At 73.9% G+C, this 55250-nt stretch carries 53 protein-coding genes and 1 pseudogene (2 of these 54 running past the window's edge); 23 read left to right on the forward strand and 31 right to left on the reverse strand.

Annotation, left to right across the window (positions count from 1 at the left end):
• From ACFYNO_RS31240 to ACFYNO_RS31260, 5 genes are all read right to left on the reverse strand, one after another.
• Positions 1-386, reverse strand: partial view of an ATP-grasp domain-containing protein gene (locus ACFYNO_RS31240; RefSeq protein ID WP_388020210.1) — the start only. Its footprint begins 871 nt before the window's first position; the window shows 386 of its 1257 coding nt (coding positions 1-386); its start codon is at positions 384-386; the stop codon falls past the left edge of the window.
• A 1-nt stretch (position 387) separates the two neighbouring features.
• A complete protein-coding gene (locus tag ACFYNO_RS31245; protein ID WP_388020213.1) occupies positions 388-1092 on the reverse strand; it encodes a hypothetical protein in 705 nt (234 codons plus the stop codon).
• Positions 1093-1286: 194 nt separating this feature from the next.
• Positions 1287-2702 (reverse strand): PLP-dependent aminotransferase family protein, encoded by a 1416-nt coding sequence (locus tag ACFYNO_RS31250; RefSeq protein WP_388020216.1) that lies wholly within the window; start codon positions 2700-2702, stop codon positions 1287-1289.
• Positions 2703-2980: 278 nt separating this feature from the next.
• Positions 2981-3367, reverse strand: a complete 387-nt coding sequence (locus ACFYNO_RS31255; protein WP_388020219.1) for a hypothetical protein — start codon at positions 3365-3367, stop codon at positions 2981-2983.
• Positions 3368-3439: 72 nt separating this feature from the next.
• Complete coding sequence (locus ACFYNO_RS31260) at positions 3440-4279, reverse strand: helix-turn-helix transcriptional regulator (RefSeq protein ID WP_388020222.1); 840 nt, start codon at positions 4277-4279, stop codon at positions 3440-3442.
• An 89-nt stretch (positions 4280-4368) separates the two neighbouring features.
• Here ACFYNO_RS31260 and ACFYNO_RS31265 point away from each other — a divergent pair, with 89 nt between their 5' ends.
• Positions 4369-5550 carry an MFS transporter gene (locus ACFYNO_RS31265; RefSeq protein ID WP_388020225.1) on the forward strand — a complete coding sequence of 394 codons (1182 nt, stop codon included), beginning with the start codon at positions 4369-4371 and terminating at the stop codon, positions 5548-5550.
• Positions 5551-5635: 85 nt separating this feature from the next.
• Here ACFYNO_RS31265 and pntB read toward each other — a convergent pair whose 3' ends face one another.
• Together pntB and ACFYNO_RS31275 are read right to left on the reverse strand one after the other, a co-directional pair.
• Positions 5636-7075 (reverse strand): Re/Si-specific NAD(P)(+) transhydrogenase subunit beta, encoded by a 1440-nt coding sequence (gene pntB / locus ACFYNO_RS31270; protein WP_388020228.1) that lies wholly within the window; start codon positions 7073-7075, stop codon positions 5636-5638.
• 5 nt (positions 7076-7080) lie between these two features.
• Positions 7081-8655, reverse strand: a complete 1575-nt coding sequence (locus ACFYNO_RS31275; protein WP_388020231.1) for a Re/Si-specific NAD(P)(+) transhydrogenase subunit alpha — start codon at positions 8653-8655, stop codon at positions 7081-7083.
• A 258-nt stretch (positions 8656-8913) separates the two neighbouring features.
• Between ACFYNO_RS31275 and opgC the strand changes: the two genes are divergently transcribed.
• From opgC to ACFYNO_RS31305, 6 genes are all read left to right on the forward strand, one after another.
• Positions 8914-10056: an OpgC domain-containing protein gene (gene opgC, locus ACFYNO_RS31280; RefSeq protein WP_388020234.1), complete on the forward strand. Its 1143-nt coding sequence runs from the start codon at positions 8914-8916 to the stop codon at positions 10054-10056.
• A gap of 187 nt (positions 10057-10243) precedes the next feature.
• The gene (locus ACFYNO_RS31285; protein WP_388020237.1) at positions 10244-10390 is read left to right on the forward strand and encodes a hypothetical protein; all 147 of its coding nucleotides are present in this window, start codon (positions 10244-10246) and stop codon (positions 10388-10390) included.
• Between the two features lie 64 nt (positions 10391-10454).
• Positions 10455-12392 (forward strand): RiPP maturation radical SAM C-methyltransferase, encoded by a 1938-nt coding sequence (locus ACFYNO_RS31290; RefSeq protein WP_388020240.1) that lies wholly within the window; start codon positions 10455-10457, stop codon positions 12390-12392.
• Positions 12382-13011 (forward strand): DUF5825 family protein, encoded by a 630-nt coding sequence (locus tag ACFYNO_RS31295; RefSeq protein ID WP_388020243.1) that lies wholly within the window; start codon positions 12382-12384, stop codon positions 13009-13011. The genes ACFYNO_RS31290 and ACFYNO_RS31295 overlap by 11 nt, the downstream gene beginning before the upstream one ends.
• Before the next feature lie 12 nt (positions 13012-13023).
• Entirely contained in the window at positions 13024-13245 is a 222-nt protein-coding gene (locus tag ACFYNO_RS31300) for a hypothetical protein (RefSeq protein WP_388020246.1), read from the forward strand.
• Positions 13242-13733 (forward strand): hypothetical protein, encoded by a 492-nt coding sequence (locus ACFYNO_RS31305; RefSeq protein ID WP_388020256.1) that lies wholly within the window; start codon positions 13242-13244, stop codon positions 13731-13733. Before ACFYNO_RS31300 ends, ACFYNO_RS31305 begins: the two co-directional genes overlap by 4 nt.
• Positions 13734-13920: 187 nt before the next feature.
• Here ACFYNO_RS31305 and ACFYNO_RS31310 read toward each other — a convergent pair whose 3' ends face one another.
• On the reverse strand, positions 13921-15504 hold the full coding sequence (locus tag ACFYNO_RS31310) for an FAD-dependent monooxygenase (RefSeq protein ID WP_388020260.1): 1584 nt from the start codon (positions 15502-15504) through the stop codon (positions 13921-13923).
• Between the two features lie 117 nt (positions 15505-15621).
• Between ACFYNO_RS31310 and ACFYNO_RS31315 the strand changes: the two genes are divergently transcribed.
• Positions 15622-16341, forward strand: coding sequence for a TetR/AcrR family transcriptional regulator (locus ACFYNO_RS31315; RefSeq protein ID WP_388020263.1), 720 nt, complete (start codon positions 15622-15624; stop codon positions 16339-16341).
• A gap of 52 nt (positions 16342-16393) precedes the next feature.
• Positions 16394-16813 carry a hypothetical protein gene (locus ACFYNO_RS31320; RefSeq protein ID WP_388020266.1) on the forward strand — a complete coding sequence of 140 codons (420 nt, stop codon included), beginning with the start codon at positions 16394-16396 and terminating at the stop codon, positions 16811-16813.
• A 52-nt stretch (positions 16814-16865) separates the two neighbouring features.
• Here the strand turns inward: ACFYNO_RS31320 and ACFYNO_RS31325 are convergent, their stop codons facing one another.
• Together ACFYNO_RS31325 and eccCa are read right to left on the reverse strand one after the other, a co-directional pair.
• Entirely contained in the window at positions 16866-19775 is a 2910-nt protein-coding gene (locus ACFYNO_RS31325) for an AAA family ATPase (RefSeq protein WP_388020269.1), read from the reverse strand.
• A gap of 94 nt (positions 19776-19869) precedes the next feature.
• The gene (eccCa, locus tag ACFYNO_RS31330; protein ID WP_388020272.1) at positions 19870-22854 is read right to left on the reverse strand and encodes a type VII secretion protein EccCa; all 2985 of its coding nucleotides are present in this window, start codon (positions 22852-22854) and stop codon (positions 19870-19872) included.
• 284 nt (positions 22855-23138) lie between these two features.
• Between eccCa and ACFYNO_RS31335 the strand changes: the two genes are divergently transcribed.
• Together ACFYNO_RS31335 and ACFYNO_RS31340 are read left to right on the forward strand one after the other, a co-directional pair.
• On the forward strand, positions 23139-23753 hold the full coding sequence (locus tag ACFYNO_RS31335) for a hypothetical protein (RefSeq protein WP_388020275.1): 615 nt from the start codon (positions 23139-23141) through the stop codon (positions 23751-23753).
• A complete protein-coding gene (locus tag ACFYNO_RS31340) occupies positions 23750-24274 on the forward strand; it encodes a DUF2269 domain-containing protein (protein WP_388020278.1) in 525 nt (174 codons plus the stop codon). The genes ACFYNO_RS31335 and ACFYNO_RS31340 overlap by 4 nt, the downstream gene beginning before the upstream one ends.
• 67 nt (positions 24275-24341) lie before the next feature.
• On the opposite strand, the gene ACFYNO_RS31345 is transcribed toward ACFYNO_RS31340, so the two are convergent.
• The 5 genes from ACFYNO_RS31345 to ACFYNO_RS31365 form a co-directional block, all read right to left on the reverse strand.
• Entirely contained in the window at positions 24342-25322 is a 981-nt protein-coding gene (locus tag ACFYNO_RS31345; protein ID WP_388020281.1) for an alpha/beta fold hydrolase, read from the reverse strand.
• A gap of 139 nt (positions 25323-25461) precedes the next feature.
• Complete coding sequence (locus ACFYNO_RS31350; protein ID WP_388020284.1) at positions 25462-25986, reverse strand: NUDIX hydrolase; 525 nt, start codon at positions 25984-25986, stop codon at positions 25462-25464.
• Positions 25986-26666, reverse strand: coding sequence for a hypothetical protein (locus ACFYNO_RS31355; protein WP_388020287.1), 681 nt, complete (start codon positions 26664-26666; stop codon positions 25986-25988). Before ACFYNO_RS31355 ends, ACFYNO_RS31350 begins: the two co-directional genes overlap by 1 nt.
• Entirely contained in the window at positions 26663-27895 is a 1233-nt protein-coding gene (locus ACFYNO_RS31360) for a 2-isopropylmalate synthase (RefSeq protein ID WP_388020290.1), read from the reverse strand. The genes ACFYNO_RS31355 and ACFYNO_RS31360 overlap by 4 nt, the downstream gene beginning before the upstream one ends.
• A gap of 127 nt (positions 27896-28022) precedes the next feature.
• On the reverse strand, positions 28023-28463 hold the full coding sequence (locus ACFYNO_RS31365) for a MarR family winged helix-turn-helix transcriptional regulator (RefSeq protein WP_388020293.1): 441 nt from the start codon (positions 28461-28463) through the stop codon (positions 28023-28025).
• 84 nt (positions 28464-28547) lie between these two features.
• On the opposite strand from ACFYNO_RS31365, the gene ACFYNO_RS31370 reads away from it, so the two are divergent.
• From ACFYNO_RS31370 to ACFYNO_RS31380, 3 genes are all read left to right on the forward strand, one after another.
• Positions 28548-29006, forward strand: coding sequence for a hypothetical protein (locus ACFYNO_RS31370; RefSeq protein ID WP_388020296.1), 459 nt, complete (start codon positions 28548-28550; stop codon positions 29004-29006).
• Complete coding sequence (locus ACFYNO_RS31375) at positions 29003-30589, forward strand: multicopper oxidase family protein (protein WP_388020299.1); 1587 nt, start codon at positions 29003-29005, stop codon at positions 30587-30589. Before ACFYNO_RS31370 ends, ACFYNO_RS31375 begins: the two co-directional genes overlap by 4 nt.
• Before the next feature lie 249 nt (positions 30590-30838).
• Entirely contained in the window at positions 30839-31477 is a 639-nt protein-coding gene (locus tag ACFYNO_RS31380; RefSeq protein ID WP_388020302.1) for a LuxR C-terminal-related transcriptional regulator, read from the forward strand.
• On the opposite strand, the gene ACFYNO_RS31385 is transcribed toward ACFYNO_RS31380, so the two are convergent.
• Positions 31474-31818, reverse strand: coding sequence for a hypothetical protein (locus ACFYNO_RS31385; RefSeq protein WP_388020305.1), 345 nt, complete (start codon positions 31816-31818; stop codon positions 31474-31476). The genes ACFYNO_RS31380 and ACFYNO_RS31385 overlap by 4 nt on opposite strands.
• 159 nt (positions 31819-31977) lie before the next feature.
• Here ACFYNO_RS31385 and ACFYNO_RS31390 point away from each other — a divergent pair, with 159 nt between their 5' ends.
• The 3 genes and pseudogenes from ACFYNO_RS31390 to ACFYNO_RS31400 all read left to right on the forward strand — a co-directional run.
• Positions 31978-33651 (forward strand): hypothetical protein, encoded by a 1674-nt coding sequence (locus ACFYNO_RS31390; RefSeq protein ID WP_388020308.1) that lies wholly within the window; start codon positions 31978-31980, stop codon positions 33649-33651.
• Between the two features lie 173 nt (positions 33652-33824).
• The gene (locus tag ACFYNO_RS31395; RefSeq protein WP_388020419.1) at positions 33825-33938 is read left to right on the forward strand and encodes a hypothetical protein; all 114 of its coding nucleotides are present in this window, start codon (positions 33825-33827) and stop codon (positions 33936-33938) included.
• A 77-nt stretch (positions 33939-34015) separates the two neighbouring features.
• Positions 34016-34322 (forward strand): annotated as a pseudogene (locus tag ACFYNO_RS31400) (transposase); the annotation flags it as partial.
• Between the two features lie 577 nt (positions 34323-34899).
• Here the strand turns inward: ACFYNO_RS31400 and ACFYNO_RS31405 are convergent.
• Positions 34900-36033, reverse strand: a complete 1134-nt coding sequence (locus ACFYNO_RS31405) for an FAD-dependent oxidoreductase (RefSeq protein ID WP_388020311.1) — start codon at positions 36031-36033, stop codon at positions 34900-34902.
• 121 nt (positions 36034-36154) lie between these two features.
• Between ACFYNO_RS31405 and ACFYNO_RS31410 the strand changes: the two genes are divergently transcribed.
• Entirely contained in the window at positions 36155-36838 is a 684-nt protein-coding gene (locus tag ACFYNO_RS31410) for a TetR/AcrR family transcriptional regulator (RefSeq protein WP_388020314.1), read from the forward strand.
• 15 nt (positions 36839-36853) lie between these two features.
• Here the strand turns inward: ACFYNO_RS31410 and ACFYNO_RS31415 are convergent, their stop codons facing one another.
• Positions 36854-37549, reverse strand: coding sequence for an alpha/beta fold hydrolase (locus ACFYNO_RS31415; protein ID WP_388020317.1), 696 nt, complete (start codon positions 37547-37549; stop codon positions 36854-36856).
• A 95-nt stretch (positions 37550-37644) separates the two neighbouring features.
• Between ACFYNO_RS31415 and ACFYNO_RS31420 the strand changes: the two genes are divergently transcribed.
• Positions 37645-37767 carry a hypothetical protein gene (locus ACFYNO_RS31420; RefSeq protein WP_388020320.1) on the forward strand — a complete coding sequence of 41 codons (123 nt, stop codon included), beginning with the start codon at positions 37645-37647 and terminating at the stop codon, positions 37765-37767.
• Positions 37768-37847: 80 nt separating this feature from the next.
• On the opposite strand, the gene ACFYNO_RS31425 is transcribed toward ACFYNO_RS31420, so the two are convergent.
• Positions 37848-38963, reverse strand: a complete 1116-nt coding sequence (locus tag ACFYNO_RS31425) for a methyltransferase domain-containing protein (RefSeq protein WP_388020323.1) — start codon at positions 38961-38963, stop codon at positions 37848-37850.
• A gap of 67 nt (positions 38964-39030) precedes the next feature.
• Positions 39031-39546 carry a methylated-DNA--[protein]-cysteine S-methyltransferase gene (locus ACFYNO_RS31430; RefSeq protein ID WP_388020326.1) on the reverse strand — a complete coding sequence of 172 codons (516 nt, stop codon included), beginning with the start codon at positions 39544-39546 and terminating at the stop codon, positions 39031-39033.
• 126 nt (positions 39547-39672) lie between these two features.
• Here ACFYNO_RS31430 and ACFYNO_RS31435 point away from each other — a divergent pair, with 126 nt between their 5' ends.
• Entirely contained in the window at positions 39673-40302 is a 630-nt protein-coding gene (locus ACFYNO_RS31435; RefSeq protein ID WP_388020329.1) for an MBL fold metallo-hydrolase, read from the forward strand.
• A gap of 15 nt (positions 40303-40317) precedes the next feature.
• Here the strand turns inward: ACFYNO_RS31435 and ACFYNO_RS31440 are convergent, their stop codons facing one another.
• The 3 genes from ACFYNO_RS31440 to ACFYNO_RS31450 are packed head-to-tail and all read right to left on the reverse strand — an operon-like array spanning position 40318 to position 42898.
• On the reverse strand, positions 40318-41055 hold the full coding sequence (locus tag ACFYNO_RS31440) for an SDR family oxidoreductase (RefSeq protein WP_388020332.1): 738 nt from the start codon (positions 41053-41055) through the stop codon (positions 40318-40320).
• Positions 41056-41058: 3 nt separating this feature from the next.
• Positions 41059-41451 (reverse strand): 5-carboxymethyl-2-hydroxymuconate Delta-isomerase, encoded by a 393-nt coding sequence (locus ACFYNO_RS31445; RefSeq protein WP_388020335.1) that lies wholly within the window; start codon positions 41449-41451, stop codon positions 41059-41061.
• Positions 41432-42898, reverse strand: coding sequence for an MFS transporter (locus ACFYNO_RS31450; RefSeq protein ID WP_388020338.1), 1467 nt, complete (start codon positions 42896-42898; stop codon positions 41432-41434). The genes ACFYNO_RS31445 and ACFYNO_RS31450 overlap by 20 nt, the downstream gene beginning before the upstream one ends.
• A 153-nt stretch (positions 42899-43051) precedes the next feature.
• Between ACFYNO_RS31450 and ACFYNO_RS31455 the strand changes: the two genes are divergently transcribed.
• Entirely contained in the window at positions 43052-43393 is a 342-nt protein-coding gene (locus ACFYNO_RS31455) for an ArsR/SmtB family transcription factor (protein WP_388020341.1), read from the forward strand.
• Positions 43394-43397: 4 nt separating this feature from the next.
• Here ACFYNO_RS31455 and ACFYNO_RS31460 read toward each other — a convergent pair whose 3' ends face one another.
• The 8 genes from ACFYNO_RS31460 to ACFYNO_RS31495 all read right to left on the reverse strand — a co-directional run bounded on the left by ACFYNO_RS31460 (position 43398) and on the right by ACFYNO_RS31495 (position 53345).
• Entirely contained in the window at positions 43398-44627 is a 1230-nt protein-coding gene (locus tag ACFYNO_RS31460; protein ID WP_388020344.1) for a hypothetical protein, read from the reverse strand.
• The gene (locus tag ACFYNO_RS31465; RefSeq protein ID WP_388020347.1) at positions 44624-45484 is read right to left on the reverse strand and encodes an FAH family protein; all 861 of its coding nucleotides are present in this window, start codon (positions 45482-45484) and stop codon (positions 44624-44626) included. Before ACFYNO_RS31465 ends, ACFYNO_RS31460 begins: the two co-directional genes overlap by 4 nt.
• 96 nt (positions 45485-45580) lie before the next feature.
• Positions 45581-47338, reverse strand: coding sequence for a thiamine pyrophosphate-binding protein (locus ACFYNO_RS31470; RefSeq protein WP_388020350.1), 1758 nt, complete (start codon positions 47336-47338; stop codon positions 45581-45583).
• Positions 47335-48528, reverse strand: a complete 1194-nt coding sequence (locus tag ACFYNO_RS31475; RefSeq protein WP_388020353.1) for an enolase C-terminal domain-like protein — start codon at positions 48526-48528, stop codon at positions 47335-47337. The genes ACFYNO_RS31470 and ACFYNO_RS31475 overlap by 4 nt, the downstream gene beginning before the upstream one ends.
• The gene (locus ACFYNO_RS31480; protein WP_388020356.1) at positions 48521-49402 is read right to left on the reverse strand and encodes an alpha/beta hydrolase; all 882 of its coding nucleotides are present in this window, start codon (positions 49400-49402) and stop codon (positions 48521-48523) included. The genes ACFYNO_RS31475 and ACFYNO_RS31480 overlap by 8 nt, the downstream gene beginning before the upstream one ends.
• Complete coding sequence (locus ACFYNO_RS31485) at positions 49399-51081, reverse strand: GH3 auxin-responsive promoter family protein (RefSeq protein ID WP_388020359.1); 1683 nt, start codon at positions 51079-51081, stop codon at positions 49399-49401. The genes ACFYNO_RS31480 and ACFYNO_RS31485 overlap by 4 nt, the downstream gene beginning before the upstream one ends.
• 37 nt (positions 51082-51118) lie before the next feature.
• Positions 51119-52111: an aldo/keto reductase gene (locus ACFYNO_RS31490; protein ID WP_388020362.1), complete on the reverse strand. Its 993-nt coding sequence runs from the start codon at positions 52109-52111 to the stop codon at positions 51119-51121.
• Between the two features lie 379 nt (positions 52112-52490).
• The gene (locus ACFYNO_RS31495) at positions 52491-53345 is read right to left on the reverse strand and encodes an NAD(P)H-binding protein (protein WP_388020365.1); all 855 of its coding nucleotides are present in this window, start codon (positions 53343-53345) and stop codon (positions 52491-52493) included.
• A gap of 149 nt (positions 53346-53494) precedes the next feature.
• On the opposite strand from ACFYNO_RS31495, the gene ACFYNO_RS31500 reads away from it, so the two are divergent.
• Together ACFYNO_RS31500 and ACFYNO_RS31505 are read left to right on the forward strand one after the other, a co-directional pair.
• Positions 53495-54778 carry an MFS transporter gene (locus ACFYNO_RS31500; RefSeq protein ID WP_388020368.1) on the forward strand — a complete coding sequence of 428 codons (1284 nt, stop codon included), beginning with the start codon at positions 53495-53497 and terminating at the stop codon, positions 54776-54778.
• Between the two features lie 110 nt (positions 54779-54888).
• Positions 54889-55250 carry the 5' end (the start) of an Ig-like domain-containing protein gene (locus ACFYNO_RS31505; RefSeq protein WP_388020371.1) on the forward strand. 874 nt of this gene lie beyond the right edge of the window, so only the first 362 of its 1236 coding nucleotides appear in the window; its start codon is at positions 54889-54891; the stop codon falls past the right edge of the window.

Consider the following 55250-nt stretch of genomic DNA (forward strand, 5'->3'; position numbering starts at 1 on the left):
GCGGCCTCGATCCGACGGCGCATCAGCGCCTTGTCACGGACCTCCGCGACCGAGTCCGCCGCCAGGCCCGGCAGGCCGAGCTCGGCGGCGATCCGGGCGGCCACCGGCACGTAGAACTCGAAGCCCGGCAGCACGCCGGCGAACTCCCGCTCCCGGTGCAGCCGGACGGCGGCCGCGGTGAGCGCGGCCTCGTCGTTGGTGTCGAGCACCACCAGGGTGTCGGTGTCCTGCCGCACCCGGTCGGCGAGCCGGCGGTCGTCGCCGTCGTACGACAGCACCACCGTCTCCAGGCCCAGGTCGTGTGCGGCGCCGAGCAGTGCTGCCCCGGAGGACATCGGCTCGATGCAGAGCACCCGGCCGGCCGGTGCGTCGCGGAGGCCCGTCATGTCAGCTGGCCGCGGCGACCGGCTCGGGCCGGGCGCCGACGGTCGACTCGTAGAGCTCGGCGAAGTAGTCGCCGATCAGGTCGATGAAGACGGTCAGGTAGACCTCGGCCTGCTCGGGGCTGCTGAACTTCTCCACCGCGCGGGAGACGGTGCGGAACATCAGCTCGTCGTGGTCGTGCGACTCGTCGAAGGCGATGTGCGCCTGGGTGCCGTGCACGTACTCCTTCCCGAACTCGGAGGCGGCCTTGTCGGTGATGACCGGGTTGTACTGGTCGGAGTACCACTCCACGAACCAGTCCCAGATGGTGGTGGGGGCCGGGCCGCTGCGGTCGGCCTCCAGGCGGAGGTAGCCCATCAGTTTGGCGGTGGACGGGAAGACCGGGGTGGCGTTCAGCTCGTCGATGGTGAGGCCGAACTTCTCCAGGTCGCGGACGAACATGTTCTCGTGGCCGAATTCCTCGGCCAGGTACTTGGCGAGCTTTGCGGCCAGCGCGTCGTCCTGCGAGCCGACCTTGTAGAGCGCGTAGCTGTCGACCTCGTTGTTCAGGCGGATCCGCAGCACCGTCTCGGTGATGTGGCGCACGTAGTAGTCGCGGTCGATCCATTCGCCCTTGTGCAGCTCGCGCAGCTTGGGGACGCGCTGGAACTGCTTCTCCAGGAGTTCGGCGGCGAGGGTTTCGAGGCGGTCGCGGTCGAGCTTTTCCATGGGTGGGGAACTGCCCTTCTCGGGAAGGTTTTCGGGGATGTCGCACATCGCTTCCGGCGAGGACCGCATCGGGTGGGATGCTTCGGCCGGAAACGCGGGCCTTTCCGTGTTCCGGAACCATCATGGTCGATTATCCGGAGCCAGGAAAAGAGCCAATCCCGAACTCTTGGTCTGCTCCCTGCTCTTGGCCTGGGCTAGAACAGCTCTTTGAGGTCGCGGCCGGCGGTGGCCTCCTCGTGGGCGCGGGCCAGCAGCCGCACGCCCTCGCGCAGGGTCCGCTCGGCGGCGGTGTACGGCAGCCGCAGGTGGCTGTCGTAGCTGCCGCCCCCGCCGAACCGCGGGCCGGGCAGCAGCCGCAGGCCGTGCCGCTCGCCGGCGGCGGCCAGCCGGGTGCTGATCGGCGCGCCGAGGTCCACCCAGAGGGCGGTGCCGCCGGCTGGCAGGGCGAACCGCCAGTGCGGCAGGGTGCTCCGCAGCTCGGCGGCCAGCAGGTCCCGGCGGCGGGCCAGCAGGCCGCGCTGCTCGGCCAGCAACTCCGGGACCCGGTCCAGCAGTCGGGCGGCGATCACCTGGTCGGAGACGGCGCTGCGGGAGCCCTGCGCGGTGCTGCTCAGGGCCAGCCGGTTGACGATCGCGGGCATCGCCCGGATCCAGCCGACCGGCAGCCCGCAGCCCAGCGCCGAACTGCTGGAGCCGATCAGCGCGACGGTGTCCAGCGGGTCGTGCGCGGCCATCGAGGGTTCCAGGCGCTGCTCGTCCAGCCAGAGTTCGGCGGCGCTCTCGTCGGCGACCAGCAGCGTGCCGGACCTCTGCGCCGCCTCGACCAGCCGGCAGCGGTCCTGCTCGGGCATCAACCGGCCGGTCGGGTCCTGGAAGTCGGGGGTGAGGAAGGCCAGCGCCGGGCGGACCTGTTTCAGCGCGGCGGCGATCAGGTCGACCTGCCAGCCCTCCGGGGTGAGCGGGACAGGGCAGAGCCGGGCGCCGAAGAGCCGGACCGCGTCGATCAGCTGCGGGCTGGTCGGGGCCTCCAGCAGCACCGGCGCGGCGGCCCTGGCCCGCACCTTCAGCAGCAACTGCCAGGCGTGCCGGGTGCCCTGGGTGAGGAAGAGCTGGCTGGGCGAGGTCGGCAGACCGCGCGCGGTGTAGCGGTCGGCGAGCGCCTTGCGCAGTTCGGGCAGGCCGCGCGGGTCGGTCTCGACGGCCGCGAGCGAGCGGGCGATCTCGGCGGCGCAGGCCAGCACGGCCCGTTCCACCACCGGTTCGGGCGTCGGCAGGGTGGGCACGGTGAAGTCGGCCCGCCAGCGGCTCAGCCGGGCAGCAGCGCCGGCCGGCCGGCCCGGCTGCCCCGGTGGGCCCGAAGTGCCCTGCTCCGGCGGCGCGATGACGGTGCCGAAGCCCCGCACGCTGTGCAGGTGCCCGTCGGAGCGCAGCAGGTCGTAGGCCTTGGTGACGGTGGTGCGGCTGACCCCGAGCTGTTCGGCCAGGGTGCGCTCGGGGGGTATCCGGGTCTCGGGCACCAACTGGCCCTCGCGGATCAGCTGGCGCACCCGCCGGGCCAGCGCGGCGTACGCGGGCCCGGCGCACTGCCAGTCGTTCAGCAGACGGCTCATCTGCCCCGGACTGATCGCATAGATCGCTTCTGCCATTCCCCCGCCATCCACCGGTCGGCGAGCAGCCCGGACTGCCGAGGTCGGTCGATCCGCCGGGTGGGCTGCGCGCCGAGTTCCTCCACCACCGGGGTACGGCGGCGGCCTGACATGTCCAGAACGTGAACACCCAGACCGTTGTTCCCCCCGCGGGCGAATGTCGGGAAACCTGACAACCCTCGACGAGATCCCCACAACTCCCGTGCCCAGGGCAGCTGTTGTGGCAGATCAGGCGGCAGTTGTCAGAGCGCCGCGAGAATGTCCTGGTGCGCGCCGTCCAGTACGAGACCGTTGTCCAGCCGCACCCTGACGGTCACCCGCCGGCCACGCTCCCGGTGTGCGGCCCACTCCGGCTCCAGCTCGGCGACCTCCGCCGCCAGCCGGGCCCGGCTCGCCTCCGGCATGGTGTGCCCGTAGTCGTCGAGCAGCGCCTTGCGCCGCTGGTACTCGCGGACCGCCTCGCTCTCCGGCAGCTCCCCGTCCACCCGTTCGACGGTGCCCTCCAGCCCGGCCCCGAGCGAGAGGAACCCGACCACGGCCGCCGGCTCCCCCGGGCCCGGCGCCGCGACCGCCTCCGCGATCCCCAGGTCCCCGGTCAGCCTGACCCGCCGGCCCGCCTCCAAGCCCATCCGCCTGCACCTCTCCCTCGACCACCGCCGCGGACCGGCCGGCCCGCGCCACCGGCCATTATCCGCGCCCGGTCACCCCGGCCGGGCCTCGCCGAGCGCCCGCCCGGTCGCGGGATCCGCCGGATGCCGCACCACCAGGTGCAGATCGGGGTCCTCGGCCGCGATCAGCTTCGTCTGCCGGAACGTCAGCAGGCCGAGCACCGGATGGTCGAACCGCTTCAGCGCGGGCATGAACCCGCCCACGTCGTGCCGCTCCCAGCGCGCCCGGAACCCGGGGTCGGCGCCGCAGAGCTGCGCGAGGATCTCGGCGAACCGCGGGTCGTGCGGGTGCCGGTCCGCCGAGGCCCGGAACTGGGCCAGCACCGCCCGGGACTCGCCCTCCCAGTCCTTCAGCATCGACCGCGTCGAGGGCCGCCCGAAGTAGAGCCAGACCATGTTCCGCTGATGCGGCGGCAGTTCGTCCAGCCCGCCGAAGAGCCGCGACTCCGCCTCGTTGTGGGCCAGGATGTCCCAGTGCCGGTCCAGCAGGCAGGCCGGGTTGGGCGCCAGCGCGGCGACCGTGGCCCGCAGGTGGTCGCCGACCGCGGGGCAGCCGTCGGCGGCCGACGGCGGTCCGGAGTCGGCCTCCCCGGCCAGGTCGAAGACGTGGCGGCGCTCGGCCCCGGTCAGCCGCAGGGTGCCGGCCAGCGCGTCGAGCACCTGCCGGGAGGCGCCGATCGGGCGCCCCTGCTCCAGCCAGGAGTACCAGGACAGGCTGACGCCCGAGAGCAGCGCCACCTCCTCCCGGCGCAGCCCGGGCGTGCGCCGCCGGGGTCCGGCGGCCAGGCCGAACTCCTCGGGCCTCAGCCGCTCCCGGCGCGAGCGCAGGAACGCGCCGAGCATCGCGCGGCGCCCTGCTTCACGGTCGTCCATGACGGCCCAGACTATTACTTCCGCTCCCCGGATGATCAGTGAGCGGCTGGCCGCCGGAACGCGCCCGCGGCGGGCCGACGATGGACGGCATGACGCAAGCTCAGACCCTCGCACCGACCGCCCCTCCGGAGAGCCGGGTGCCGCTGCCGCTGATCACCGCCGCCTTCACCGCCAACTTCGACCGGTTCGCCGTCGGCCCGATCCTGCTGACGGTGGCCGCCGCGCTGCACGTCCCCCTCGCCGCCACGGTGGCGCTGGCCGGCGGCTACGCCCTCGCCTACGGCCTGTCGCAGCCGTTCTGGGGCGTGCTGTCCGACCGGATCGGCCGGCTGCGGGTGGTGCGGGCCGCGCTGCTGCTGGCGGCGCTCGCCGGGCTGGCGTCCGCCCTGGCGCCGGACCCGGACTCGCTGTTGGCGCTGCGGGTCACCGCCGGGTTCGCCTTCGGCGCCGTGGTGCCGTCCTCGCTGAGCTTCGTCGGCGACGCGGTGGCGCCCGCCCGCCGGCAGTCCGCGCTCGCCGACCTGATGGCCGCGCTCGGGCTCGGCAGCGGGCTCGCCGCCCTGTTCGCCGGTCTGGTGGCGCACTGGCTGAGCTGGCGGCTGGTGTTCGCGGGCCCGGCGCTGGCGGCCCTGGTCGCGCTGCTCGGGCTGCGCGGCACCGCCGAACCGGCCCGGCCGCCGGCCGGCCGGCTGAGCGCGCAGCTCGGCGCGGTGCTGCGGGCGCCGTACGCCCACCTGGTGGCCGTGCTGGGCCTGGTCGAGGGCGCGGTGCTGCTCGGCGGCCTGACCTTCGTCGCCCCGGCGCTGCAGCACCGGGGGCTGTCCGCGGCGGCGGCCGGCGCGGTCACCGCCCTGTACGGCGCCGGGACGCTGCTCTTCACCCGGGCCGTGAAGGCGCTCACCGGGCGGATACCGCCGCACGGGCTGGCGGCGATCGGCGGCGGTTTCGCGGCCGTCGGCTACGCGGCCGCCGCCCTCGCGCCCGGGGTCTGGACCTACGCGCTGGTGGCCGTGCTGCTGGGCGCGGGCTGGGCGTTCCTGCACACCACGCTGCAGGCCTGGGCCACCTCCGTGGTGCCTGCGGCCCGCGGCACGGCGGTCTCCTGCTACGTGGCCGCGCTCTTCGTCGGCAGCGCGCTCGGCTCCCTGCTCGGCGGCGGCGCGGCCGAACACGGCCGGTTCGGACCGGTCTTCGGCCTGGCCGCCGCGGCGACGGTGCCGCTGACCGCCGCGGTGGTGCTCGGCCGGCGCCGCTTCGGCGGCACGGGCTGACCGGTACCCGGCAGTGCGACCACCGCGCCGGCCCGGGCCGCCGGCTCCCCCGCCGCCGACCCGGGCCATGCCGGCCCCGCCCCCGCTACACCGAGGCCCGGGCGACGGCGCGCTCGGCGGGCAGCGCCTGGAGGATCGCCTCCACGCTCTGCTTCGCGTCGCCGAACAGCATGCTGCTGTTCTCCCGGAAGAAGAGCGGGTTCTGCACGCCCGCGTAGCCGGAGGCCATCGAGCGCTTGAAGACCACCACCTGCCCGGCCTCCCAGACCCGCAGCACCGGCATGCCGGCGATCGGGCTGCCCGGGTCGTCCATGGCGGCCGGGTTGACGGTGTCGTTGGCGCCGATCACCAGCACCACCGTGGTGTCGGCGAGGTCGTCGTTGATCTCGTCCATCTCCAGCACGATGTCGTACGGCACCTTGGCCTCGGCCAGCAGCACGTTCATGTGACCGGGCAGCCGCCCGGCCACCGGGTGCACACCGAACCGCACGTTCACGCCGCTCTCGCGCAGCCGCCGGGTCAGCTCGGCCACCGGGTGCTGGGCCTGGGCCACCGCCATGCCGTAGCCCGGGGTGATCACCACGGAGTCGGCGGCGGCCAGCAGTTCGGCCACCTCCTGGGCCCGGATCTCGCGGTGCTCGCCCTGCTCCTCCTCGCCGCCGGTGGGCGCCTCGATGCCGAAGCCGCCGGCGATCACCGAGAGGAAGGAGCGGTTCATCGCCTTGCACATGATGTAGGAGAGGTAGGCGCCGGAGGAGCCGACCAGCGCCCCGGTGACGATCAGCAGGTTGTTGTCGAGCAGGAACCCGGCGGCGGCCGCGGCCCAGCCGGAGTAGCTGTTGAGCATGGAGACCACGACCGGCATGTCGCCGCCGCCGATCGAGGCGACCAGGTGCCAGCCGAGCGCCAGGGCCAGCACGGTGACGGCGATCATCAGGCCCGGGTCCGGGCTGACGGTGAACCAGATGGTGAGCACCAGGAAGGCGGCCAGCGCGCCGAGGTTGAGCGCGTTCTTGCCGGGCATCGTCAGCGGGCGGGAGTTGATCCGCGCGGAGAGCTTGAGGAAGGCGACGATCGAGCCGGTGAAGGTGACGGCGCCGATGAAGATGCCGATGAACACCTCGGCGTGGTGGATCCGCAGCAGGTCGGCGACCACAGCGGTCTGCGCGGAGCCGTGCCGCTCGACCTCCAGGTAGCTGTTCCAGCCGACCAGGACGGCGGCCAGGCCGACGAAGCTGTGCAGCACCGCGATCAGCTCGGGCATCTGGGTCATCTCGACCCGGCGGGCCCGCCAGAGGCCGATCACGCCGCCGAGCAGCATCGCCAGCAGGATCAGCAGCACGTCACCGGCCGGGACGGTCCGGGCGGCGAGCACGATGGTGGCGACCAGCGCGATGGCCATGCCGGCGATGCCGTAGACCACGCCGGCCCGGGAGGTGCGGTGCTGCGAGAGCCCCGCCAGGCTGAGGATGAAGAGCAGGGCCGCGACCAGGTCAGCGGCGTGCGAGGCCGTGATGGCAGTCATCGGGCTCAGCGCCTTTCGGGGGAGGTCGAGAACATCGAGAGCATCCGGCGGGTGACGGCGAAGCCACCGAAGATGTTCACGCTGGTCAGCAGGATCGCCACGAAGGCGAGCACCGTGACCAGCGCGCTCTCGTGCCCGATCTGCAGCAGGGCGCCGATCACCACGATCCCGGAGATCGCGTTGGTCACCGACATCAGCGGGGTGTGCAGCGCGTGGTGCACCTTGCCGATCACGTAGTAGCCGATCACCACGGCGAGCGCGAAGACCGTGAAGTTCTCGGCGAGTTGGGCCGGGGCGAAGCCGACCACGGCGAACATGGCGAGCATCCCGGCGCCGATCAGGCCGAACCGGGCGGCAGGCGTCAGCTTCGGCTTGGCCGGCTCGGCGGCGGCCGCGGCCACGGGCTGCGCGGCGGGCGCGCCGGGAGCCGCGGAGACGGCGACGGGGGGTGGCGGCCAGGTCGTCTCGCCGTCCCGCACCACGGTGACGGCGCGCTGCACCACGTCCTCGAAGTCCAGCACCAGCTGCCCGTCCTTGCCGGGGGTGAGCAGCTTGAGCAGGTTCACCAGGTTGGTGCCGAAGAGCTGGGAGGCCTGGGCGGGCAGCCGGGCGGCCAGGTCGGTGTAGCCGATGATGGTGACGCCGTTGTCGGTGACCACGGCCCGGCCGGCCACGGTGCCCTCGACGTTGCCGCCCATCGCGGCGGCCATGTCGACGATCACGCTGCCGGGCTTCATCACCGCCACGTCCTCGGCGGTGAGCAGCCGCGGCGCCGGGCGGCCGGGGATCAGCGCGGTGGTGACCACGATGTCCACGTCGGCGGCCTGCGCGTGGTAGAGCTCGGCGGCGGCCCGGTCGTAGTCGGCCGAGGTGGCCTTGGCGTAGCCGTCGGTGCTGGCCTCCTGGGCCACGTCCACCGGCAGGTACTCGCCGCCCAGCGAGCGGACCTGGTCGGCCACCTCGGGGCGCGGGTCGGTGGCCCGGACGATCGCGCCCAGGCTGCTGGCGGCGCCGATCGCGGCCAGTCCCGCCACGCCGGCGCCGGCCACCAGGACCTTGGCCGGGGGCACCTTGCCGGCGGCGGTGACCTGGCCGGTGAAGAACCGTCCGAAGACGTGGGCGGCCTCGATCACGGCCCGGTAGCCGGCGATGTTGGCCATCGAGCTGAGCACGTCCATCGACTGCGCGCGGGAGATCCGGGGCACCGCGTCCAGCGCCAGGGCGGTGAGCGACCGGGTCGACAGCTCCGCCAGCAGGTCGGGGCGCTGGGCGGGGGCGAGCAGGCCGATCACGGTGGCGCCGTCACCCAGCCGGGCGATCTCCGGGTCCGACGGGGCGTTGACCTTGATCACGGTGTCGGCGGACCAGGCGTCGCCGATCCGGGCACCGGCCTCGGTGTACGCCTCGTCGGTGAACCCGGAGGCCGTGCCGGCCCCGGACTCGACCACGACCTGGTAGCCGAGCGCGAGCAGGCCGCGCACGGTCGACGGGGTGGCCGCGACCCTGGTCTCGCCGGGGGCCGATTCGGTGACCACGCCGACGACCTGCGGGGGGTGGTGCGTGGAGCCGTCTGCAGACATCTCTCCTGGCTCTCTCTTCGTCACGGGAGCAGTTGACGGGGGATCTGCGGTGCGGGGGGTGTGCGTGGAACTCCGGGGAACTGCGGAACGGGGGCTCTGTCTTTCCCCTTGGGCGCAGGAACCTACACGTCCGGGACCCGTCCGGCGCAGGGGTCCGGGCAGTGACGTGGTTCACGGCGGCTCGCCGCTGGACCGAGCCTCAAGCCACGGTAAGGCCGTTCTCATGGTCGTCAAAGATCCGCATGGGGGACTGGTCCCATGACGACGCCCCTTGACCTCCCGGCGCCGAGCCGGACCGCCCGCCCCTGCGAAGCGGTCGCCGGGACGGCCGCGCCGAGACGCCGGCGGGTGGTCGCGCTCGACCTGATGCGCGGCTACTACGTGGCGATCCTGGCGGCGGTCCACCTGGACTACCTGCCCTCGCTGCTGGGGGACGTCGACGGGCGGGGCTCGCTGCTGGTCTCCGAGGCCGAGAACTTCTTCATGATCTCCGGACTGCTGGTCGGCATGCTGCGCCGGCGCGACCTGGAGCGGCACGGCGCGGCCCGGATGGCGCGCAACTCCTGGAGGCGGGCCGGCCAGCTCTACCTGGTCGCGGTCGCCCTGACCCTGCTCTACACCGGGATCGGCCGGGTGGCCACGGCGCACGGGCACACCGACGTCAAGGCCGGGCTGAACAGCGGCTCCTCGCCGCTGGGGGTGCTCGGGCAGGCGGCGACCCTTCGGTACACCTACGGCTGGGCCGACTTCCTGACCTTCTACGTGCCGATGTTCCTGTTGGTGCCGGTGGCGATCTGGCTGCTCTCGCGGCGGCTCGCGGCGGTGATCGTGCTGCTGGCGTACGCCGGGTTCGTCCTTCCCTCACGGACCGACACCGGGTTCCTCAGCCCGTTCCTGCAGTGGGGCATCTACTTCTTCCTGGGCATGGCGGCCGGCTACCACTGGGACGACCTGCGGCGGCTGGCCGGCCGGCTCCCCCCGATCACCCGGCGCGGCGCCCGGGTGGCGCTGGTCATCGCCGCGGTGGTGATCTACGCGGCGGGCACGGTGCTGCTGTACCACCCGGAGCTGACCAGCGGGCCGGTCTACAACGAGCTCTTCCAGGACAACCGGCTCGGGCTGCTGCGGCCGGTGCTGGCCGCGATCAGCGCGGCCGGCACCTACCTGCTGATCCGGCACTTCGAGCGGCCGCTGGCGCGGACCATCGGGTGGGTGCTGCTGCCGCTGGGCCGGAACTCGCTCTACGTCTACGTGGCGCAGAGCCTGGTGATCTTCCTGATCCCGCTGGCCTTCGGGCCGCACGGGTTCTGGTTCAACACCAGCGTGGACCTGGCGATCATCGTGGCGATCTGGTGCGCGGTGCGGATCCGGTTCCTGGCCTTCCTGCTGCCGGGGGCCTGACGCCGGCCGCCCGGTCGGCCGGCGGCGATTTCCGGCCAACTGTCCTCCGCGCGTCCACCCGTCCGTGCGGAGCGCATACAGTCGGTGGCGATCGCCGTCGGCCCACTGCAGGGTTCTGGTGACATGTCACATATCATGTGTCACAGGCCGGCCACTGCCCGCCCACCGAGATCCGAGGTGAACCCGCATGAAGCGCCGCACCGTTCAGAACCATCCGATCAGCGCGCCGGGGACCGACCGCCTGGTCACCGTGCCGCAAGCCGTCACCGTGCCGCAGGCCGTCACCGTCCCGAGCCGCCTGGTCGAGCCCGTCCCGGCCGCCCGGGGCGAGTGACCGCCGGCCGCCCCGGACCGCACCGCGCGGCCCGGGGCGGCTCCACGACGACGGAAGCGGAACCATGCGAATCCTGCTGCTGCAGATGCCGTGGGGCGCGCTCGACCTGCCCTCCCTGGCGCTCGGTATCCTGCGCGCCGTCGCCGAGCGGGCCGGCCACCAGGTCGAGGTGCGCTACGCCAACCTGGAGTACGCCGACTGGGCGGCCGAGCGGAGCGGCTTCGGCGCCGCCGACTACACCTACTTCTCCGACCGCTCCTACTTCCAGGGCGCCGGGGACTGGGCCTTCGCGGGCGCGCTCCACGAGGCGGAGGACGCCGACCCCGGGGAGTTCCTGCGCTTCCTCGCCGCCAACGGCGCCACCGGGCAGGAGACCCGGCTGGCCCTGGCCACCCGGGCCGGCGCACCGGAGTTCACCGCCCGGCTGGTCGAGTCGATCGCCGCGGACCCGCCCGACCTGGTCGGCTTCAGCTCCACCTTCCAGCAGAACGCGGCCAGCCTGGCCGCCGCGCGGCTGCTCCGACGGCTCGCCCCGGGCGTGCGGACCGTGCTCGGCGGCGCCAACTGCGACGGTCCGCAGGGCGCCGCGCTGCACCGCAACTTCCCGTTTCTGGACTTCGTGGTCCGCGGCGAGGGCGAACTCGCCTTCCCCGCCCTGCTGGAGCTGCTGGCGGCGGACTCCCCCGGCTTCCCCGGCGTGCCCGGCCTCTGCTGGCGCGACGGCGAGGGCCGCTCGCACGCCAACCCGATGGCGGCCCGGCCGCTGCCGCCCTCCGCGATCCCCGCACCGCGCTACGACGGCTTCTTCGAACGGCTGGACGCCTCGGTGGCGGCGCGCTGGGTCGAGCCCAAGCTGGTGCTGGAGGGCTCCCGCGGCTGCTGGTGGGGCGCCAAGCACCACTGCACCTTCTGCGGACTCAACGGCTCCGCCATGGAGTTCCGCTCCAAGCGGCCCGAGGACTTCCTGCACGAGGTGCTCTCACTGACCGAACGCCACCGGCTGCTGGACGTCTACGTGGTCGACAACATCCTCGACATGGGCTACTTCGAGAGCGTGCTGCGCCCGCTCTCCGAGCTGCCGGTGGACCTGCGGCTGCACTTCGAGATCAAGGCGAACCTGCGCCGCGAGCAGTTCCAACTGCTGGGCGAGGCGGGCGCGGTGCAGGTGCAGCCCGGCATCGAGAGCCTGAGCAGCAGGGTACTGCGGATCATGGACAAGGGGGTGACGGGCTGCCAGAACGTCCGCGCCCTGCGGGATGCGCAGAGCGCCGGCGTCTCGGTGACCTGGAACCACCTCTACGGCTTCCCCGGCGAGCGGCCGGATGACTACCACCAGGTGCTGCGCCGGCTGCCCGCCCTGCACCACCTGGACCCGCCGAGCGGGACCGGCCGGATCGCCATCGAGCGGTTCAGCCCCTACTTCGACCGGCCGGAGCTGGGCTTCGACCTGCTCCGCCCGGCCTACCAGTACCGGGCCACCTACCGGCTGCCGGAAGACGAACTCGCCGATCTGGCCTACATCTTCAGCGCGCCGCCGCGCGGCATCGACGAGGGCCTGGCCGGCCTGCTGACCGCGGCGGGCGACGACTGGCGGGCCGCGTTCCCGGTCAGCCGGCTCGACTACCGGGACGGCGGCGAGCGGATCGTCATCGCCAACTCCCGCCCCGGCTACGACTGGCGGGTGCTGGAGCTGACCGGCCCGGTGGAGCTGGCGCTGTTCCGCCTGCTGGACCAGCCGCGCTCCCCCGCCACCCTGGCCGCCCGGCTCCCCGGCGGCGCCGCCGCCGTCGAACCGCTGCTGCGGTGCTGGGACGGGCTGGGGCTGCTCTTCCACGACGGCGAGCGCTGGCTGCAGGTGGCGGTGGAGTCGGACAACCAGGTGCTGATGCGGGTGGCGCACCGTCACGGGGAGCACGAGGAGTACGGAGAGCACGGGGAGCATGGGAGGCACGGGAAGCCTGGGAGGCACGGGAAGCCTGCGGAGGCCGTCCATGCCGGTTGAGGCCGAGCTGTGGCTCGACTACGAGCCGTCCGTGCAGCGGCTGCCCGGGATCGCGCTCGGCCCGCGCACCCTGGACGGGCCGGCCCGGGAGGCCGTCACCCGGTGGCACCGCGAGGGGGTGCGGTGCCTGCGGCTGCCGGAGCCGGTGCTGCTCTGCGCCGACGCCCCGGCCGCCTCGGTGGCCGCGCTGCTGCTGGTCCGGGAGGCCACCGGCCAAGGACTGGCGGTGCGTTGGACGGGGAGCTGCCCGGACGGCTGCGGCGCGGCGGACGGCCGCTACCACCACTTCTACCCGCCGGAGCGGCTGATCGGCGCGGGCTCCGAGGCACTGGCGCGCTGGCGTGGCGGCTACTTCCCCGGCAAGTGCCTCTTCCGGCGCGGCCCCGGCTTCGTGGAGGTGCGCGACCGGCGTTCCGGCGCCCTGGAGTTGTACACCATCGACGAGCCCGGCCAGCTGGAGCAGCTGCCCGCGCTGCTCGACGGCACCCCCGCCGAGCAGCTGCCGGCCGGGGTCCGGCGGGACTTCACCGAGGCCGGGCTGATCACCGAACAGGGCGGCCTGGCCTGGTGGTTGCCGATGGGGGTGCGCCGCTGGCCGTTCCCCTCCACCCTCGTCTGACCGGGAGGCCGCGTGACCGACCAACTGGTCGCGGAGCCGCGGCGGCGCCCGCGCCCCCGGCTCAGCCTGCGGCCGCTGCGCACCCGGGGCTTCCGCCTGCTGCTCCTCGGGCAGGCCGCCTCCGAGTTCGGCAACGCCTTCCAGGCCGTCAGCCTGCCGCTGCTGGTGTACGCCTTCGGCGGCGGCACCGAGCGGCTGAGCCTGGTGGTCTCCGCCTCACCCTCGGCGGCATGACCCGGGTGGGCCTGCCCGCCCTGGCCACCGGCGACTTCGCCGCCGGCGCGGTCGGCTTCGGCGCCCTGCTCGCCGCCTTCACCGGCGGCTGCCTGATCGGCGGCCTGCTCGCGGGCGCCCTCACCGGCCTGCGCCGCCGCGGCCCGGCGGCGGGCGTGGCAGCCCTGGCGATGGGCACGGCGGTCGCCCTGGTCCCGTTCGCCGGCCTGCCGGGCGCCTTGACGATGCTGGCGATCGCGGGCGCCGCGAGCACCGTCAACGGCGTGCTGCTGCTGACCGGCATCCAGCACCGCACCCCGCCCGAACTCCTCGCCCGGGTGATGGGAGCGCTCACCTTCTGCGCGCTCTGCGTCTTCCCGCTCTCGGTGATCGCCGTGGGCGCGGCGGTCTCGGCGTTCGGCACCCCGATCGTCTTCGTGGTCACCGGCGCGACCATGGTCGCGTCGGCGGGGCTGACCTTGGGCAGCCGGGAGATCCGGGGGCTGTGAATCGGTCCTGACCGCCTGGGCGGGGGAACGGGTAGGAGCACGCACCCGTCGGCGGCCACCGGGCGGCCCCCTGCGCAACACCCGTTCCAGCGCTTGGACTTGGCTGCTCCTCCCGGGCCTCTTCGCGACCGCTCTCGGCGGCCTCGGCACGGCGGCCCTGGGCGACTCGCCGGGTGGGCCGCGGAACTCAACGCCCCAGCGACCGCCCCAGCGCCTCCGCCAGCTCGCCCGCCGGGTCCGACGCTCCGTCACCTGCCCGCCAGGCCACGAAGCCGTCCGGCCGCACCAGCAGCGCGCCGCCGCGCCCGGTTCCGACCGTCGCGGGCCAGTCCGGGGCGTCGACCAGCTGCCCGTCCACGCCCAGCTTCTCAGCGGCCGCCAGCCACTCCGCGCCCGCCGGCCCGGCCAGGACCGTGAAGCGTGAGCGGACCAGCTCCAGCGTCGAGCGGAGCACGCCGTCCTGCTCGCACCACAGGTGGGGCAGCCGCGAGCCGGGCGAGCCGTCGAGGACCAGATCCTCCGTGGAGGGCAGCAGGCCGGCGCCGCCGTAGCGGTAGCCGAGGTGCACCACCGGGGCGTTGACCAGCTGGGCGGCGGCCCGGCCGGGCGCGCCGGCCGGGCTGAAGTCCCAGTGCAGGCCCGGGTGGTCGAGCCGGCGCCGGCCCTGGTCGACGGCGAGGGCGCCGACCGGGCGCCGTTCGGCGTCGTAGCTGTCCAGCAGTGCGGGCGCCGCCGTGCCGCGCAGGACCAGGGCCAGCTTCCAGGCCAGGTTGTGGGCGTCGGCGACGCCGGTGTTCATGCCGAAGGCGCCCAGCGGCGGGATGGCGTGCGCGGCGTCGCCGACCAGGAAGGCCCGGCCCGAGGAGAGGCGGTCGGCGAGTTGGGCCCGCACCCGCCAGGGCAGGACGCTGACCACCTCGACCGCGCCGAGCTCGCCGGCCTCCCCGCCGACGGCCGCGCGGATCAGCTCCTCGCAGCGCTCGGTGGTGAAGTCCGCGGCCGACTCGCCCGCCTCGGGGTCGTAGCCGACGTGCAGCACCCAGTCGTGTTCGCCGTCGACCGTCATCAGCATCGCGGACCGGTCGGGGCCGGCGGTCTCGCAGCCGAGGAAGAGCCGGCCGCGGGTGAACGGGCTCAGGTCGGCGCGGAAGAGGATGTTGACCTTCGGGGTCCCGATCGCGCCCGCCCCGCCGGTCGGGATGCCGAGTGCCGTGCGGACCTGGCTGCGCACGCCGTCGGCGGCGATCAGGTACTCGGCCCGCACCGTGCACGGGCCGTCCGGGCCGTCGAGCCGGGCGGTGATGCCGTCCTCGTCCTGGTGGAAGGAGACCAGCTCCGTCCCGTACGCCACCGTGGCCCCGCGCTCCCGGGCGCTCTGCAGCAGCACCGCGTCCAGCCGGTTCTGCGGGCAGGTGCCGCGCAGTGACCAGGGCGTGGCGGCCCACGGGGAGTCGGGGCTCGCCGTCCGGGCGGGAACGGGCGGCGGCGGCCCGGTGAGCGCCGGGGCGGTGGCCAGGGTGTCGCCCTTGATCAGGCCCAGGTTGCCCGCCGAGCCGTCGATGGCGACGGCGTTCACCCGCTCCAGCAGGCCCACCTCGTGCAGCAGCTCGACGGTCCGCGGACCGATCCCGGTCGCCCTCGGGTGGACCGAGGGCCCGTCCTGGCGCTCCACCACCAGGGCCGCGACCCCGTGGTGGCCCAGGAAGACCCCGGCGGCCAGCCCGACCGTCCCCCCGCCCACCACCAGCACCGGAACCCGGACATGCCGCATGACGCCTCCTCGGTCGCAGTCGAAGACTCGAACGGGAACACCGTTCCCGCTAATGGGAACACTGTAACCGTTGGCATAGGATGTGCCCAGCCGGAATGACCCCGAGGAGATGCCGCGATGTCCGAGCAGCCGAACCCGCCGCTGGTCTGGGCCCGTGAGCAGCGCGCCCCGCGCCGGCAGGCACCCGGGGTCGACCGGATCGTGGCGGCCGCCGTCGCGATCGCCGACGCCGAGGGCCTGGACGCGCTCTCGATGCGCCGGGTCGCCACCGACCTGGGCACCGGCACCACCTCGCTCTACCGCTACGTGGCCGGCCGGGACGACCTGCTCGACCTGATGGTCGACGCGGTGCGCAGCGAGCGTCCGCCGCACCCGCTCGACGGCGACTGGCGCACCGACCTGGCCGCCGTCGCCCGCCACCTGCGCGAGGACCTGCTGCGCCACCGCTGGCTCGGCGGCATCATGATGTCCCGGCCCTCGCTGGGCCCCAACTCGCTGCGCCAGATGGACCATGCGCTGGCCGCCGCCGCCGCGCTGACCCCGGACGCGACCCTCGGCAACAGCGCCATCCGGACGCTCTACCACTACGTGCTGGGCGCGGTCTCCGACGAGCTGACCGAGCAGGACACCCGGCGCCGCACCGGCCTCACCGAGCAGCAGTGGCAGGCCTCGGTGGGCCCGTACCTCCGCGAGATCGTCGCGAGCGGCGAGTACCCGCACTTCGCCCGGGTCGTGATCGAGGCCGAACACCCGGACACCGGGCAGCGGTTCGAGTTCGGCCTGGACTGCCTGCTGGCCGGTCTCGGCACCCTCGCCGCCCGCGCGGCAGAAGGGTGACTCCTGCTGACGAGTCGTTGACTCCCGCCCGATTTCTGCACATATGGGATGCATGACGATCTCGCTGTGCCGCGATCCCGGCAACACCGAAGGCGATCTCATCGTCCGCTCGCTGGTCCAGGGCCCGCTGACCGGGCCGGGCGGGCCGGTGAGCGCCGGGGAGATCCACTACTTCCCGTTCACCGCGGACCTGCGATGCGGCGACCTCACCACGCCGACGCCGACACCGTCCTCGACGCCGAGCCCGGCGCCCTCCCCGACGCGGAGCCCGAGTTCCGGCCCGAGCCCGAGCGCCGGTACCACCCCGAGCCCGTTCCCGAGCTCCGCGGCATCGCCACATCCCAGCCGCACGCCTGGCCCCGAACTCGCCGCGACCGGCTCCGACGCTCCCCCGCTGCCGCTGCTCACCGCGGCCGGCGCCTTGGGCCCGGTCGGCGCGGTCCTGCTCGGATTCGCCCGCCGCCGGCGCTGAGCTGCAGCCGGCTGAGCCTTCGCCTCCCGAGCTCCAGCCGGCTGAGCCCCCGTCAGCTCGCCAGCACGTCCTCCGGCCGGAACTCCCGCAGGTCCTCCCGCGTCGTCTCCCGCCCCTGTCGCTCCTGGGCGCGCAGGCGGCGGGCCTGCGCGGTCTGGATCGCGGCGAGCAGCTTGCGGACCTCGCGGGCGTTGCCCTGGGCGTAGGCCTCGGCGCGGGCGGCGAGGTGGGCGCGGACGGCGTCCAGCGTGTCGGCCGGGAGGTGGTAGCCGGCCTGTTCGGCGAGGCCGAGCAGGATCTCCACCAGTTCCTCGGGGCCGTACTCGGGGAACTCGACGGTGGAGGAGAACCGCGAGGCCAGTCCGGGGTTGCCGGCCAGGAAGCTGTCCATCTCGGCGGTGTAGCCGGCCGCGATCACCACGACCTCGTCGCGGTGGTCCTCCATCAGCTTCACCAGGGTGTCGATCGCCTCCTGCCCGTAGTCCGCGCCGGAGCCCGAGGCACGGACCAGGGTGTACGCCTCGTCGATGAACAGCACGCCGCCGCGCGCCCGTTCGAAGCAGGCGGCGGTGAGGGTCGCGGTCTGCCCGGTGAAGGTGCCGACCAGGGCGGCCCGGGAGACCTCCACCACCTGCCCGCGGGCCAGCACGCCCAGCGCCGCCAGCAGCGAGCCGTAGAGCCGGGCGACGGTGGTCTTGCCGGTCCCGGGCGGGCCGGCGAAGACCAGGTGGCCGGGGAGCGGGTCGGCCGGCAGGCCGGCCTCACGGCGGCGCCGGGTCATCACGATCAGGTCCATCAGGTCGGTGATCTGCTGCTTGATGCCGGACAGCCCGATCATGCCGGAGAGTTCGGCCAGCACCGCCTCGACCTGGGCGTTGTCCCTGGCGTCGCCGAACCGGGCGCCGAGGCCGCGGTCCCCCACGCCCTCCAGGTCCTCCGGCAGCAGCGACCGCAGCTCCTCGGCCGACGGCATCCGGTCCAACTCGGCCAGCCGCTCGGCCTGTTGCTGTAGCGCGCCCTCGAAGAGCCGGCGGGCCTCCCGGCCGTTGCCGAAGTTCGATCCCCGCCGGGCCTGCCGGAAGTGCCCGGCGAGCGCCTGCCGGGTGCCCTCCGAGAGGGTGAACTCGTACTGGTCGGCGAGCAGTTCGAAGATCCGCACCAGCTCGTCGGGGGTGTAGTCCTCGAACTCGACGGTCCGGGAGATCCGGGACTGCAGACCGGGGTTGGCGTTCAGGAACTCGCGCATCTCGGCCGAGTAGCCGGCGAAGACCACCACCAGCTCGTCCCGGTGGTCCTCCATCAGCTTGACCATGGTGTCGATCGCCTCCTGCCCGAAGTCGGTGCCGACCCCGAAGCGGCGCGACAGGGCGTACGCCTCGTCGACGAAGAGCACGCCGCCGAGCGCCCGTTGGAAGACGGCGGTGGTCTTCTGGGTGGTCTCGCCGAGCACCTTGCCGACCAGGTCGGCCCGGGAGACCTCGGTGACGTGGCCGTCGGCGACCACGCCGAGGTCGGCGAGCAGCCGCCCGAACACCCGTGCCACGGTGGTCTTCCCGGTACCCGGGGAGCCGGCGAAGACCATGTGCCGCCCGATCGCCGGGCCCTGCGGCAGCCCGGCGCGGCGGCGCTGCTCGGCCACCCGGAGGAACTTGACCAGCTTGCCGATCTCCTGCTTCACCTCGGCCAGGCCGACCATGGCGTCGAGTTCGGCCAGCAGCGCCTCCACCGAACCGCCTGCCGGGCCGGCCTCCCGCTGCTTCGGCTCGACCGGTGCAGAGGCCGGGGCGGCTGCCGGGGTCCCCACCGATCCGTCGGTCCTGTCCGGCAGCCGGTTGTCCGCCGACACCAGGCCCTGGACCTCCGCCCGGGCCCCGGCCGCCATCAGCAGCCCGGGCCCGTCGGTCCCGCTGATCTCCACGTCGCGCAGCTGCGCCGACCCGCCGGGGCTGATCACCACGCCCGCGTCGGCGTTCCCGGTCACCCGGGTGCCCGTCATCGTCATCGTGCCGCTGTCGCCGCCGAAGCCGACTCCGACCTTGGCCGCCCGGACGGCGCCCCGCTCCACCACGGTCCGGCCGCCGCCGACCACCAGGCCGATGTCCCCGGCCCCGTCGATCTCGACCCCGGTGAGCGTCATCGCGGCGCCCTCGTCCATCGAGACGCCGTACCGCGCCGAGTTGCGCACGGCGGTGTCCACGGCCGTCAGCACGCCGCCCGTGGTGCACCAGATGCCGTCCACCTTGGCCCCGTCGATCCGCAGTCCGCGCACCTCGGCCTGCGCCTCGTCCCGGACCACCAGCCCGCACAGCACGGTGTCGCGCACCGCCCCGCCGTGCACCGCCGCGCGGGCGTGCTTGCCGACCAGGATGCCGGCCTGCTCGCCGCCGTCCACCTCGCACTGCTCGATCAGCGGGTTGGCCCGCGTGGTGACGAAGATCCCGTGCTCCTTGGAGCCGCTGACCCGGCAGTTGCGCACGCTCACCAGCGAGCCGTCGCGCAGCGCGATGCCGCAGGCCTTGGAGCCGATCACGGCGCAGCCCTCGATCACGCCGCCGGAGTCGGAGTAGGCGATCGCGCCGTCCCGCACCACGCTGCGGCGCAGGAAGAGCTCGGAGCCGTTGCGGGCCCAGACGGCGGTGTTGGACTTGCTGATGAACTCGCAGTCCTCCACCACGGCCGAGCCGCCGACCACGCCGAGCGCCGTGCCGCCGTCGTGCCAGTTGCGCAGCACCAGGCCCTGCAGGGTGGTGCGGCCCTCGATCTGCAGGTTGTACTCGCCGGAGCAGTCGATCACCGCCGAGCCGCGCCCGCCCGGTGCGGTGATCGTCGCCGTGCCCCAGAACCGGTAGGACTCGGTGCGGTAGTGCCCGGGGGCGACCACGATGTTCGCGTGGGTCCCGGCGGGCACCACCTTCAGCGCGTCGATCAGGGTGCGGTAGGCCCGCGGCTCGGTCAACGACACCAGCAGATTGAACACGAGCCCCCGCTTTCCCACCCACCTGACGTTCCGGGACATGATCGCACGCCGCCTAACGGCTGGTCAGCCCGGTGGCGTGTCAGTCCGCGCCGCTCCGGGGCGGCCTGGTGGCGGTCGCCGCCCAGGCCGCGGCGCTGCGGCCGACCAGGTCGGCGAGGCCCGCGGCCAGGTCGGCGGTTCCGGTCGAGCCGTCGATCCGGGGCAGCGCGGTCCGGAAGTGCAGCCCGCCGCGGCTCAGTCCGCGCCCCGGCGCCTTGGCCGGCACGGAGAGCGCCGCCGCGGCGTCCACCTGCGACTCGGCCGCCTCGGCCAGCCGCAGTTCGGTGCGGTTGCACAGCAACTCCCGCAGGCCGGGCCGCAGGTGCGCGTACCGGGTCGCGGCGATCACCAGGTGCACGCCGTAGCCGAGGCCGCGCCGGGCGATCTCCTCGATCAGCGGCTCCAGTTCGGGGTGCTCCTGCTGGAAGCCCAGCCAGCCGTCGATCACCAGGAAGTGGTCGCCGGACCGCTCGCCGGGCAGTTGGCCGGCGGCGCGGCGGGCGCGGAAGTCCCGGATGCCGTCGATGGCTCGGGTCCGGAACGCCTCCGCCCGGCGGTCGAGCAGCGCGTGCACCTCGCTGACGGTGCGTCGGACCTGCTCGGCGTCGGTGCGGGCGGCCACCGCGCCGACGTGCGGGAGTCCGCGCAGTGCGGCCAGCCCGCCGCCGTCGAAGTCCAGCAGCCCGAACCGGGTCTCGGCGGGGGTGTGGGTGAGCGCGAACGCCGTGGTCAGGGTGCGCAGCAGGGTGGTCTTGCCGGAGCCGGGCGCGCCGACCACCAGGGCGTGGCCGCCGGGGCCGGCGAAGTCCAGCCACATCTCCTCCTGGCGCTGGCCGCGCGGGTCGTCCATCAGGGCGACCGGCACCGCGAGCGCGCCCGGCCCGTTCCAGCCCAGCGGGGCCAGGCCGCGCTCCGGGGTGGCGCTGAGCGGTCCGAGCAGTCCGTCCAGGGAGCTGGTGGTCAGCGGCGGCAGCGGGATCCGGCGGGCCGCCGGGCGGTGGCCGCTCAGCCGGGCGGCGACCAGGTCCAGCACGGTGCGCTCCGGTGCGGCCCGGTCGGGCGCGCCGGCGTGGGCGGCCTGGAACCGGACCGGCAGCGCCGAGCCGACCCGCAGGTAGCCGCTGCCCGGCTCGCCGCGCAGGTCGTAGGCGTCGGGTGTGCCGATCACGGCGCGGGAGCCGGCGGGGGTACGGGTGCGCAGGGCGATCCGGTAGGCCACCAGGTGGTCCAGCTCGCGCAGTGCGCCGGCGGCCATCCGCCGGGCGGTGAGCAGCAGGCGGACTCCGAGTGCCGGGCCGGTCCTGGCGATCCGTTCGAAGGCGGCGCGCATCTCGGGCCGGGCGGCGAGCAGTTCGCCGACCTCGTCGGCGGCCACCAGCAGCACCGGAAGCGGCGGCAGGGTGGGCTGCTGCTCGCGGCGCCGCTGGTAGTCGGTGTGCGAGCGCAGGTTCCCGGCCTCCCGCAACAGCTGCTGGCGTCGGTCGAGTTCGCCGTCGATCGCCTCGCGGAACCGCTCCAGCTTGCGCAGTTGCCCGGGCAGGCCGCTCAGCAGGCCGACCACGTGCGGCAGTCCGGCGACCGGCAGGAAGGTGTCGCCGCCGGTGAAGTCGGCCAGCACGAAGGTGATCTCTTCGGGCGAGTGGGTGAGCGCGAGGGCCGCCACCAGGGTCAGCAACAGCTCCGACTTTCCGGAGCCCTCGGCGCCCACGCAGAGGCCGGTGCCGCCGAGCGCGGCCTCCCGGAGGTCGAGCCGGACCGGCTCCCCGCTCCCGGTGGTCCCGATCGGCACCCGTAACCGGTCGGCGGGCGGACCGGGTTGCCAGGGCTCCCGCGGCTGCGGGCCGCGCAGCAGTTCCTCGGCGCCGAGCAGTTCGGCGAAGTCCGGTGCGGTGGCGGGTCCGGCGCCGAACGGGCCGGACTCGGGCCGGAACAGCGCCAGCCGGCGGGCCAGCGCCTCGGCCTGCTCGGCCTCCAGCCGGTCGGCCCGGCCGCTGCGGCTGAAGTCGCCGGAGTGCAGCCGCAGTCCGCCGTCCCGGACGGTCAGCCGCAGGCCGGGCGGGACGGGTGCGGGGGTGCGCGGGGCGATCTCCAGCAAAGTGACGTCGTTGAGTCCGCCGTGCCAGGGCCCGGCCGGGTCCTCGGGCGGCGCGGCGCCGTCGGCGACCACCAGCAGCTGGCGCCGGCCGCGGTCCGCCGGGGTGCTGCGGTCGAACTCGCGGCGGTCGGCGAGTTCGCCGGCCAGCCGGCGCTCCAGGGCGTCGAAGTCGGGGAGGATCAGGGCCGGTCCACCGCCGGCCGGCGGACTGGTGTGCGGCAGCCACTCGGCCCAGGTCCAACTCCACTGCTGCGGGGCGACCACGGCCAGCAGCATCTCGGACGGCGAGTGGTGGGTGGCCAGTTGGGCCAGCAGGGCACGGACCAGTCCGCGGGCCTCGGCCGGATCGCCGTCGACGGTGATCCTGGGGTAGGCGCGCAGCGAGAGCGAGATCGGAAGCCCGTCCAACTCGTCGTGCTCGGCGGCCAGTCGGCGCAGGTCGCGGAGGCAGCGGCGGTCCAGCGCGCCCACCCGGTCGGCCAGCAGCTGCGGCAGCACCAGCCGGGCCCTGGGCCGCTGCCGCCCGGTGCCGATCCGCAGGCAGCCGAAGTCCTCGTCGGTGCGGGCGCGCTCCCACAGCCGGTGCTCGGCCACCAGCGACCAGAGCTGGTCCGGGGCCGGGTGGAGGAAGAGCGCGGCGGACCGCTGCAGCTCTTCGCTCTGACTCAACCGCCTTTCGGCGATGGCCAGATGGCGCCGGTACTCGCGCCGCTCGGCACGGCTGCGGCGGAGCTGGTGGACGGCGGCGGCCAGCGAGAGCAGCAGGGCGGCCGCCCCCGTCAGCCGCAGCCCGGGCGGTGCGCCGGGTGCGAGGGCCAGGCCGGCCGAGCCGAGGGCGCCGAGCAGCGTGAGACCTCGCAGGACCGCGGCGCGGAGCGTGACCCTGGGCCGTGGTGGCGGCTGCTCCAGCTGGATCTCGGCCGCCGGCACCACTCTCGGCCTCGTCCGTCCGGTCCCTCTGATCGTCGTCACACCCACCTGCGCGACCCCCTCGCCACTCTGGGCTACCTGGTTGCCGCAGATCGTAGCGTCAACGCGCGTGGACAGCGCAAGACCGCTCGGTTTCGTCACACAGGCGCACACGGGCGCACCCCCAGCGGCCGGGTACTTCCCGGAGAGTAGTCGCGTCCGCCCCCGCCGTGGGACGCCAGGACGGGCCGGACGGAGTGTGCTGGTGACGACACGTCAGCTGAACATTCGGGAGCCCGTACACCATGACCAGAATCCCTGGAGGCCCGCGGATCGGCGCGCCGCTCTTCGTCGCCGGGTTCATCGCGAGCCTGGTGGCCGGTGCCGCCCTGGCCCGGAACACGCTCTTCCTCCCGGCCGCGGACGCCGCGCAGCTCCGGCTCTACTACTCCACCAGCGGAACGGCCGTCTGGGTCTCCGCGCTGCTCCAACTGGCAGCCGCCACGGGCCTGCTGATGTTCGCCGACAGCGCCGACCGCCGGGCGCGCCCGGCCGGCCGGCTGGCGGCGGCGGCCTTCGCCGGGGCCGCCGTCCTCTCGGTCACGCTGGCCGCCGTGGCCTCCTCGGCCGGGGACGGCACCCTGCTGCTGCTCGCCCGGCTCACCCTCGCGCTGGGCGGTCCCGTGCACCTGGCCGGTCTGGCCGGCCTGCTCTGGTTCGGCTCCCGGGCGGCACTCGCCGACGACCGGAGCCCGCGCTGGACCGCCCGGTTCGGCACGGTCGCCGCACCGCTGCTGCTGGTCCCGCTGCTCTCGCTCGCCATCCCGGCGGTCACCCGGGTGGAACCGCTCTGGCGCCTGCTCGCCGCCGTCCGGCTGCTCGCGGCCGCCCGCCGGCCGACCACGGCGGCCGACCGATGACCCGCCCCGCACGCCGCTTCCGGCTCAGCCGCCGGGGCCGCCAACTCGCGCTCATCGCCCACCTGGTGACCTCGCTCGCCTGGCTCGGCGAGGACCTGGTGCTGCTGGTCCTGGGTGTCGCGGCCGCGGCCGACCCGGCCGACCGGCATGCCCGCTACCTCGACATCCGGCTGCTGCTCGACACCCTGCTGCTGCCGCTGGGCCTGTCCGCGATCCTCAGCGGCCTGGTCCTCACCTACGGCGGCCACTGGGGTCTGCTGAAGCACCGCTGGGTGGGCGCGAAGTTCCTGCTCAGCGCCGCCTCGGTGCTGCTCGCCGTCCTGGCCCTGCTCCCCCGCGCGGACCAGGCCGCCACCGACAGCGCCCGGCCCGGCAGCCCGGCCGACACCGCCCTCCTCGCCACCCTCTGGGCCCCGGGCTGGACCCTGGTGATCGCCCCCTGCGTCGCGCTGGTGCTCTACCTGCTCGCGACCGTGCTGAGCGTGGTCAAACCGGGCCGCGGGCGCCGGGCCACGGGGTAGCCCGGACGGGGACGGCCCGAAGCCGCGCCAGTAGCGGCTCCGGGCCGTGCCCGGTTGTCGGCTCGCGCTACCGCGCCAGCAGCTCCCGGATCCGGTCCACCACGAACTGCGGGTTCTCCTCCAGCACCCAGTGGTTGGCGCCCGGCACCACCGCCGGCGTGACGTTGGTGGCGACGTTCCCCAGGTCGTCGGCGACCGCCGCGCCCATGCTGTTCTGACCGCCGAGGCCGAGCACCGGCATGGTCAGCAGGTTGTCGTCCAGCAGCTTCTGGACGTCGCGCTCGCCGGTGTCCTGCTGGCGGAAGAAGTCGAACCCGGAGCGGGTCGCGCCGGGGCGGCTGTAGGCGGCGATGTAGGCCTGCTGGCTCTTGGCGCTCGGGGCGCCGCCCGGGGCCGAGCCGTTGTAGACCGAGCCGTAGAAGGTCTTCTCCCGGCCGGCCACCAGCTGCTCCGGCACGCCGGGCTTCTGGCCGTTGATGAAGGAGTCCCACCAGAGGAAGTTCGGCTTGTCGGCCACCAGTTGCAGGTACCAGGTGGTCGGCGGGGCCTCCAGGATCGCCAGGTGGCCCACCTCCGTGCGGTACTTCGCCGCGTAGGCCAGCGCGACACCGCCGCCCACGTCATGGCCGGCCACCGAGATCTGCTGGCCGCCGAAGCCCAGCTGCTCCACCACCGCGTGCACGTCCGCGGCGATGGTCAGCGCCGTGTAGGTGCCCTGGGCGTCGCTGTCCGAGGCCTGCGAGCGGCCCAGGCCGCGCAGGTCGACGGCGATCACGGTGTGGTCCTTGGTGAACGCGGGCGCCACCTCGCCCCAGGCCTGCAGGGTCTCCGGCCAGCCGTGCAGCAGCACCAGCGCCGGGCCGTGCCCCGCCACCGCGTAGTGGATCCGCAGGCCGTCGCTCGGCGCGTAGCCGTCCTTGAAGCCCGCCAGCCCGCCGGGCGGGGTGGCGGCGGCCTCGGCGGCGCCGCCGGAGGCGGTGAGGACCGTCGCCGCCGTGAGCGCCGCGGCGGCCACGGCCACCGGCCAACGGCGCTGATGCTTCGTCATGTCCCGTGCCGTTCGCATGATTTCCCCCACAAGATCGTTCTGCTCCGGCTTGCATCGTAGGCAGACGGGTGGGGCGGGCGTGGCAGGTGGGTCCTCCGAATGGCGTGAAACCGCGAGCCGGTTGGCGCGATAGCGCCCCTCAGCGCCAGGTGTAGGTGCGCTCCGTGACCGGCTCCAGCTCGCACCGTCCGGCGGGCGCGTCCGGCCCCACCAGCGCGGAGAGCGCGGGACCGATCGGCGGGAAGAGCGGCAGAGTAGCAGCGCGCCGGTAGGGAATCCACTCGATCCGCCCGAGGTCGCGGGTGCCGTCGGGCAGCAGGTCGTACTCCTCGCTCGCCAGCATGGCACGCACCGCGGGTGTGACGTGCAGCCGGTAGTGCAGGTGCAGCTTGCGCGGCGGCGGGGTCGGCCCGGGGCGCGGCACCATCGCGTCCTGCACCCAGATCAACTCCGGCTCCAGGCACACGACCTGATCGGCCGCCAGCCCCAACTCCTCGTCCAGCTCCCGCCAGAGCGCCGCGCGCAGGTCCTCCCCCGGCTCCACGTTGCCGCCGATCGTGCTGTAGAAGTCCCCGTCCGGCCGGGACCGCCGCAGCAGTGCCAGCTCCTCCCCGCAGAACACCAGCGCGCCGACCCTGATCCTCACCGCCTCGAACGCCCGCATCAGCTCCCCCTCCGGTAGCGCCGTACCAGGTACCGGAGGTACGCCTCCGGACTCGGGTGCGCCGCGTCCTGCACGCCCTGGCGGTACAGCGTGAGGTGCCCGCCGGTGTGCAGGCGCACGGTGGTGGTGGAGCGGCGTCCGGCCGCGCGGCGCTGCTCGGCGCGCAGTTCGGGCGGCTCGGCCAGGTGCAGCACCGGCGTCGCGGGATGGAAGGCGGCCAGCGCCTCCTCGGTGTCGGCCACCGGCGGCCGGCCGGTCAGGTTGGCGCTGCTGGCGTAGAGCACCGGGAACTCCTCCAGCAGCGGGTCGAGCGGCTGCCAGCGGCCGCCGAAGACCAGCGCCCAGCCGTCCAGCGTCGCGGGCGCCAGCCAGCCGGTGGCCGCCCGAACCGGCACCAGCACGGTCAGCAGCTCGTCCACCAGCAGCCGTTCCAGCAGGTCGAGTTCGGCCGCGCCCAGGGCCAGCGCCGGGGCCAGCGCGGCGCGGCCGTCGGGCCCGTGCGCCCAGAACGCCACGGACTGCGCGGCGGGCCGGCGCTTCGCCGTGTTGACGGCGCGCGGATCGGTGCCGACCACGCCGTAGGGCAGCGGCCAGGGGTGCGGCAGCACGATCGCCCGCCCCGCCGCCAGCGCCTCGCGCGCCCCCTCCAGCCCGATCGCGTCCGGCAGTTCGCCGCTCACCGGACCCGCTCCCCGAGCACCGCCGTCAGCCCCTCCAGGTAGCCGGCGAAGTCGGCCTCCTCGACCACCGCCGTCCCGCACCGGTAGGCCCGGCTCTTCACCCAGGCGGTGGCCGCCCGCAGCTGGTCCCCGGTCAGCTTGTGCCCCAGCCGCTCGGCGACCGCGCCGACCACCCGGGTGCTGGCCAACTGGCTGAGCACCACGGTCGGTTCGATGCCCAGCACGGCCCGCGGGTCGAACGGCTGGAACAGCTCGGGCGCCACGAACGGCGTGCCGGTGGAGAGCGTCCCGACCCCGGTACCGACGATCGGGGTGGTGACGCCGAGCAGCGCGCCGGTGTGCTCGGCGACCAACCGGGCGAAGAGCGGCAGCAGCGTCAGGTCGGGCGCGGTGTGCCAGGCGGGGCCGCCGATCAGCTCCTCGCCGTGCCGGGTGAGCAGGAAGAGCAGTTGCTCGGTGGCGGCCATGCCGGAGCGCTCGGCGATCCCGAGCCAGGAGCCGGCCGCCACCCGCACGCCGGCCCGCAGCGCGGCGAGGGTGTTGGCCAGGCCGAGCCCGAGGTCGTCGTGCAGGTGGGCGCCGAGCACCACCGGCTCGCCGGCCAGCCGGGCGGTGACCTCGGCGAAGAGCTCGGCGGTCCGCTCGGGCAGCAGCATCCCGACGGTGTCGGCGAGCAGCACCGTCCCGGCCCCGGCGGCGGTCAGCCGGGCGGCCGCCTCGGCGAGCGCGCCGGGTTCGGTGCGCGAGGCGTCGGCCAGGCAGACGTCCAGTGCCACCCCGCCCTCCCAGCCGCGGGCCTCTTCGATCAGCGCGGCGGCCTCGCGCAGCGCCTCGCCGGGCTCGCGGTGCAGCATCACCCCGGCCATCGCGGCGGAGGCGGGCAGCACCAGCATCACCCGGGAGTGCGCCCCGCCGCGCACGGCCGCGTGGGCCTGCCGCAGGTCGGCGGGGATCGCCCGGCAGACGGCGGCCACGCTGACCGCCTCGCCCGCCTCCAGCGCCACCCGCCGGACCGCCTCGCGCTCCTCCGCGCAGACGGCGGGGAAGCCGGCGGCGAAGACCACCTGCCGGGGGCCGTCGGCGCCGAAGGCCCGCCCCTGCTCCCGAGCCAGCCAGACCCGGAATTCGGCGGACATCAGCGTCCGGGCCTGGGCACCGTCCCGTGCGGCCTCCTCCCAGAGCACCATCCGCCCGGCCCGCGCCGTCTCCCGCACCACGTCCTGCGGCACTGCTGCCCCCTCGGTCCACGCCCGTCACCAGCGGTCCGATCCAAACCGATGCCGCGCCGCTCCCGTGTTCCGAGCGACTCCGCCTCACTCGTTCGAGTGATGACTCGTCAGTTCGGGCCCGCCGGGGTCACTCCTGAGCGCTCGGGCCCAGCTCCGAGACGACCAGCAGCAGTTCGCGGAACTCGGCTCGCCGCTCGGGCGCCAGCCCGGTCAGCAGCCGCTCCTCGGCGCGGTCGGCGGCCTCCAGCACCCGGCCGAGCAGCCGACGGCCGGCCTCGGTGAGCTCGACGGCGTGCGCGCGGCGGTCGGTCGGGTGCGGGCGGCGGCGGACCAGGCCGCGCGCCTCCAGCTGGTCCAGCTGGCGGACCATCGCGGACTTGTCCATGCCGACCACGTCCATCAACTGCCGCTGGGTGAGCGACCCGAGGTGCCCGAGGTTGATGATCAGCCCGGCGGGGGCGTTCTCCAGCCCGAGCGGGCGCAGCTCCTCGGCGAAGATCCGGGCGGCGCGCAGGTGGGCGTGGCGCAGGGCCAGTCCCACGGGTGGGGGCGGCTGGTTCGACTTCATAAGGGCAGTATAGGATCTCGGCAAGATAGTCTCACCTGAGACAATCTCGATGGGGACCTGATTCTCTCCTTCACGGGGGTCGCAATGTCGCACAACCCTGCCCCGCCGCGCTGGCCGCTGATCGCCCTGCGGGTGTTCGCCGCGCTCTCCGCACTCCTCGCCCTGATCCAGCCGTTCCTGGCGGGCGGCTTCCTGCAGGGGTACTACCCGCTGCTCGACGCACACCTGATGGCCGCGATGATCCTGGCCACCGCCGTCCTGCTGGCGGCCGTCTCCGCCGTGCTGGCCTGGCGGCTGTCCGGCAGTCCGGCCAACCTGGCCATCCAGTACGGCATCCTGCTGCTCTGCTGCGTCGCCCAGATCAGCCTGGGCTTCAGCCGGGTGCTGCTGCTCCACATACCGCTGGGCGTCGGCATCTTCGTGATGGCGGAGAAGTTCGTCGCCGACGTGTTCAGGACCAGGTCCGCCCCCGCCGCCGCGGGTCCGGCCGAGCCCGCCGCAGTCCCGGCCGAGCCCGCCGCCGCACCGGCGGTGGCCGAATGAACGGCGGCCTGAGCCGGCGTCAACTGCTGGGCGGCGGCGCGGCGGTGCTCGGCGTCGGGCTGGCCGTCGGCGGCCCGCCACTGCTCGCCGGGCTGATACCGGGCGGCCAGCCCGGCCTGCTGCTGGCCAGCAAGGTGCCGCTGCCGGCCCGCTACCAAGTCGAGCTGCCGATCCCGCAGGTGCTCCAGCCGGTCCGCACCGACGCCGGCGCCGACTACTACGAGATCACCGCCCGCAAGGGCGCCGTCCGGATCGTGCCCGGTCACGACACCGAAGTCTGGGGCTACCAGGGCCTCTTCCCCGGTCCCACCATCGAATCCCGCTCCGGCCGCCGCACCGTGGTCACCCACCGCAACGAGCTGGACCACCCGACCGCCGTCCACCTGCACGGCGGGCACACCCCGCACGACAGCGACGGCTATCCGCTGGACCTGATCGGCCCGCCCGGCGGCACCGCGGGCGGGCCGATGGCCGGCATGCCGGGGATGTCAGGGATGTCGGGGATGCCCGGCATGGGCGGCGCCACCTACCAGCCGCAGCGCGACTACACGTACCCGATGAACCAGCGCGCCGCGACCCTCTGGTACCACGACCACACCATGGGCTTCACCGGCCCGCAGGTCTACCGCGGCCTGGCCGGCTTCCACCTGGTGCGGGACGACGAGGAGGCCTCGCTCGGCCTGCCCAGCGGGCGGCGCGAGCTGCCGCTGATGATCGCCGACCGGGCCTTCGAGGCCGACGGCTCCTTCGCCTACCCGGCGCTGGACCCCGCCCAGGGCCGCACCGGCGTGCGGTCCGCGTACATGAACGGCGTGCTCGGCGACGTCATCCTGGTCAACGGCGCGCCCTGGCCGGTGGCCGAGGTGGACCGGGCGCGCTACCGGCTGCGCCTGCTGAACGCCTCCAACGCGCGCCGCTACCGCCTGGCGCTGGACCCGCAGCCGCCCGGCGGCGGGGGCCTGCTGCAGATCGGCTCGGACGGCGGCCTGCTGGAGCAGCCGCTGGCGCACGATTCGATCGACGTCGCCCCGGCCGAGCGCTTCGACGTGGTGGTGGACTTCTCCCGCTACCCCGCCGGCACCAGGGTGCGGCTGGTCAACCAGCTGGGCAGCGGCCCGACGGCGGAGGTCATGCGGTTCGACATCGGCAGCGCCGCCGTGTCCGACGACTCCCGGGTGCCGGCCAAGCTCTCCACCATCGAGCGGCTGGACCCGGCGAAGGCGGTGAACACCCGCACCTTCGTCTTCCAGAAGTCGGAGCACACCTGGACCATCAACGGGGAGGAGTACCGGCCCGGCCACGCGCTGGCCGCGCCCAAGCTCGGCCAGATCGAGGTCTGGCGGTTCGTCACCGACGTCCACCACCCGGTCCACCTGCACCTGGACCCGTTCCAGGTGGTGCACCGCGACGGCGCGGCTCCCGGGCCGTTCGACACGGGCTGGAAGGACACCGTGGACGTGCTCCCCGCCGAGGGCGTGGAGGTCGCCGTCCGGTTCACCGACTACGCCGGCGCCTTCCTGCTGCACTGCCACAACCTGGAGCACGAGGACATGGCCATGATGGCCGAGTTCACCACCGAATGACCCGCCGGCCGGGTCCCCGTGCCCGTTCGGGCGGGGACCCCGGCCGGCTGCCCGGGCGCTCCTCGACCCCGCCTCGCAGGCCCTTGGGGGCCGTCCCCCGGAAACATCTCCGCCACACAGCTGAGATCAACGATCTCTTGCCCTCCCCGCCCCGGTCCTGCGATCGTTCGTAGCAGGCCGGAACCGTGGGGTGAGCAGCACTCCGCGGTTCCGGTGTGCTGTCTACCCACCCTCGGAGGACGATCTCGCGTGCCGGACATCGCCGTACTGACCAGAGCCGCCGACCCGATCTCGCAGGCCGGGCTGCAGAGCTTCCTGCGCTCGGCGCCCGGGTTGCGGCTGGTCGAGCGGCCGCCCGCCGGGCAGCGCTGCGCGGCGGTGCTGCTCTGCGAGGAGGTCGGCGACGACGTGCTGGGGCAGGTTCGGGAGCTGACCGCCGATCCGGAGGTGCGGGTGGTGCTGGTGGTCGGGCGGCTGCCCGAGTCCGAGCTGCTGCGGGTGGTGGGCTGCGGAATCGCCTCGATCCTGTGGCGCCACGAGGTGACCCCGTCCCGGCTGGTCAGCGCCGTGTTCGGGGCGCACGGCGGCCGGGCCCGGGTGCCGGCCGACCTGCTCGCCCAGCTGCTGGACCAGGTGGGCCGGGCGCAGCGCGCGGGCACCGGCCCCGGCGGCACGCTGGGCCCGGCCGTCGTCGGCCACCCGCTGAACGACCGCGAGGCCGACGTGCTGCGGCTGATCGCGGACGGCCTGGACACCGGCGAGATCGCCGCCCGGGTCGGCTACTCGGAGCGCTGGGTGAAGAACGTGCTGCACGGCCTGACCACCCGACTGCACCTGCGCAACCGCTCGCACGCCGTCGCCTACGCGCTCCGCCAGGGCCTGCTCTAGGCGGAATCGGCGGCCTGCCGGAACGCGTCGTGCACCGCGCGGGCCTGCGGCAGCGGCTCCGGGCCGACCACCTGCACCACGGCGGGCCCGCTGGCCGGCACCTCACGGCAGCTCAGCGTCAACACCGGTATCCCGCCCGTGAGTTCCACCAGTTCCTCGCCGCCGAGCGGATACCCCACCCGGCCGATGCCGGACCAGAGGACCGCGCCCGCGCACATCGCGCACGGCTCGGTGCTGGTGCCGAACGGGTGGTTGCCCGCCTCCCGGGCGGAGCGGGCGAGTTCGACGGCGGCCGGCAGCAGGGTGCGGTCGGCCTCGGTGTGGTGGTCGACGGTGGTCATCCGGACACTCCTCGATCGGGATCCGGCGGCACCCGACCAGGAACACCACCGCCTCGTGGCCGGGCTGTGACGCTCCCCGCCCTTTCCCCTCCCGGCCGCTGCTGCGAGTATTCCCACAGTGACGGCATGACATGACGACCAGTCAGCCCGGGGGTGGGCGTGGACGCGTTGCGGGCGGGTGATCCTGCGGTGGTCGGCGGCCGGTACCGGCTGCTCGGGCGGCTCGGCAGCGGCGGCACGGGTGCGGTGTTCTTGGGCCGTTCGCCGGGCGGGCGGCTGGTCGCCGTCCGGTGCGTGCACCGGGACCTCGCCGCCGAGCCGGGGTTCCGGCTGCGGTTGGCCCGGGACCTGGCGGCCGCCCGCGCGGTCGGCGGGCACCACACCGCACGGCTGGTGGACGCCGACCCCGAGGCCGAACACCCGTGGCTGGTCACCGCGTTCATCCCCGGCCCGGCGCTCGCCGATGCGGTGCGCTGGTACGGGCCGCTGCCGGAGGCCGCGTTGCGGGTGCTCGGCGCGGGGCTGGCCGAGGCGCTGGTGGCGATCCACGGCGCCGGGCTGGTGCACGGCGGCCTGAGGCCCACCAAGGTGCTGCTCGCCGGGGACGGCCCGCGGGTAGTCGACTTCGGCCTCGCCTCGAACGCCGGTCGGGGCACCGCCGCGTTCTTCTCCCCGGAGCAGCTGGCGGGTGCCGAACCCGGCCCCGCCTGCGATGTGTTCGCCCTCGGCCTGGTGGTCTGCCACGCGGCCGGCTGCGCGCCCTTCGGCACCGGCGGCCCCCTGCCGCACCTCGGCTCCGAGCCCAAGTTCTACGGGCTGCCCATGGCGCTGCGCCCGCTGGTCCGCGGCTGCCTGACCCGGGAGCCGGCCGAACGGCCCACGCCCGCCCAGCTGGTGGAACTCTTCGAACCGGCGCCCCAGGGCCCCGGCGGCTCCTGGCTGCCCGCCGAGCTGCACGCCCTGGCCGAGCCGGTGGTGCCGGAGGCCGCCGACGAGCTCGGCCCCGCCGGACCAACCCGACTGCCCGGCCCCCGGCTGCGCCGGGCCTGGGCGGCCGGGCTGACGGCACTGGTCCTGCTGACGGCGGCGATCGGCGTGCCGACCTATGTGCTCGCCACCGGCCACATCGTCGAGCCGGAGACCAACTGGCCCGCGCTGCCCAGCTGCACGGCCGCCGACCGCCCCGCCGCCGACGGCGATCCCGGCCCGGACAGCCCGACCGGCCACCCGGCCACCGTCCCGGCCGGCACCCCGCACGCACCCGCGCTGAGCTCGCCGCCGGACCGGGCGAGCGCGGAGCTGGGCACACCGACCGTGCTGAGCTGGGGCGGTGGCGGCTCCTACTCCCGCGTGATGACCCGGCTCGACGGCGGCGACTGGAGCTACTCGGACTGGCTGACCGGCACCAGCTGCGCCTTCCGGCCGACCGGTACCGGCCTCTACCAGTGGGCGGTGACCAGCGCGGACGCCACCACCCTTACCCTGACGAGCGGTTGGAGCGCGGATCGGTACCTCGTCGTCCGCCCGACCGGCTCCACCGCTGCCGACCCGGAGGCCGGCGCACCGGACGCGCCGCGGCCGGTCGCACCCGCCGACCAGACCGAGGTACCGGTCGGCGAGCCGGTGGCACTGAGCTGGACCGCCGACGGCTCGCGGTCCAGCGTCGCCGTGCTCTCCCCGGACGGCCGGTGGACCAACTCCCCCTGGACGCCCGGGACCAGCTACTCCTTCACCCCCGCCACGGCCGGCGTCTATGTCTGGACCGTCGCCACCGAGGCGGATGGCGGCTCGAGCAGCGGGGTGAGCGAGCAGCGCCTGCTGATCGCCCGGTGACGCGGCTCAGTTGGGGAGGCTGAAGTCCCCGCCGACCGGCGCGGCGAGCTTGTCCACCCCGGTCAGCGCGGTGAGCGTGGTCACCGGCGAACTGCTGTCCGTGGTGGTGCCGTTGCCCAGCTGGCCGGAGCCGTCGTCCGCGGCTGGACGATCGGACGGTGCTGAACGGGATCGTGTGGAAGTTCCGGACCAGGGTGGCCTGGCGTGACGTGCCCCGAGGTACGGCTCCTGGGCCACCCTGCACACGCGTTTCCGACGCTGGGCTGGGAATGGAACCTTCGACCTGATGCTGCAGGCCGCGTAGGCCAAGGCGGACTCGGCCGGCGACATCGACTGGCTCGTGTCGGCCGACTCCACGATCGTCCGCGCGTCCCGATCACGTCCTTGGAGACAAGGGCTACAGCTCGAAGGCGATCCGCGACTGGCTGCGGCGTCGTGGGATCGGGCACACCATCCCAGAGCGGGCCGACCAGGTCGCCAACCGACGACGGCGGGGACGACTCGGCGGCCGCCCAGTGGCCTTTGACCGCCGCCTCTACAAGCAGCGCAACGTGGCCGAACGGACCTTCAACCGGCTGAAGCAATGGCGTGGCACAGCAACCCGCTACGACAGAACAGCCGAGTCCTATCGGGCGGCCGTCACGCTGGCCGCTCTTCTCCTGTGGGCCTGACTCCCGAGAGCGTCGCCTGCGAGGTCATGCACACGCGGTTACGAGTCCAAGGCATTACGGAGCAGGTGGCCCCAGCCCCTTGCCTGGATCTCGGCGAGGGTTGCCGGGCGCGTGAGCATGTCGGCCGTGAGGAAGCCGGGCTCTCGTTCTCCCTTGCCCGGAGGTGCCCACCGGCCGGCCATGCACTCTTCGCACTCCAGCAGCATGCGATCGCTCTCGATGTCGACGCAGAGGACTACCAGTCCGTTCGAGCAGGTCCAGCACTCAATGCGGCTTGCTAGCGACTCGGTCATGCGTCTCCTTCGCCTGCCGTGGGTGACCGATTCTAGCGATCCGCTGGTCAGAAGCCCGGGGTCGTGTCGGCGAGGCCTCTCTACGCAAGATCACTTTGACGACACTGCCTAGCAGCACCACGGTGTGCTCGCGGCCGACCAACGGCCTGTCACCGTCGAAGGCCTGCGCCGTCGGCAGCGGCGGCGGCCCGGTGGCGCTGTCGGCGCTGCTCGGCGCGGCGAGGGTATTGCTGGAACGGTCACCGGGTGGCGGTAGGCCATTCGATGCGAGGACCACGCCTGCGTCAGCCGGGCTGGAAGAAGGCGAGCAGCTGCCGGGCCGCGTCCGGGGCCCGGAGCATGTCGTGCATCCGGGCGGACCTGTGGGCGACGGCGGTGGTGCGCTCGGCCATCTCGCGTTCGTACTCCGCGACGGCGGCCGGGAGGTCGTCCGGGCGGGCGGCCAGCGCCCTGCCGAGCGAGGCGCCGTCGAGCAGCGCCTGGTTGGCGCCCTCGCCGACCGGCGGCATCAGGTGCGCGGCGTCGCCGAGCAGGGTGATGCCGGGAGTTGACGGCCAGCGCAGGCCGGCCGGGAGCGCGGTGATCGAGCGCGGCACGATCCGGTCGCCGGCGGCCGTGATCAGCGCGGTGATCCGGGGGTGCCAGCCGGGCAGCAGCTCGATCAGCCGGGCCCGGGCGGCGGCCGGGTCCTTGAAGGGGATGGCGCTGATGGCGAACCAGTCCTCGGGGGTGTCGAAGAAGCTGATGCCGATCCGCACCCGGCCGTCGCCGTTGCGCTGGGCCGCGAAGGAGATCCGGTCGCCGAGCACCCAGTAGGTGCCGCGTCCGACCATCGCGGCGAGCTCGGGGTGGGTGCGGTCGATGTCGGGGATCTCGAGTTCGACGACGTTCTTGCCGATGGGGGCGGGGCGGGCGTCGGTGACCAGTGCGCGGGTCCGCGAGTTCGCGCCGTCCGCGCCGACCAGCAGGTCGTAGGGCGCGCTGTCGCCGTCGGCGAAGTGCAGGCGGCCGTCGGCGACGTGGGTGAAGGCACGGCCCCAGCGCACCGTGCCGTCGGGGAGCGAGTCCAGCAGCAGGTCGCGCAGGTCGGCGCGGTCGACCTCGGGGCGGGCCGGCGGGGCGTCCTCGGGGGTGTCCTCCTGGAGCAGCAGGGTGCCGTCGGGTTCGAGCAGGCGCATGTCCTGGCCCTCGCCGCGGGCGATCGTGAGGAAGCCGTCGAACAGGCCGGCCTCGCGCAGCGCCGACTGGCCGGAGTGGATGTCGAGCATGCCGCCCTGGCCGCGCGCCTCGCGGGAGGCCTCCCGCTCGTGGACCACGGCCTCGATGCCGTGCAGGTGCAGCACCCGGGCGAGGGCCAGGCCGCCCAGGCCCGCTCCCACGATCGCGATGGCTGGGGCGTGGGCGTGGGCGTTGGTCATGGCTGCCGCCTCTCGGTACGTCGTATCGTCCGATACACCGTATCGGACCATACGGTGTATCGGAACAGCCGCCGTATCGGTGCAGCCGCTGTACCCCCCGATGCGCTGTATCGTCAGCGCCATGTTGGTGTGGGAGCGGCCGGAGCCGCAGAATCGGCCCGCGCCGGCCGCGCTGAGCCGGGACCGGATCGTGCGGGCGGCGATCGAGCTGGCCGACGCGGACGGCCTTGACGCCGTGTCACTGCGCAAGGTGGCCGATGCGCTGGGCGTCGGTCCGATGCGGCTCTACGGCTACCTCGCCGGCAAGGAGGAACTGCTCGACCTGATGGTCGACGCCGCCTACGCCGAGATCCGGCCGACCGGCGACGGCTGGCGGGAGGTGCTCCGGTCGCTCGCCGAGACCACCCGCCAGGTCGCCCACCGGCACGAATGGCTCGCCGACCTGCTGGGCGGCCGGCCCCAGCTCGGCCCGAACGCGCTGGCCACCGGCGAGGCCGTGGTGGCCGCGCTCGGCGAGGTCGACGTCGACTCCGTGATGCCGATGGTCGCCGCCGTCAAGGCGTACGTGATCGGCGTGGTCCGCCGGGAGATCGCCGAACGGCGGGCCGAGCGCGCCACCGGGCTGGACGAGCAGGGCTGGCAGTCCGCCCTCGGCCCCTACCTGCAGCGCACCTTCGCCAGCGGCCGCCTCCCGGCGATGGCGAAGGTGGTCCACGACGCCGTCCACCTGGACGCCGACCAGACCTTCCGGATCGGCCTGGACTTCATGCTCGACGGCATCGAGCGCCAGATCTGGGGCCGCTGACCCCGCCCGGCCGGCTCAGCCCTCCGCGGCAGCCGCGGCAGCCTCCGCGAGCAGCGCGGCGAGCTCGCGCGGCCGGGTGAACATCGGCCAGTGGCCCGAGTCGATGTCGACATACCCGACCCGCCGGGCCCGGGCGAGCTCCGGCCCCGCCCCGCCGGCCACCCACTCCTCGGCCTGGGCGGGGCTGAACTCCGGGCAGACCACCACGACCGGGACCTCGAAGCGGCGCTCGTCGCCCAGCCGGACCACGCCCCTGGCCACCGCCTCCGGCACCGGCAGGGCAGCGGCGGCGATCCGGTCCCTGGCCGCCTGGTCCAGGTCGGCGGCGTCCGGCCCCTCGAACGGGCCCCAGCCGGGGAACGGCATCACGCCGTCCTCGATCGGGAAGAACGCGGCGTACTCGTTCCCGTTCCCGCCCGGGAAGCCGCCGATCAGCACCACCGCGGCCACCCGCTCCGGCCGGGCGTCGGCCGCCAGCCAGGCCAGCGTGGTCGCGGCGGAGTGCCCCACCACGACGCAGCGGCCTGGTGCGGCGTCAACGGCGCCGACCACGGCGGCCAGTTGGTCCTCCAGCGTCGCGTCCGCGGCGCCGTCGCCCTGGCCGGGCAGGGTGAGCGGCACGCCGCGGTGGCCCCGGGCGGCGAGTTCGGGCACCACCGCGTCCCAGGCGGAGCCGCCGAGCCAGAGCCCGGCGATGAGCAGGATGTCCACGGTGGTTCTCCCGGTGCGAGGTGCGCAACTGACGTTCGCACGCTACCGGGAGCCACCGACGATCCGGGTAAGGCCTTCCGCGGCACCGCCGCGTCATGTCCCGGGAGGCGGGCGCCGACCGGTTGCGCCGTGAGGGCGCCGCCGCCGTGTACGAGGTGCCGGGCCGCCGGGAGGGCGTCACCCCCGCCGAGGCCGCCGAACGCTTCCTCTTCGGCTGAGGGGCACACCCGGCCGAGGGCCGCCCGACTGCGGGCCTCCCGGCCAAGGGCCACCCGACTGCACGTCAGCCGACTGCGCGTCAGCCCACGATCAGGCGCAACCCCAGCTCCGCCGCGTCGAGTCCGGCGAGCTCCCCGTTGCGCTCCGCCCACCGGCCCGACTCCAGGTCGGCGCGCAGCTCGCCCACCACCCGCTGCTCGACCGCCGCCCCGAGCCTGGTCCAGACCGAGACCGCCCGGCGCACCGGCTCCGCCAAGTAGGCCTCGGGCCGCCGCCAGTAGGCCTCGAAGAAGCCGTCGGCGCAGTCCCAGGGCACCGGCACCGGCTCGGCCCGGCCCCCGATCGCCCGGCTCATCTCCGCCAACGAGGGCCGCCCCTCCAGCAGTCCGGCGAACTCGGGCAGGTAGTCCCGGGTGAGCCAGAACCGCTCCAGCCAGCCGGGAGAGCTCGCGTCGTAGGTGAAGACCACCACCCGCTTGGCCACCCGCCGCAGTTCGCGCAGCCCGGCGAGCGGGTCCTGCCAATGGTGCACCGTGCTGAACGCCATCGCGGCGTCGAAGGACTGGTCCTCGAAGGGCAGTTCCTCCGCCCGGGCGTCGATGCACGGCGCGGCGCCGGCCGGGCGCTGGGCCCGCATCACCGCCGAGGGCTCCACGGCGGTCACCTCCCGGTCGGCGGGCTCGTAGGAGCCGGTGCCCGCACCGACGTTGAGCACCGTCCGGGCGTCCCCCAGGGCCGCCAGGACCCGGGCGGCGATCCGCGGCTCGGTGCGCCTGGTCGCCGGGTAGGCCGATCCGATCTGCTCGTACAACTGCGCGCCGAACACCTTCAGTTGCTCCTCCGGCGTGGTCCTGATCCCCATTGCCCGTGCCTCCAGTTCCCGGTCGATGGCTACCACCATGGCGGCGGCACGGTCCCGCTGGTCGACCAGCAGTCCGCGCAGCCGGTGGAGTCGCGCGACCGCGTCGGTGTCCGGGTCGTCCACGAGATCGGCGATCTCGCGCAACCCGAACCCGAGCCGCCGGAAGGCCAGGACCTCCCGCAACCGCTCCACGTCGGCCGGGGCGTACGCCCGGTACCCGACCGCCGTCCGCGCGGACGGCCGGACCAGGCCGATCTCGTCATAGTGATGCAGCGTGCGGACGCTGATGTCGGCCAGTTCGGCCACGCGCCCCACGGTCAGATGCTCTTCCACGCCGCTGACTATGCCGCCTCACGCCGCGTGAGGGTCAAGCACGGTCGGCGAGCGGCCGGCGGGTGCGTCAGAACAGCCGGCCCTCCGCCGGCTCCAGCGCGCCCTCCAGCCCGAGCAGCATCCGCTTGCGCGGCAGGCCGCCGCCGTAGCCGGTGAGCGAGCCGTCGGCGCCGACCACCCGGTGGCAGGGGATGATCACGCCGATCGGGTTCTTGCCGTTCGCCAGCCCGACCGCGCGCGAGGCACCGGGCGCGTCGAGCGCGAGCGCCAGCTCGCCGTAGCTGCGGGTCTCGCCGTACGGGATCGCGCGCAGCTGCGCCCAGACCCGCAGCTGGAACGGCGTGCCCTGCGGGGCCAGCGGCAGCTCGAACTCGTGCAGCTCGCCCGCGAAGTAGGCCGCCAGCTGCTCGGCGGCGCGGCCGAAGACGGGGTCGCTGCCGTCCGGCGGGCCGAAGGTCTCCTGGCCCGGCCGGTGCCGCTGGTCCACCATGTAGAGGCCGACCAGCGCCCCCTCCGCCGCGACCAGGGTCAACGGGCCGCAGGGGCTGTCGATCACGGTGTGGACCCGTGCTGCGGTGCTCATGGTCGTCGCGCTCCGTTCCTCGCTGCTCTCCTCCCCAGCATGATCGCCGGACGGCGGGCAGGCCAGCGGGATTCGGACATCCACACCCGTGGCGGCTGTCAGACTGGGCGCATGCAGACTGGGCGCATGAGGATCAGCAGTCATGGACAGGCGTGTGTGCGGATCGAGGCCGGCGGCCGGATCCTGGTGATCGACCCGGGCGTGTTCTCCGAGGCCGGGGCGCTGGACGGGGTCGACGAGGTGCTGGTGACCCATGAGCACCCGGACCACCTGGACCTGGCGAAGCTGCTCGCCGCCCGGGCCGCCAACCCCGCGCTGCGGGTGCACCTGCCGGCGGCGGCCGCCGCGCAGGCGGGCGAGCTGGGCGAGGCGCTCGCCGTCGTGGTGCCCGGCGAGCGGGTGACCGCCGCCGGGTTCACGGTGGACGTGGTCGGCGGTCTGCACGCCGAGATCTACCAGGGCCTCCCCGGCTGCGCCAACGTCGGCTACCTGCTCGAGGAGCGGCTGTACCACCCGGGCGACTCCTTCTTCGTGCCCGAGCAGCCGGTGGAGACGGCCCTGGTGCCGGCCGCGGGCCCGTGGTTCAAGCTGGCCGAGGCGCTGGACTTCCTCCGGGCGATCGGTCCGGCCCGGGCCTTCCCGATCCACGACGCCGCGCTCAACGAGCTCGGCCGGGACTACTTCGACGGCTGGGTCGAGGAGTTCGGCGGCACCTCCTACACCCGTCTCAAGGGCGGCGAGTCGGCCGACGTCTGATCGTCTGCCGCACCATCAGGCGATCCGCCCGCCGCCGTCCACGAAGAGCGTGCTGCCGGTGGTGTAGCCGTTGCCGGCCAGGAAGAGCACGGCCTGCGCGATGTCCTCGGCGTGGCCGACCCGTTGCACGGGCAGCCGGTCGGCCGCGGCCTGGTACATCCGGTCGCGGTCCTCGGCGGCCATGCCGTCCCAGTGCGGGGTGGCCAACAGACCGGGCGAGACGGCGTTGACCCGCAACGGCGCGTACTCCAGGGCGAGTCCGCGCACCAGGGCCTCGATCGCCGCGTTGATCGCGCTCTGCAGTGCGGAGGCCCGGGTGGGCCGCCGGGAGAGGTAGCCGGCGATCAGGGTGAGCGAGCCGGCCGGGCTGATCGAGCCGCCGAGGCCGCGGGCGATCCGGTAGGAGCCCCAGAACTTGCTGTCCATCGCGGAGTAGGCGTCGGCCAGCGGGAGGGTGTCCACCCGGCCGGTCGGGGTGCGGGCCGCGCTGACCACCACGTGGTCGAACTTGCCGGCGGCGGCCGCGAACCGCTCCACCTGCTCGTCGGAGCGGATGTCCAGCTCCAGGCCGGTCACCGGGCCCGGCAGTCCGGCGAGTTCGGCGGCCGCCGCCTCCAGCCGGTCCCGGCTGCGCGAGGCGAGCACGGTCTCGGCACCGCGGGCCGCGAACTCCCGGGCGGCGGCCAGGCCGACGCCCGAGCTGCCGCCGACCACCAGCACCCGCCGGTCCGTGTAGGCGTTCTCCGGTCCCATGGTTCAACTCCCGCTCGTGGTCGTGGTGGTGTCCACCGACCGCAGCCGCGCGTAGCTGGGTCGGTCCAACTCGGTGATCTGCACCGAGATGTCGCAGGCGGTCTCGCGCAGGGTGTCCGGGAAGGCCTCGGTGAGCACGGCCAGCGCGGCGGCGCTGACCGCCTCGCGGACCTCGACCGGCTTTCCCGCGAAGGTCCGCACGTCCAGGTTGACGAAGGACTGCTCCTGGCTGCCGTCGCCGATGAAGTAGCCGTCCATCCGCACCGCGCGGCTCTTGAAGTCCTGCGGCCGGAAGCCCCCGGCGGCGGCGAGTGCGGAGTGCAGCTTGGGGAAGACGGCGGACGGGTCGAAGCCGTCCCGTATGTTGGCGGAGAACTCAAGTACGAGGTGCGGCATGTGACGCTCCTTCGGGTTCGGTGACGGCCGGGGCGGCCGGCGCGGCCGGAGCGACGGTCCGGCGCCGGACGCCCCAGGCGCTGAGCACGGCGCAGACGGCGAGGGCCGCACCGGCGGCGACCAGCGCGGCGCGCAGGCCGGTGAGGAAGTGGGCGGAGGTGGCCTGGCCGACCAGCAGGCCCATCACGGCGACGCCGATCAGGCCGCCGAGCTGCCGCGAGGCGTTCAGCACCCCGGAGGCGATGCCCGCGTTGGCCGGCTCCACCGAGCCGAGCATGGCGTTGGTCATGGACGGCACGACCAGGCCGATGCCGTAGCCGGCCACCACGAACTGGGCGACCAGGACCGCGTAGGAGCCGTGGCCGACGGCGGGTGCGATCGCCAGGTAGCCGACGGCGGCCAGCACGCTGCCGGTGATCAGCACGGGGCGGGCGCCGAACCGCCGCACCAGCGGCCCACAGCAGAGGTTGGCGGTCATCACGGCGGCGGTCATCGGCAGGAAGGCCAGGCCGGCGGTGATCGGCGAGTAGTTCCAGATCTGCTGGAAGAACAGGCTGAAGATGAAGATCAGGCCGTAGAAGGCGAAGTTGAGCAGCACCCCGATCAGCGAGGTGGCGCTGAAGGTGCGGCGGCCGAAGAGGTGCAGCGGCAGCATCGGGTCGCCGCTGCGCCGCTCGACGGCGATCAGCGCGCCGGTGGCGACCAGGAAGGCGGCCAGGCAGCCGAGCACCGTGGCCGAGGTCCAACCCAGCACGTTGGCCTCGACGATGGCGCCGGTGAAGGCGCCGAGCGCGGCCACGGCGAGGAGTTGGCCCGGCAGGTCGAGCGAGCGCCGCCGCGAGCCGTCCTTGGCGGCGGCCGGCCGGGCGTAGCGCCGGATCAGCACGATGCCGACGGCGGCGATCGGGACGTTGACGTAGAAGATCGAGCGCCAGCCGAGCGAGTCGACCAGCAGGCCGCCGACCACCGGGCCGAGCGCCAGCGCGAGCCCGCCGGCCGCGGCCCAGAGGCTGACGGCCCGGGTACGGGCGGCGGGTTCGGGGAAGTTGGTGTTCACCAGGGAGAGCGAGGAGGGCACGATCATCGCGGCCCCGACGCCCTGCAGCACCCGGGCGGCGATCAGTGCGACCAGTGTGGGGGCGGCGCCGCAGGCCAGCGAGGTGAGGGCGAAGAGGGCGAAGCCGGCGGTGAAGATCCGCTTGGGGTCGTAGCGGTCGCCCATCGCGCCGGCGGTGAGCAGGAAGGCGGCGAAGGTGAGGGTGTAGCCGTTGATCACCCACTCCAGGCCGGAGAGGCTGCCGCCGAACTCGGCGCCGAGCGCCTTGGTGGCCACGTTGACCACGCTGACGTCGAGGATCACCACGACGAAGCCGAGGCAGGCGGCGAACAGGGTCGGCCCGGGCCGGCCCTGGTGGGCGCGGTCCGCCGGCGCGGGGGTGGGTTCCATGGTGCGTCCTTCCGTGCGTGGGTACACCACATCGGGTAAGGTGTTCGCAAGAAAACGAACACTAGGAGTGTACGCGCAGCGACGAACACTCTGCAATCGGTCCGCGACATCCCGCACGAACGGTCTGTGCCGGGACGGGAGGGAGCAGCAGCCATGCCGATCCAGGAGCCGGCCACCTCGAGCCACCGCACCGCACCGGTGCACACCGATCCGGCGCAGGTGACGCTGGAGTCCGCCCTGCTCGCCCTCGCCGACCCGGTGCGCCGGACCCTGGTGCGGGAGTTGGCGGGCGCCGAGGACTGGGCGCGGTCCTGCGGCAGCTTCGACGTGCCGGTCACCAAGGCCACCCTGAGCCGCCACTTCGCCGTGCTGCGCGAGTCCGGGCTGCTGGAGCAGCGGGACGCCGGCGCCAAGCGGCTCAACCGGCTGCGCCGCGCGGAGTTCGAGGAGCGCTTCCCGGGGCTGCTGGACCTGGTGCTGCGCCAGGACGGGTGACCGGCTAGCCAGGGCCGGGCCGCACCACCCGGTCGTGCAGCCCCTTCGCCACCTCCGCCACCAGGGCCGGATCGGTGGCCGGGGTGCCGAAGGCGAGCGTCGCGGCGAAGCCTCCCGCGTAGCCGCCGAGGTGCAGCACCAGTCCGTAGTTGGCCGCGGTGCGGTTCACCACCGTGCGGTAGCCGGTCACCCGGGCGGCGTGCGGGCCGAGCGCCTGGTCCACCGGGCCGACGTTGGTGAGGCAGATCGGGCCCGCCGTGCGCGCGGCCGCGACCTGCTCCACCGCCTGCCGGATCCGCGCGTGCTCCCGGGCCGGCGGCTGCCAGCCGGCGCCCGCGCGGACCAGCGCGGCCCCGTACTCCCGGGCCCGGAGGACCAGCTCGCCATCGGTCCGGACCGGTACGCCCAGCACGCCGATGTAGCAGCCCACATCCGGCACCCGGTGGCGCCGCCGGGTGGAGACGGCGGTGGCCAGCTCCAGCACGGTCCGCCCGGTGGCCTCGCCGTAGGCCTGGACGAAGGCCGCCCCGAAGAACTGGTTGACGGTCACCCCCTGCCGCTTGCACCAGGAGCGCAGCGCCACCCCCTCGGTCCGGGTCAGCGGGACGGTCAGCAGGTCCGCGCTCCGCTGGGACCAGGACGCCTGCCGGGCGAACGGCAACCGGGAGGCCATCGGGCTGCCGGTCTGATGATCGATCACCTCGGGTGGCGCCACCGGCAGTTCCCGGACCCGGAACGGACTCGGCGGCCCGGACCGGCCGAACAGCGCGTCCAGCAGCGCCCGCACCACCGCTCCGGTGGAGTGCCCGTCCGAGATCGCGTGGTTGCGGGTGAAGAGCAGATGCGTGCAGCCGCTGCCCGGGTCGCGCACCGCCCGCAGCCGCCAGAGCGGCCCGCCGGTCGGCAGCAGCTGGTTGAGCTCCCGCCGCAGCAGTTCGTCCGGCGTCTCCCCCGCCAGCAGCTCGCGCTGGCGCAGCTGCTCCGGCAGGAAGGCCGGACCGGATGTGAACCAGAGCCCCTCCGGCCGCTCGGTGATCCGCAGGGCCAGCACCGGAAGTTCGCCCGCCCAGCGGGCCACCGCCGACTCCACCCGCTGCTCGTCCGGCTCTCCGCTGACCGTGACCAGGGTGGTCACCTGGCTGGTCCCCTTGGCGAGCGCGTGGGTGTAGGCGAAGGAGGCCTCGATGTCGGTCAGCCGGCGGGGCAGCGTCCAGGCGCCGGGCTCGCCCCTCACCCCGCCTCCCAGGCCAGCGGGTTGCTCAGGGCCACCCCGTGGCTGCTGAAGTCCAGGGCGACCCGGTCGCCGTCGGCGAGCCGGAACCCGGCGTGGAAGCTGCCCCGGTCGGCGCCGAGGTAGACGTAGTGCACCAGCCCGGGCCGGTGCAGGGTGCGGTAGGCGAAGAGCCGGGCCGTCATCGCGGGGAGCCCGTAGTGCAGGGCCTGCAGTCCGGTGCGGAACTCGCCCTTCCAGGCGGGCAGTCCGTCCCGCTCGACCACCGTCTGCCCGGTCACCTCGGCGGGCGGCGGGCCCGGGTGCAGGGCGGGGGCGATGGCCGGGTCACAGAGCTTGGCGTAGGAGAGGTGGCCGGCGTGCTGCTTGAACCGGCCGATGTCGGTCAGGTCGTTGCCGAAGGTCCAGCCGGTGTAGCGCGGCACGCCCTCCGGATCGCCGACGTAGACCAGCACCACCTCGGCCTCCTCGCAGACCGCGACGGCGTCGGCGGGCACCCCGAGCGGTTCGCCGGGGAGCCGCAGGGAGTCCCCGAAGCCCTTGACGAACCAGGTGGGCTGGTCCGGCACTTCGCTGTCCACCTTGACGTTGTGGGTCATCATGAAGCCGCTGACCAGGGCGTCGCCCGGGTGCGCGGGCAGCAGCGGCGGCAGTAGCCGCACCTCGGCGCGGTCGGCGGTCACCGGCGGGCGCTGCCCGGCGATCCGCTCGGCGGCGGCCACCGGGTCGCCGCCGTGCTCGGGCAGGAGGTCGACCAGCGGCCTGCCGTCCAGCGGATGGAGCTGCAGGGGGAGGTCGCCCGTGAGCGGGGTGAGGCCGAGGTGGCGCTCGCCCCGGTACAGGCACTCGAAGATCACCATCGGGTTCTCCTGGGGTGTCGAGTCGGCGGGTGTCAGGTCGGCGGGTGTCAGGTCGGCGGGTGTCGGGCCGGGAAAGGTATCGGGCCGGGGGTGTCGTCAGTCCATCAGCACTTCGACGAGCACCGGCTTGCCGTGCTCCTTGATCCGCGCGACCGCCTCCTGGACCGTGGGCACCAGCTCCTCGATCCGCTCCACCCGGGGCAGCGCGTCCACGCCGAACGAGCGGGCCAGGGCGGTGAAGTCGACCGGCTGGTCGTAGAAGCTGGTGGCGATGTGCGCCCGGCCGGTGTCGCGCTCCCGGTTGCCGGCGATCCGCTCGGCGTGCTGGGTCGAGTTGAGGTAGAGCCGGTTGTTCATCACCACGACCAGCAGCGGGACTTGGTAGGCGGCCAGGGTCCAGAGCGCGCTCGGGGTGTAGAGCAGGTCGCCGTCGGCCTGGAGGTCCACGCAGAGGGTGCCGTCGCCCTGGTGGGCGAGGGCCGCGCCGACCGAGGCGCCCAGGCCGTAGCCGAGCCCGCCACCGCCGTTCAACCCCAGGTAGCTGCCTGGCCGTTCGACCGGCCAGAGCCGCTTCACCCAGCCGTCGATGGTGAGGCTGCCGGTATTGGCGAGGATCCACTCCTCGTCGCGCACGGCCCGGTGGATCTCGGCGACCGCCGCCGCGACCTGGATCCGCTCGGCGCCCTTGGCCTCCTCGGCCTGCCGGGCCCAGTCGGCGCGGGCCTCGGTGTGCACGGCGGCCAGCGCCTTCACCCGCCGCTCCCGGCGCTCGGTGAACTCCGCCGCGGCGAAGGGGCCGTCCGGATCCTCGGCGCACTCGCGCAGTACCGCGATCGAGTCCGCGGTGTCGGCGGCGACGGCGAGGTCCACCGGCACGAACTGCTGGTAGTCGGCCGCCCACTTGCTGGTCAGCAGCTCGTTGAAGCCGAGGGTGACCAGTTCGGCGCCACCGGCCGGCAGGCCCTGGTCGGTGAGCGGCAGGAAGGTGCCGAGCGCGCCGACCAGGTCCTGCACCTCCAGCGCGATCACCAGGTCGGCCTCGGCCAGCAGTTCGGCGCCGGTGTGGCTGACGTTGAGCTGGTGGGTGTTCGGGAAGTTCATCCGGTTGCCGCGGTCGATCACGGCCAGGCCGAGCGCGTCGGCCAGCGCCACCAGCGGGGCGACGGTCCCCGGGTCCCGGCCGGAGAAGTCCACCAGCAGCACGGGCAGTCGGGCGGCCAGCAACCGCTCGGTGAGGTGGTCGAGTTCGGCGCCGCCGAGGGCGGGCAGCCGGGCCGGCGCGGTGGCCGCGGCGGGCAGCAGCCGGGTGTCCGGCGCCAGCACCTCCTCCTGGGTGTCGAAGTCCAGCGCGACGAAGACCGGGGCCGTCATCGGGGTGGCCATCAACTTGGCCGCGCGGTAGAGCGATTCGACGGTGGCGCGCTGGCCGACCGGCTGGTCGCACCACTTCACGAAGTCCTCGACCACCGACTCGATGTGCTGCGAGGTGTGGATCCAGTCGATCCACGGACGCCGCTTGCCCGCGTCCACCGGGCCGTTGCCGCCGATCACCAGCAGCGGCACCCGGTCGCACCAGGCGTTGAAGATGGCCATCGAGGCGTGCAGCAGGCCGACGTTGGCGTGCACGAAAACGGCCATGTGCCGCCCGCTGGCCTTGTGGTAGCCGTGTGCCAGGGCGACGGCGATCTCCTCGTGGCAGGCCATCACGATCCGCGGGGCGATCGCCGCGTTCTCCTCGTGCACCAGCGAGTCGTGGACCCCGCGGAAGGAGGCGCCGGGGTTGAAGGCGACCTGGTCGATGCCCTGCTGGTGCAGGAACTCGACCACCAGGTCGGAGAAGTAGCGGGTGGTCATGCGGATACCTCCTCGCGCTGGACCACGCGGAGCGCGGGTCGCCAGTCCGGGTCGCCCTCGGTACGGCGGGCCACCGCCCAGGGCGCGGCGCGGTCGTTCGGCGCCAGGCCCCAACCGGGTCCGGGCGGTGGGGAGACGGTGTTGGCGGTGCGGTCCACCGGCGGCGCCGGCGTGACCACCGGCTGTGGGAAGAACCGGTCGGACTGGCCGGACTCGACGGTGAGCGCGCCCGGGTGGGCGAAGGCCAGGGCGCGGCCGGCCGCGATCAGCGGGCCGATCTCGGCGACCTGCACGCCGATCTGGTAGGCCAGGCCGGTGCGCCGGGCCAGCTCGACCAGCCGGGCGGCGGCGACCGGGCCGCCGTTCTTGGCGATCCGGACGTTGACGGCGTCGCAGGCCCCGCTCGCCGCCGCCTGCCGGGCGTCGGCGAGGGTGCAGACCGACTCGTCCAGCATGATCCGCAGCTCCGAGCGGGCCCGCAGTCCGGCCAGCGCCGCCCAGCTGCCCTTGGCCAGCGGCTCCTCCACCCAGTCCGCGCCCGCCTCGTGCAGCGTGCGCAGGTGCCCGGGGGCCTGCTCGACGGTCCAGCTCATGTTGGCGTCCACCATGACCGGCACCCGGTCGCCCAGCCGCTCCCTGATCGCCCGGACGGTCGCGGCGTCCCGGGCGATCTCCCGGGAGGCCTTGATCTTGACGAAGTGGAACGGGCCCCGGGTGTCCAGGAACTCCTCGACGTCCAGACTGAGATCGAGCACCTGGGAGACCGGCAGCCGGTCCGGCACCGCGCTCTGACGGGCCATCACTTCCTGGCAGCTCAGGCCCAGCCGGCGGCAGAGCAGGTCGAGCAGCGCCGTCTCCAGCAGGCAGCGCAGGTTCTGGCCGCCCTGCACCCCGAAGGTGCCGGTCAGTCCGGACTCGCGCAGCCGGTGCAGCAGTTCGGCGGGCTCACTGGCCCGCAGCCGGTCCAGCAGCGGTTCCAGCGGCAGTGCGGCCAGTTCGGCGGTCACCGACTCGGCGCTCTCGCCCGTGACGTAGCGGCGCGGCGCGCACTCGCCGAGCCCGCTGACCCCGTCCACGGACAGCCGCAGCAGCAGGCTGTCCGAGGCGGTGCGGCGCTTGGCGGGGTGGTCGAAGCCGACCGCCATCGGCAGCTCCACCCGGTAGAGGGTGGCCACGGCCGGCTCAGGCATCGCGGTCCAGCCCCTGCAGCAGGGTGAAGGTGGAGGCCCAGTCGACCAGCCGGGCCCGCACGTCGGTGTAGAAGAGGTAGTGCTTGTCGGTGGCGAACTGGAGCAGTGCGCCGTGCGCCCCGGTCATCCGCAGGAAGGTGCCGCGGGCGTCGGCCAGGTCGATGATCGGGTCGGCGATCCCGGAGACGAAGGCGGCGGGCACCGGTGGCAGCACCCGGTCGGAGTCCAGGTAGCGCTGCTCCAGGCCGAGCAGCACGGCCCGGGAGCGGCGGGTGAGCTGCCGCACGGCCAGGTCGTCGTGGTCGATGAAGTGGCGGTGCCGGGCCTCGTCGGTGAAGTCCTCGGAGCGCAGGCCGGCGTCCCAGGGTTCGGTGCTGGTCTCGGCGGCCAGCGCGGCGAGCTCGCCGGGGGTGAGGGTGGCGTGCAGCTTGCCCAGCCAGGCCGAGCAGAAGACGGCGGCGTCGTAGCGGGTGGTGAGCTGCGGGTGGTGCATCAGCGCGGCCATGAAGGAGCCGCCGAGACAGTGCCCGAAGAGCGAGAGCGGCACCTCCTCGCCGATCGCCGTCCGGACGTGGGCCAGCGCCGCCAGGTAGTCCTGGAGCACCGTCTCCACCCCCGGCAGGTCCTGCCGGTCGCCGCCGCTGATGCCGCTGCCGCGCCGGTCCAGCACGTAGAAGGCGAGGTCGTTGTCGGCGAACTGCGGGCCGACCTCCCAGAGCCAGCCGGCGTGCGACTGCAGGCCGTGGAAGTAGAAGACGGCGCCCTTGACCTCTCCCCTGGGCCGCCAGCTGTGCAGGGCCAGCTCGGTGCCGTCGACCGGCAGTCCGGTGATCTCGCGGCGGATGCTCTGCGGCGGACGCTTGGTCTGGATCACGACCGGGTCTCCTCTCGGCTCGCGGTCAGGGCGTCGAGGAAGTCGACGTCCTGCTGGAAGGGCTTGTACTTGTACTGGGTGGCGTTGCCGGCCTGCCGCCGGCTCTCCACGTAGCCGCTGATCGCGTCCCGGGGCACGGTGACCACCTCCAGCGGGCGCAGCCGACCGCTCTCCCGCTTGGACGCGTACTCGATGTTGATGTCGCGCAACGCGGAGTCGACGGCCGCGGAGAGCCTGCGGTCCAGCGGCCCGGCCGGCTCGGCTGTCTCGGCGACCACCACGTAGTAGGGCGGTTCGCCCCAGCGCGGCCCGCACATGTACAGGCCGGTGTCCAGCCCGTGGGCGGCCAGGCCGCGTTGGATCGCCTGGGTGACCTGAATCTCGGTGATCTTCTCGCCGGTGAAGGAGTGGAAGACGCCGTCCCGGTGGGTGAAGTGCACCCAGGGCGTGCCGTCGACGATCCGGTCCACGTGGTACACGTCGCCGGTCCACAGCCGGTAGAGCCCGTTCCCCTGGGTCATGATCAGGTGGTAGTCGCGACCGGGCTCCACCTGGTCGATAAGCAGCGTCTCCACCGGGTGGCCGCGCTCGACCAGTTCGCCCAGCGGCTGGTCGGCGGGCACGAACTCGAAGAACGCCTGCCCCACGGCCAGCGGTTGGCTGTGCGGGGAGTCGTCCACCGGGATGGTGGTGACGCCCTCGGTGCCGCAGCCCATGAAGGGCAGCCGGCCGACGCCGGGGAAGACGGCGTCCAGCTTCTCGGCGTAGAGGCCGGCCGAGGCGGAGAGCCAGCAGGTGTAGAGGGTGAGCGAGGGCCAGACGTCGCTGAGGCTGAACTCCGGCCGGGCGAGCACGGTTTCCAGATGGCGGGCGGCCGCCTCGTCGGGCTCGCCGTACGGCCGGCCCTCCAGGGTGCCGTCGCGCAGGTCGCGGACCAGGCGCTCGCCGTGCACGGCCAGCAGGTCGCGCAGCGAGATCAGGGTGCTCGGGTTGATCGCGGAGATGACGTGCAGGTCCTGGCCGAGCAGGTGGCGGATCCGGTGGTACATCCGGCCCTCGTGGCTGCTCGGCACGTCCGGGCCGAACCACGGCGACCGGTACCACGGCGGGTTCCAGTCCCGGCTGTTGATCCGGGGGTGCCGGTTGCTGACGGCCTGGTGGCCGATGCCGTGCACGAAGTCGTAGACGTCCTCGCGCACGGTCTGGGTGTCCAGGGTGGCGTAGGGGTGCGCCAGCAGTTCGGGGTGGTACTCCAGGTAGGTGCCCCACATCGCCTTCATCGCGGGGATGCGGTAGGTGAGCAGCCAGTGCAGGGTGTACGGCACCAGCTTGGGCACCCCGGTGGTGCCGCTGGTCTTCAGCCAGCGCAGTACCGGGCTGCAGGTGAGGGTGCCGCCCTTGGTGCGGGTCTCACGCTCGATGGCGGGGACGAAGTCGTCGTACCGCATCACGGGCAGGACGCTGCGGAACAGGTCGTGGTCCTCGGCGACCACGTCGTAGCCGTGCTCGCGCCAGTGCGTCGAGTCGGCGCTCATGTCGATCACGTCGGCCAGGACCCGGCGTTGGGCCGGGCCGGGCTGCTTCAGGTCGGCCAGCAGGTCGTCGCGGGCCTGTCGGCACTCCTCGGCGAAGGCGTCACGCCGGTCGTGCCAGTGCTGCTGCCAGGTTGGTGTGTCCACGGTTGCTCCCGGTGAGGGTCTAGAAGGACGCGGAGCATCAGCGGTCGATGTAGGCCATCATCCGTTCGTTGTAGCGGGGGCCGGCCACCTGCTCGGCGCGCACCGCCCGGTCGATCCGGGCCAGCGTCTCGGCGTCCAGGGCGACCTCGGCGGCGTGGGCGTTCTCCTCCAGGTAGCTGCGGCGCTTGGTGCCGGGGATCGGCACGATGTCCGGGCCCTGGTGGAGCACCCAGGCGATCGCCAACTGGGCCGGGGTCAGCTCGAGTTCGGCGGCCAGATCGGCGACGCTGGCGGCGATCGCCATGTTCTGGTCGTAGTTGGCGCCCTGCAGCCGGGGGTCGTGGTGGCGGAAGTCGTCCTCCGGGTAGTCCTCCGCGCGCTTGACCCCGCCGGTCAGGAAGCCGCGGCCGAGCGGGCAGAACCCGACCAGGCCGATGCCGAGTTCGCGCAGCACCGGCAGCACGTCCTGCTCCAGGTTGCGCTCCCAGACCGAGAACTCGGCCTGCACCGCGGTCAGCGGGTGCACGGCGTGCGCGGCCCGGATGGTCCGCTCGCCGACCTCGCACAGGCCCAGATGGCGGACCTTGCCCTGGCCGACCAGCTCCGCCATGGCGCCCACCACCTCCTCGATCGGCACCCGCGGGTCCAGCCGGTGTTGGTAGAGCAGGTCGATGTGGTCGGTGCCGAGCCGGCCCAGCGCGGCCTCGACCACCGCCCTGATGTGCTCCGGCCGGCTGTCGGCCTCCGCCGTGCTGCCGTCCTTGAGCTTCATCGGGAAGCCGAACTTGGTGGCGATGACCGCCTGGTCGCGACGGCCGGCCAGGGCGCGGCCGAGCAGTTCCTCGTTGTCGTACGGGCCGTAGGCCTCGGCGCTGTCGAAGAGCGTGCAGCCCAGTTCCAGCGCCCGGTGCACGGTGGCGATCGACTCCCGGTCGTCGGTGGCGCCGTACCACTGGCTCATGCCCATGCAGCCGAGGCCGAGTTCCGAGACCTCCAGACCGCTCCGGCCCAGTGTCCGTGTTTTCAGCATGGCTCACCCCTTGCTGTCGATGCTCTGGCTTTGGTGATTCGCAGCGATCGGGTGGGGATCGGGTTTCCACTGAAGCACATTCCCGGGCCGCTCTTCAACAGCTGCCGAAAAGTCCCGATGGGGCGTCAAATCCTTTGGCAGCACGGATGTTTCGTAGACTTTTCAGATCGGCGGAGAGCTTTAACAACGCCGTCATCGGGGCGACTCGCGGCGCCGCGGCGGGGTCGGGTACACCTGGTCGAACCATTGGTTCGGGAGGTCCGCTCAATCATGGGAATGCGCTTCTTCACCGCGGAAAATCCGCGGGCGAACACGGCGGAGCGGCCCCGCCCGGGCGTCGACCGCCGCCCGGGTGAGGCCGCTCGGGTACCGCGTGCGCTCAGGCGGCCCGGAAGGCCGCCGCGTGCTCGGCCACCCAGGTGGCGTAGCTCAGGCCGGGCCGGCCGGTCAGCTCGGGCACCACGGTGGAGACCTGCGCCGGCGTGCCGACCGTGGCGGCCTGGTAGTCCAGCAGCGTCGCCACCAGCGGAGCGGGCAGGCCCGACTGCACCATGACCTGCTCGCCCTCCTCCCGGCTCAGCTCCTCGAAGCGCAGGTCGCGCCCGATCACCTCGCCGATGATCCGCACCTTGTCCACCACGGTCAGCGACTCCGGGCCGGTCATCAGATAGCTCTGCCCGTCGTGCTCGCCGGTGCGCAGCGCCAGCGCCGCGACGGCCGCGATGTCCCGCTCGTGGATCGGCGCCATCTGCGACTGCCCGTAGGCCGAGCGGACCACGTCCGAGGCGCGGACCTGCGGGGCCCACTGGAAGAGCGAGTTGGCGGCGAACTCGTTCGGCCGCAGGAAGGTCCAGGCCAGTCCGGAGGCCTCGATCTGCTGCTCGGCCGTGCGGTGCATCTCGGCGATCAGGTTGCCCTCCTCGGGTGCGCTGATCTCCACCGAGCCGGAGGAGAGCAGCACCACCCGCCGCACCCCGCACTCCCCGGCCAGCGCCAGCAGTTCGGCGCCGGCGCCGCCGAGTGCGGCCAGGTTGAGGAAGATGCCGTGCACTCCCGCCAGCGCCCCGCGCAGGCTCTCGGGCTGCGAGGGGTCGGCCTGCACCACCTCGGCGCCCGCCAGCGGGCCTGCCTTGGCGGCGTCCCGGGTGACGGCGCGCACCGGTTCTCCCTCCGCCCGCAGCAGTTCGACCAGCTCGCGGCCGACGTTCCCCGTCGCCCCGGTCACCAGGATCATGGCTCGTCCTCTCGTTGACGCTCCGTCAGTTCACTTCCCTGTCATCGGCCAACGCTCCGTCAGCCGCTGATCGTTCCGCTACGGCCCCGGCCGTCCCGGTGGTGTGCGAACCCCTGGACAGCCCCACGGACCGCTGACAGCATCGGGGAGTGACCGACGACACCGGCAGTCCTTCCACGATCTGGCGCCACCGCGAGTTCCTGCTGCTCTGGGGTGGTCAGGCGGTCAGCGAGCTGGGCTCGCAGGTCACCCTGCTGGCGCTCCCGCTGGTGGCCGTGGTGCTGCTGGGGGCGAGCACCTTCCAGGTCGGCCTGCTCTCGACGGCGATCACCAGCGCCTACCTGCTGGTGGCCCTGCCGGCCGGGGCGGTGGTGGACCGCAAGCCGAAGCGGGCGCTGATGATGTGCTGCGACGCCGCACAGCTGCTGCTGATCGGCTCGGTCCCGGCGGCGCAGGCGCTCGGTGTCCTCTCGCTCGGCCAACTCTACGCGGTGGCCCTGCTGTCCAGCGTCTTCGCGGTCTTCTTCTCGGTGGCCTACCAGAGTTACCTGCCCACCCTGCTGCGGCGCGACCAGCTGATGGACGGCAACGGCAAGCTGGCCGCCGCCTCCTCCTTCGCCCAGGTCGCCGGCCCGAGCCTGGGCGCCGGGCTGGTCGCGGCGGCGGGCGCGGCCGGGTCGATGACGGCGGACGCCGCCTCCTACGCGCTCTCGGCCGTCTCACTGCTGGCGATCCGCACCGCCGAGCCGGCCCCGGCGACCGCCCCCGCGGGCGGGCGGCCGCGGCTGCGCGAGGAGATCCGGGCCGGCCTGCGCTACCTGCTGCGGGACCCGATCCTGCGCAACTCGGTGGCCTTCAACGGCACCGCCAACTTCTTCGTCATCATGGTCGAGACGCTGGGCCCGCTCTTCCTGGTCCGCACCCTGCACCTGCGCCCCGGCTACGTGGGCCTGCTGCTCGCGCTCGGGGCGGTCGGCGGGATCGTCGGCGGGCTCTGCGCCAAACCGCTGGCCCGCCGGGTCGGCACCGCGCGGATCAGCTGGGTGGCGATGACCGTGCTGACCCTGCCGGGGCTGCTGATCCCGCTGGCCCGCAGCGGCGGGTGGGTGGTGCTCTTCGGCCTGGGCTGGATCTCCTGGACCTTCGCCGCCACGCTGAGCGGCATCTCGCTGGTCAGCTACCGGCAGGCGGTCTGCCCACCGGAGCTGCTGGGCCGGGTCAGCGCCGCCGCACGCTGGATCAACTGGGGCACGCTCCCGCTCGGCGCCCTGGTCTGCGGGCTGCTCGGCTCGGTGCTCGGCATCCGGGCCACCCTCTGGCTGGCGGTGGTCGGCGGCTGCGCGGCCGGCCTCTGGCTCTACTTCTCGCCGCTGCGCGGCATGCGGGACATCCCGTTGGGGCGGTCGGACGGGGCGCTCGGCGCGGCGGCCTGACCAGGCGATTGTCGCGGTTCTGTCACAACCGGCTGCGGCGTGCACCGTAAAGGGGAGGTCAATAGGTCAGATGGACGTAAAGAAAGACCAGTGACCCAGGGGGGACACAGATGCGCTCCAAGCGCCTTCCGAACACGGCCGCTGCCCTGCTCATCGGCGGTGCACTGCTGCAGACCACGGCCTGCGGCGGCGGCACCGACCATCCGGCGGACGCCGCGAAGACCGGTGCCGCCGCGCCCGTCACGGTATCGGCCTCGACCGGCTCGGACAGCACCACCGCCCCGGGCTCGGGGCAGCCGTCCAAGGCCGCGGTCTCGGTGCAGCCGGCCGACGGCGCGAAGGACGTGGCACCGAACGGCTCGCTCAAGGTGTCCGTCAGCGACGGCAAGCTGACCAAGGTGACGGTGACCGGCCCGGACGGCAAGCCGGTGGACGGCGCGGTCGGCACCGACGGCAGCTGGACCCCGGCGGT

The organism is Kitasatospora sp. NPDC006697 (assembly GCF_042869935.1).
GTDB lineage: Bacteria > Actinomycetota > Actinomycetes > Streptomycetales > Streptomycetaceae > Kitasatospora.

Coding starts and splice junctions, on each gene's coding strand:
- ACFYNO_RS31365 (WP_388020293.1), bottom strand. CDS start 28,463: ATGAAGTCGAACCAGCCGCCCCCACCCGTGGGACTGGCCCTGCGCCAC.
- ACFYNO_RS31320 (WP_388020266.1), top strand. CDS start 16,394: ATGACGATCTCGCTGTGCCGCGATCCCGGCAACACCGAAGGCGATCTC.
- ACFYNO_RS31285 (WP_388020237.1), top strand. CDS start 10,244: ATGAAGCGCCGCACCGTTCAGAACCATCCGATCAGCGCGCCGGGGACC.
- ACFYNO_RS31265 (WP_388020225.1), top strand. CDS start 4,369: ATGACGCAAGCTCAGACCCTCGCACCGACCGCCCCTCCGGAGAGCCGG.
- ACFYNO_RS31455 (WP_388020341.1), top strand. CDS start 43,052: ATGCCGATCCAGGAGCCGGCCACCTCGAGCCACCGCACCGCACCGGTG.
- ACFYNO_RS31470 (WP_388020350.1), bottom strand. CDS start 47,338: ATGACCACCCGCTACTTCTCCGACCTGGTGGTCGAGTTCCTGCACCAG.
- ACFYNO_RS31440 (WP_388020332.1), bottom strand. CDS start 41,055: ATGGGACCGGAGAACGCCTACACGGACCGGCGGGTGCTGGTGGTCGGC.
- opgC (WP_388020234.1), top strand. CDS start 8,914: ATGACGACGCCCCTTGACCTCCCGGCGCCGAGCCGGACCGCCCGCCCC.
- ACFYNO_RS31275 (WP_388020231.1), bottom strand. CDS start 8,655: ATGTCTGCAGACGGCTCCACGCACCACCCCCCGCAGGTCGTCGGCGTG.
- ACFYNO_RS31370 (WP_388020296.1), top strand. CDS start 28,548: ATGTCGCACAACCCTGCCCCGCCGCGCTGGCCGCTGATCGCCCTGCGG.
- ACFYNO_RS31450 (WP_388020338.1), bottom strand. CDS start 42,898: ATGGAACCCACCCCCGCGCCGGCGGACCGCGCCCACCAGGGCCGGCCC.
- ACFYNO_RS31310 (WP_388020260.1), bottom strand. CDS start 15,504: ATGCGGCATGTCCGGGTTCCGGTGCTGGTGGTGGGCGGGGGGACGGTC.
- ACFYNO_RS31350 (WP_388020284.1), bottom strand. CDS start 25,986: ATGCGGGCGTTCGAGGCGGTGAGGATCAGGGTCGGCGCGCTGGTGTTC.
- ACFYNO_RS31410 (WP_388020314.1), top strand. CDS start 36,155: ATGTTGGTGTGGGAGCGGCCGGAGCCGCAGAATCGGCCCGCGCCGGCC.
- ACFYNO_RS31375 (WP_388020299.1), top strand. CDS start 29,003: ATGAACGGCGGCCTGAGCCGGCGTCAACTGCTGGGCGGCGGCGCGGCG.
- ACFYNO_RS31340 (WP_388020278.1), top strand. CDS start 23,750: ATGACCCGCCCCGCACGCCGCTTCCGGCTCAGCCGCCGGGGCCGCCAA.
- ACFYNO_RS31445 (WP_388020335.1), bottom strand. CDS start 41,451: ATGCCGCACCTCGTACTTGAGTTCTCCGCCAACATACGGGACGGCTTC.
- ACFYNO_RS31475 (WP_388020353.1), bottom strand. CDS start 48,528: ATGCCTGAGCCGGCCGTGGCCACCCTCTACCGGGTGGAGCTGCCGATG.
- ACFYNO_RS31245 (WP_388020213.1), bottom strand. CDS start 1,092: ATGGAAAAGCTCGACCGCGACCGCCTCGAAACCCTCGCCGCCGAACTC.
- ACFYNO_RS31490 (WP_388020362.1), bottom strand. CDS start 52,111: ATGCTGAAAACACGGACACTGGGCCGGAGCGGTCTGGAGGTCTCGGAA.
- ACFYNO_RS31430 (WP_388020326.1), bottom strand. CDS start 39,546: ATGAGCACCGCAGCACGGGTCCACACCGTGATCGACAGCCCCTGCGGC.
- ACFYNO_RS31345 (WP_388020281.1), bottom strand. CDS start 25,322: ATGACGAAGCATCAGCGCCGTTGGCCGGTGGCCGTGGCCGCCGCGGCG.
- ACFYNO_RS31290 (WP_388020240.1), top strand. CDS start 10,455: ATGCGAATCCTGCTGCTGCAGATGCCGTGGGGCGCGCTCGACCTGCCC.
- ACFYNO_RS31250 (WP_388020216.1), bottom strand. CDS start 2,702: ATGAGCCGTCTGCTGAACGACTGGCAGTGCGCCGGGCCCGCGTACGCC.
- ACFYNO_RS31255 (WP_388020219.1), bottom strand. CDS start 3,367: ATGGGCTTGGAGGCGGGCCGGCGGGTCAGGCTGACCGGGGACCTGGGG.
- ACFYNO_RS31495 (WP_388020365.1), bottom strand. CDS start 53,345: ATGATCCTGGTGACCGGGGCGACGGGGAACGTCGGCCGCGAGCTGGTC.
- ACFYNO_RS31295 (WP_388020243.1), top strand. CDS start 12,382: ATGCCGGTTGAGGCCGAGCTGTGGCTCGACTACGAGCCGTCCGTGCAG.
- ACFYNO_RS31435 (WP_388020329.1), top strand. CDS start 39,673: ATGAGGATCAGCAGTCATGGACAGGCGTGTGTGCGGATCGAGGCCGGC.
- ACFYNO_RS31260 (WP_388020222.1), bottom strand. CDS start 4,279: ATGGACGACCGTGAAGCAGGGCGCCGCGCGATGCTCGGCGCGTTCCTG.
- ACFYNO_RS31465 (WP_388020347.1), bottom strand. CDS start 45,484: ATGGTGATCTTCGAGTGCCTGTACCGGGGCGAGCGCCACCTCGGCCTC.
- pntB (WP_388020228.1), bottom strand. CDS start 7,075: ATGACTGCCATCACGGCCTCGCACGCCGCTGACCTGGTCGCGGCCCTG.
- ACFYNO_RS31335 (WP_388020275.1), top strand. CDS start 23,139: ATGACCAGAATCCCTGGAGGCCCGCGGATCGGCGCGCCGCTCTTCGTC.
- ACFYNO_RS31385 (WP_388020305.1), bottom strand. CDS start 31,818: ATGACCACCGTCGACCACCACACCGAGGCCGACCGCACCCTGCTGCCG.
- ACFYNO_RS31420 (WP_388020320.1), top strand. CDS start 37,645: ATGTCCCGGGAGGCGGGCGCCGACCGGTTGCGCCGTGAGGGCGCCGCC.
- ACFYNO_RS31315 (WP_388020263.1), top strand. CDS start 15,622: ATGTCCGAGCAGCCGAACCCGCCGCTGGTCTGGGCCCGTGAGCAGCGC.
- ACFYNO_RS31405 (WP_388020311.1), bottom strand. CDS start 36,033: ATGACCAACGCCCACGCCCACGCCCCAGCCATCGCGATCGTGGGAGCG.
- ACFYNO_RS31305 (WP_388020256.1), top strand. CDS start 13,242: ATGACCCGGGTGGGCCTGCCCGCCCTGGCCACCGGCGACTTCGCCGCC.